The following is a 53,144-nucleotide window of genomic DNA, read 5'->3' as shown; positions in this document are numbered from 1 at the left end:
GCAATGTGTGGAGCTGACCAGTACTAATCGGTCGAGGGCTTATCCAACGTTCTCATCAAGAGAACAACTTCGAGTAGACGCGAAGAGATCGTTTCGGATCCGGTTTTCAAGGTGCAAGCCTTGTTGCGTAGTTAAGTCTCTTAACTACATAGCGAAATATTTGAATCTGAGCGACTTTTGGATTCCCGATCTCGAGGATCTTCCATCCGAGAGCTGGAACCAAGCGGAGCGAAGAGGCAAATATGGAGCACTTATGGTTTGGTGGTGATGGCAGAGGGGTTCCACACGTTCCCATCTCGAACACGACTGTTAAGCCCTCTAACGCCGATGGTACTTGGACCGCAGGGTCCCGGGAGAGTAGGAAGCTGCCAAGCCCATGAAGAAGTCTTCTCTTAACGGAGAAGGCTTTTTTTGTTTGAGGAGAAAGACAGGGATGCACGGGGAGGTCGCTTCGGGAGAAGCCTTGTTGCTTCCCTGGTTTGCCTGGCGGCAAGCTCAAAGTCGCGCCAAGGCTTCTCCCTACGCTCGGCGTGAGTGCCCATCTTTTAGGGATTAAGTTGGAAGTGATGTTTCTTAGTGGTGTTAAGAAATATATATCATATTCGCGGCTCTTTAAGCGTTTTTCTTCACTTCTTTGTTGGAGTTGTCACTTTTCTTTATATTTCTTGTTCTACTTTTGTTCTCTTCTCTGTTCTCTTGTTTGTAGCCGGCAACGCCGCTACCTCTTTCCTGCGGCTGATCTGGAGCCGCATTCGCCTTCTACAGCCTGGGTCTTGAACTCTCTCAAGTGCCTAGAGGCTTGAGAGGCCCTCCACCTACTCCCAGAGCGAGTCTTTTTCGAACCGGAGCGCCTTTGCCCTTTCCCCTCACCTCTAATGTTTTATTCAATGGAAGGGGAAAGTACAACGAAGCGCAGGTCGAAAAAGACTCGCTCCCCTAGCGATAAAATGAATATAACGTTATAATGTTTAAAACATCATCGGCAAAAAGGGGGCGAAAGCGAACCATGAAACGGCGAATGCAAGCTTTGCACGGGTCTCGGGCTGTTTTTCAAGAACGATGGAATTTTGTGAAGTCCAGACTTTTGTTTCGGTATGCGCTGTCCTATATTTTGGCTTTCCTTATTCCTTTAACGGCACTTACCGTATTTGTGTATGATAGCGCTGTCAAGAACCTGCGTTCGGAAATCGAGCAGTCCAAGGTGAATCAATTGAGTCAGGTTAAGCTTACGATCGACGATCGGATGAGTGAGCTGCATGCGCTGGCGAGCCGGATGTCTTACGATGAACATCTCACGCCTTATATGCTGAACAATCCGTTATCCGCGCAGGAAGCGATCCGTACCCTGGCTAATTACAAAGCGAGCAATAGCATCGTCGAAGATCTTCTTTTGTACATGCACGGGGACGAGAAGATCTATTCCTATCGCGGCCTTGCGGACCTCAACGTCGTGTTCAACAGAGAATACCGGTTCGAAAACTGGTCATCCGAACAGGTACGTAACAATCTGAACGAGATCGATCAGCCTTTGGTTCGGGCGGCGGAGATGGTCAATATGTATTCGCGCCAAGAGCCGCTGCTGACCTATATCGTACCGATCAAAACGAACGACCCGTACCCGTACGGAGCCGTCGTTTATTTAATGAAAGAATCCAAATTAACGGGAGTAATGGATTCGATCCTCAATGACGTCAACGGCAGCAACTACATTTTTAACGAAAACGGAGAAGTGCTCACGACCAACAGCCGGGGAGCGGCAATGCCGAACGGGGAATGGAGCACGCTGGCGCAGTTGGAGCCGGGCATTCATAGCATGGAACTAGCCGGAGAAATGCAGTCGGTCGTGTCGGTCAAGTCGGACGAGAATAATTGGACCTACGTCATGACGATGCCGAGCCACCAGTTTTTCGGGCGAGTGGCGCATGTGCAGACGCTGATTATGATCGTGTTCGCTCTTGTGGTGATTACGGGTAGCGCTGCGGCGATGATGCTTGCCAAGAGACAGTATCACCCGGTTAAAGATCTTATGGAATTTGTTGGCATCCAAAGCGGAGCGGCGATGAAAGCCTCCAACGAATGGGATTCGATCCGGCAAACGATACGCGATTACAACGCCAGAATCGATATGCAGCAGCCTTTTGTGCGGAACCAATGTCTATTATTGCTGCTTAAGCACGGCCGTCCGAACGATCGGGAAATGATGAAAACGATCGACGAGATCGGACTGGGATTCTCTAAGGGAAAAAGGATCTATTTAACGGCGATTCTGTCCTGGAGCGATCATTCCGATCACCGATTCGTGCCGGAAGAGGGCTATGATATCACCGAAGCGCTGGGTTGCCTGGAGGTTGAGGAAGCGGGAGCGAGAGTGTTCGGCGTCGAATTTTCCGCGGACGATCAGTTGGCGTTGGTCATCACGTTCGACGAGCAAAAAATAGGAGAGACGCTGCCTGCCCGTATCGAGCGGACGATCGAGGCTGTACGGCTTATCGCTGAAAAAGCATTGCCCTCGTCTCCGCATATCGGGGTCGGTTCGGCTTACGAGGATCTCGATTCGCTGAACCAGTCGTTTGTGGAAGCGGCAGCCGCGTTGGAGTACCGCAAAATGAACGGGCGCGAGCGCGTCACCTATTTCGAACAGTTATCCGATACGGAAAGCACGGAGGAAGGCAGCTTCTGGATCCCGCGCAAAATGATTTTGAAGCTGGATCAGAGTCTGAAGCAAGGCAGCACGCTGGTAGCGGTACGGATTATCTCGGATATTATGGACACGCTGAAAAAAGAACCGTTGTCCGCGCATTTGCTGCGATGTATTTGTTTTGACGTGCTGAACTCCCTGCTGCGTACGGCGTCGGAATTGGGGATGAAAGAAGTGTTCGCGGATATTTCGGTGCTGGCTTCTTTTGAAACGTTGGAAGATCTGGAAAGCCGTCTGGTCTCGCTCGCTTCGGAAATCTGCCAGCAGGTCGAGCGCAGCACGGAAGAAAAGCGGGATACGTTGATCGACGAAATCGTAAAAGACGTGGACGACCGATTCTCCGATTATACGCTGAGCCTGGAACATCTCGCGCTGAAGTATTCGGTGTCCACGTCTTATTTAAGCCGCAGCTTCAAGGAAAAAACGGGATTGAATTTTTCGCAGTACATTTGGCGCCGCCGCGTGGACGAAGTGATCCGGCAGTTGGAGACGACCAGCGCGCCGCTGAAAGAAATCATCGAGCAGGTCGGTTATCTGGACGCGCCCAACTTTATTCGCCGTTTCAAAAAAGAGATGGGCTTCACGCCGGGACAATACCGCAAGCTGAAAGCGTCGAAGCGGGCGTAGCCGTATGCAACCGGATCGGCGCCTGAAAGTTGCGGATCGATCCGTGTGACCCGTATCGGCGTTACGCCTGAACTTTCGCGGAGGCCAGCACATGCTCCACCAGTTCGTCCACCGGCACCGTCGCCAAAGCGATCGCGGTATCCGTCACGCCGTAATAGATATAGAGCAGGTCGTCTTTGATGACGTTGCCGGTCGGGAATACGACGTTGGGGATCTGGTAGCCGAACTTTTCGTAATACGTTTCCGGTTCCATGATCGGCTCCCAGGTGCGGGCCAGCACTTTTTCCGGGTTGTCGAGATCGAGCAGCAGCGCGCCTACGCGGTATACGATGTCTTCGTCGACGCCGTGGTACAGCACCAGCCAGCCTTTGTCCGTGCGTACGGGCGGGGTAGAGCCTCCGATCTTGCGGCCTTCCCAAGCCAGGTTTTCCGCTTTCGCCAGCAGTTTCGGTTCGTCCCAATGGATCAGGTCGTCGGAGTAGGTGATCCACATCGCGGCTTTTTCCGTTCCGTACGCTTCGCCCACATATTCTTCCGGCCGGCGCAGCAATGCGTAACGGCCGTTTATTTTTTCCGGGAACAAAATGTTGTCGCGGTCGTTGATCTCAAGCGGCGTCGTGTCGGCCACGAACTCCCAGTCGATCAGATTGTCGGACTTCACGATGGAGGAACGCGTCAGCCAATGCCCCGGTTCTTCGCCCCAGCCGTCCGGGTAGGTCGGGATCGAGCGTTCCGGCACGCCGGTGTTGGTCGGGTAATAGTTCATCGCGCAAGGACGCAGAGCGTAGTTCATGTAAAAGGTACCGTCGATCTTGACCACGCGAGGGTCCTGCACGCTGCCGTACGGAAAGCCCAGTTCGTCGGGGGTGAGGACAGGTTCGTTTTTGACATGGGTAAAATGAACGCCGTCTTCGCTTTCGAGCAGGCCGAGGAAGTTTTTGCACGGCGTGAGCGATCCGGCGGTACGTTCGATCATGTAGAATTTGCCGTTGTCGACAATGACGGCGGGATTGAACACGGTCGCTTTGCGCCAGTCGTAAAGACCTGGGACGACGATAGGGTTGTCGGGGTGGCGGGTTATTTTCATGGGATGGGTGTGCCTCCTGGGTTAGAGTGTGATGGGGGTGATGTGTTCTTGCGGCGCTGCGGGAGAAATTCGTTTCGGTCGCTTGTTGTAATTGGGAAGCTGGATTGAAATTTAATAAGGAGGCTTCCCAATTACAAAGGCGAGCGCTACGCTCCTACACTGAATTTCTCCCTCCGCTGGGTGCGTCCCATTCAAATGCTTTAGGGAAGTAAGAAATTGTTTCGCTTGTTGGCTTCAACGTGATGACTATAATTTTTTATTCATTGTCCACTAAGTCTTTCTTGTTCGGCTTAGTTTGGGATCAGAAGCAACGGACTGCGATCCTTTGGTCTCCGGCTCTCCGCTTCAAAAAGCGGAAGAGACGGGAGACAGAACGGTCAGGTCAGTCGTCAGGCCTTCGACGGAGTTGGGGCCGGCGGTCAGGCGGAAAACGCCGGGTTCGACGATCCAGGTCAGGGACGGGCCGACGAATTGGAGATGTTCGCGGGCGACGGCGAATGTGACTGTTTGCGTCTCGCCGGGGGCCAGAGAGATTTTACGGAAATCTTTCAGCATCCTTTCCGGGCGGACGACGGATGCGGCAAGGTCGGAGACGTAGAGCTGCACGACTTCGTCGCCGGGACGGTCGCCGGTATTGGTGACTTCGACGGAAAGCATCGTTTGTCCGTCAGGAAGCATCCGGGTATCGTCGAGACGGATATTGTCGTAGCGGAACTCCGTATAACTCAAGCCGAAGCCGAACGGATATTGCGCTTCGAAATCGTCTTCGAGATAGCGTTTGCCTCGGGTTCTGCGTTTGTAGTGATACACCGGAAGCTGGCCGACGTGCTTCGGAATGCCGAGCGTCAGTCTGCCGGAAGGATTCACGTCGCCGAACAGGATGTCCGCGATCGCGTGTCCGCCTTCCTGACCCGGATACCAGGCTTCGAGAATCGCTTGAGCGTTCTCCGCAATCCAAGGTTCGGAGATCGGGCGGCCGTTGATATAGACGACGATCACAGGCTTGCCCAACTTGAAAATTTCTTGCGCCAGTTCAAGCTGCACGCCCGCCAGATTCAGGGTCGAACGGTCGATGCCTTCGCCGCATTCCATATCGTTCCACGAATTTTCGGTGACGACGGAAGCGCCCGTTTGCAAGTCGATCGTGCCTTCGCCGAAGTCGCGGGCGCTGGAACCGCCGAGCACGAGGACGATCGTATCGGCTTGTTCGGCTTGCCGAAGCGCGGCAGGAAAGCCTTCGCGCGATTCTCCGCGAATGCGGCAGCCCGGAGCGTAGAGCACTTGGCTATCCGCGGGATCGCTGCCGGGTTGCTCGCCCAGCGCGGCGCGTACGCCGTCCAATACGGTCGCGATGGCGCCGGCAGGCTGCGGCGACGTGTAATCGCCGAGTTGATTGTACGGCGCGTCCGCGTTGGGACCGATAACGGCGATCTTTTTGGCGGGAGCGGAAGCAAACGCCGAGCGTTCCAGCGGCAGGAGACCGTCTTCGTTTTTCAACAAAACGATGCCTTCGGACGCGACTTTGCGGGCCAGTTGCCGATGATCTTCGCTGCCGATCACTTCGGCCGCGCGTGTCGGATCGACGAACGGACGGTCGAACAATCCCAGATCGAATTTCATTTCCAGCACGCGGCGTACGGCGCGGTTCACGTCCGCTTCGCTCAACAGTCCGCCGTGTACGGCCGAGAGCAGATGCCGATCGAACATCTCGCCGGACATCTCCATATCCACCCCGGCCAATACGGCCTGCGCCGACGAATCCGCGCCGTCCGCCGCCGTGTTTTGCCCGGAAGTGAGCAAGCCGAGCGCGCCGCAGTCGGTAATGACGAAGCCGTCGAAGCCCCATTCGTCGCGTAAAATGTCTTGCAGCAGATAGCGGTTGGTCGTGCACGGAATGCCGTCGATCTCGTTATAGGCGGTCATAACGGAACGTGCTCCGGCGTCCACCGCATGGCGGAACGGCAGCAGGTCGATCTCGTGCAATTCGCGCGGACCCATATGCACCGGAGCGGAGTTGCGTCCGCCTTCCGAGCTGCCGTAAGCGGCAAAATGCTTGAGCGTGGCGAGAATGGCGTCGTCCGCGGACAGATCGCCGCTTCGGCCCTGAAGACCTTGCACCGCCGAACGTCCCAGCACCGAGGTCAGATGCGGGTCTTCCCCGTAACATTCTTCGGTCCGTCCCCAGCGCGGATCGCGCACCACGTCGAGCACGGGCGAATAGGTCGCTGCTCCGCCCTGGCTGCGCGTCTCCAACGCGACGGCATGGCACATCTCTTCGTACAAGTCCGGATTCCACGTGCTGCCGACCGAGATTGGGACAGGGAACACGGTGGCGCCGATCGCCATATGTCCGTGCGAGCATTCTTCGCCGAACAGGATCGGGATGCCGTGACGGCCGTGTTCCAGCGCGTACGCCTGCATCTCGTTGACCAGCTTCGCGCCGTCTTCCGGCGACAATCCCGTTTCCAGCGTGACGCCGGTCCACGGATCGGCGCGCAGCGTGCCGTATAGCGAACCGACGCCGCCTTCGGCAACGCGGCGTTTGAACGATTCCGTCAGTTCGACGGAGCCGTCCTCTTTTCTTGTATAGCAGGTCCAGCCGAAAGGTTGAGCAAGCTGGCCGACTTTTTCCTCCAGCGACATGTCCTTCAGCAGCTTGTCGATGCGTTCTTCGACGACTGCGGAGCGGGACGTTGCTTGTTGCTTCATGTTCGACTCACGCCTTTCCTATCGAAACTTTCCTATCGAAAATAAGCAGGCGGGTCGGCAAGGGAAAAGAAGAAGCTTCGGGTTTCCCGTCGCGTTTTTCTTTTCGCAGTTACCACCCGCCCTATGACATTGTTCCGCCTCAATCAAACCTTAGTATTCGAAAGATTCTTTTATGCTCAATAAACGGACTTTCGCTTAGTTCGCTTTCCAACGGTCGTACGCGGCTTGGTTGATCTCCGCTACGCGCTCTGCACCCATCTTTTTAAGCGTCGCGACATAGTTGTCCCAACCGCTCATCGGCTCGGCGCCGGTGATGAACTTCGCTTCCATCTGCTTGACGTAGGTGCTGAGGTCGGAGTTCAGGCTGTTGATCTCCGATTGTTCTTCCACCGTCAGGAACAAGGCCGGGAACGGAATGCGCGCGCCGTTGTCGAGCAATTTGGTTTGCGTTTCTTCCGCAACCCACAGATCGAAATCGGTGGTCAGGCCTTTGCCGATATCGTCGGTCGTCACGGTCGGAGCCGGGATGCCGTAGTTTGGCGTCAGCGTCGCGCGGAAATCTTCGCGGTCTTGGCCGTCCGGTACCGGGAGGTACTTTTTGGTGCGGTCCGCTTCGTTCTCGTACTCCCACAGCACGCCTTCCGGTCCTTTGTTGAACAGCAGGGAGCCTTCGTACGAATACAGATAGTCGACCCAGCGCAGCGAAGCTTCCGGGTATTTATTCGTTTTCGTGATCGCAAAAGCGCCTGTCGTGATGCCGCGGTTTTTCGCGATTGCCGCTTTGTCGACGTATTCGCTACGTACCGGCAGGAACATCGGATCTTCGGTCGAAGGTTCGCCGCCTTTGGTCATATACGCGTTCCAGTCGGAGAACAAGGCGATCTGGTTGTTTTGGCCTTTGGCTTTCTTTTGCTCGGCCGTTTGGGAGAAGCTTTCTTTATCGAGCAGACCATCGGTCCACAGGCGGTTCATGTATTCCAGGTAATGCTTGAATTCTTCGTCCATCGGCGTGTAATGCACCACATCGTTGTCGTCGACATACGTTTCTTCTTCATACACGCCGAACGCGCCCAGCAGCCATGTCCGGATATCGCGCAGGTTGGCGGCCGGCGTGGTCACGGAAGAAATTCCGATCTCGTCCGCCTGGCCGTTGCCGTTCGGATCTTCTTCTTTGACGCGCTTCAGGTAATCGTACAGCTCCTCGGTCGTTTCCGGCAGCTTATCGACGCCCAATGCTTCGAGGAACTCGCCGTTGTACCACAACGGGTTGCGGTACCAGTGCTGGCTGAACTCGACTACCGGCAGCGAGTAGATATGGCCGTCCGGCGCGGTGATCGATTTGCGTACGTCCGGGTATTCGTCGAGCAGCGCTTTGAAGTTCGGCGCGTACTCGTCGATCATGTCTTCCAGCGGGACCAGCACGCCTTGTTCGCCGTACTTGAGCTGTTCGGAAGCGGTCAGGCCGGCGGCATAGAACACGTCCGGGTAATCTTCGCTGGCGAACACCAGATTTTTTTTCGTTTCAAAACTGTCTTTCGGTGCGTTTTTGTATTCGAACTTGATGTTGGACATTTTCTCCATCTCCTGAAGAACGGCCATGTCCTCCCAGTTCTGAATGCCGACGTCCGGCGCCATCATGGTCAGGGTGATCGGTTGTTCGACAATCGGGAAACCTTCTTTGCTTACCGTGACGCTTTCTGCGTTACCGGCTTCTTCTCCGCCACCGCCGCAGCCTGCCAGCAGCGATGCGCCAAGCCCTCCAACCATCAGCAGCTTCCAGGCTTTGCTTCGAATATTCATGGTAAATCCCCCTCTGTTTAAAGTAAGTACCGTAAGCTTACCCTTTGACCGAACCGATCATCACCCCCTGTACGAAATACCGTTGCAGGAACGGATACACGGCGATGATCGGAAGCGTGGAGACGACGATGACGCCGTATTTGATCAGCGAAGCCGTTTCGGCTTTGGAGTTCATCGCCTGGGCGATTTCTCCGCTGACGCCCGCCCCGTTCATTTCGGCGGACATCTCCTGAAGTACGAGGATTTGGCGCAGCACCATTTGTAGCGGATATTTCGATTCGCTGTTCAGGTAGATCAACGAAGAGAAGTAACTGTTCCAGTGGCCGACGCCGTAAAACAAAGCCATAACCGCGACGATAGGAGCGGACAACGGCAGCACGATTTTCCAAAACAGCTTGATATTCGTGCAACCGTCGATATGCGCGGCTTCCTGAAGTTCTTTCGGGATCGTCGATTGGAAAAAGGTACGCGCCACCACGATGTTCCAGACGGAAGCGGCGACCGGAAGGATCAGCGCGCCCATCGTATCGATCAGACCGAGGTTTTTGACCACCAGATACGTCGGAACGAGGCCGCCGCTGAAAAACATCGTCAGCAGGATAAAGCCCATGAACCAACCTCTGCCGACGAAATCCGAACGGCTGAGCGCATACGCGGCGGGCAGGGTGACGGCCAGATTGAGCAGCGTGCCGACCACCGTGTAGATGATCGTATTCAGATAACCGTTCCAGATTTTCGGATTGTTGAACACCAGCTCGTAACCGGCCCAGGTGATGTCTTTCGGGAACAACCACATTTCTCCCGAGTTGACCGCCTGCGGACTGCTGATCGACGCGCTGAGAATATAAATGAGCGGATACAGCACGATCACCAGGGCAATGCACAGATAAATGTACGTGCCGATCAGGAACATTTTGTCGCCTTTCGATTCTTGCATCGCTTTAACCATGACAACCCCTCCTTACCACAGACTGTTCGAGCTGGTGCGTCTGGCGATCCAGTTGACCGTGACCAGCAAGATAACGTTGATGACCGAGTTGAACAAACCGACCGCGGTCGAGAAACTGTACTGCGCATCGACCAGACCGGCGCGGTAGACGTAGGTGGAGATGACGTCGGAAGCTTCCAGGTTGAGCGAGTTTTGCAGCAGCAGGATTTTTTCGTACCCGACCGTCAAGATATTGCCCATATTCAAAATGAGCATGATCGTGATCGTCGGCAAAATGGTCGGCAGGTTGATATGCAGCACGCGTTTGAACCGGCTCGCGCCGTCGACGATCGCGGCTTCGTGCAGCTGCGGATCGACTCCGGACAGCGCGGCGAGGTAGATGATCGTTCCCCAGCCGGTACTTTGCCACACGCCGGAGAGGACGTACATCGTTTTGAACCAGGCCGGATCGGTCAGGAACTGCGGAGCATTGAAGCCCAGCGCCTCGATCAGCATGACGATCATGCCGTTGCTCGGCGACAGGAACGTGATAATCATGCCCGCCATAACGACGACGGAGATAAAGTGCGGCGCGTACGTGACCGTTTGCACCGTCTTTTTGAACTTGCCGCTTGCGATTTCGTTAAAAGCGAGAGCGAGAATGATCGGAAGCGGGAAGCCGATCGCCAGCTCGTAGAAACTGATGCTGAACGTGTTCCATAGCAGATCCCAGAAATAATAAGAGTTGAAGAAACGTTCGAAGTGATCGAATCCGACCCAGGGACTTCCGGTGACGCCCATGGACGGAACGAAGTTTTTGAAAGCGATCTGGATACCGTACATCGGGAAATAATGAAAGATCAAAAAGTACAGAAGCGCCGGGAGCATAAATAGATACAGTTCCCAGTTCGCTAAAATTTGTGCCCGCTTCGAGCTTTTTTTCAGGAGCGGCAGCTCGGCGGTTGCGGATGACTTGGACGCCTTCATTTCGTTTCCTCCCTTCTATAGGCGTGTGTTTACACGTAAAGCCTTTCTGCCGTCGTGGCGGAGAGCCTCAAGGATAAACACACGCGTTACGCAACGATTTGGCAATCGATAGGAATAAAGCTGACATACGGCAAAAGCCGATTTCATTATTCCGAGATGCGTACGCTTACAATTCGAATCTTAACGAAGCATTCCTGACACCGTAAATATGTCGATTGCGTATTGTCATTCTTGAAAAGCTGACAAATAGCGCAACGGCGGGCTTTACGGGAATAAAAGACAATTCGGATGTCAGCTTTTCTTTTGCCGAAACTATGTTAAATATGTGCTCGAAGCTTAACCGAAAATTCCACATATTGCGCTTGCGTCGAGCCTGTGCCAACATGATTCCGAACCTGAGCAAGGCGAAGGAGGACATTGTCCATGAAGCGAAAAACCGCGCATATCATCTCCCACACCCACTGGGACCGGGAATGGTATCTGCCTTACGAATCGCATCATTTGCGTCTAACGAACTTGATGAACGAACTGATGGATACGCTGGAACAAGACGGGCGTTACCGATATTTCCACCTCGACGGTCAAACGATTATCATCGACGACTATCTGCAAATGTACCCCGACGGGCAAGAACGGTTAGCCAAACTGATCGAACAAGGCAAAATCATTATCGGTCCGTGGTATGTGCTGCAAGACGAATTTTTGACCAGCTCGGAAGCGAACGTGCGCAATCTGCTGATTGGCCACCGGGAAGCGGCGCGCTGGGGACCGGTATCGAAGCTGGGTTATTTCCCGGACTCGTTCGGCAATATGGGGCAGGCGCCGCAGATGCTGAAGCAGGCGGGCATCGAAGCGGCGGTGTTCGGACGCGGCGTCAAGCCGACCGGGTTCGACAACGTGGTCGTGGACGCGCCGGGCGAATACGAATCTCCTTACTCCGAAATGTTTTGGGAATCGCCGGACGGATCGAGCGTGGTTGGCGTCCTGTTCGCGAACTGGTACAGCAACGGCAACGAGATTCCGGTCGATGCGGGCGAAGCGGTCGTATTTTGGGATAAAAAGCTGGCCGATGCGGAAAAGTACGCGTCGACGCCGGAGCTGCTGTACATGAACGGATGCGACCATCAGCCGATACAAAAAGACTTGGGCGACGCGATCGACACGGCGAAGTCGCTGTACCCGGACGTCGATTTCGTGCATACGACCTTCGACGCTTATCTGGAAGCGCTAGGGGAGCATCCGTCGGACGACTGGGTAACGGTGCACGGCGAACTGCGCAGCACGCGGACGGACGGTTGGGGTACGCTGGTCAACACGGCGTCGGCGCGGGTGTATCTGAAGCAGATGAACCAGGCCGGACAGACGCTGCTGGAAAAAGGAGCCGAGCCGTTGGCCGTTATCGCGAGCCTGACGGCAGGGCAAAAGTATCCGCACGAGCCGCTGGCTTACGCGTGGAAAACGCTGATGCAAAACCATCCGCACGACAGCATCTGCGGCTGCGGCGTCGACGAGATCCATCGCGAGATGGTCGGACGCTTCGACAAAAGCCGCCATATGGCGGAAGCGCTGATCGCGGAAAGCCTGCAGGCGATCGGTTCGCGGATCGGTACGGACGATATCGCGGCATGGCCGGAAAACGCGCGTCCGGCGGCTTTTTTCAATACGACGGGTTGGGAACGCAGCGGCGTGGTCACGGTCGACGTGCAGGCGGTGCGGATCAACTTCAAAGAAGGGCCGTCGCCGCAAGGCATCGCGGACAAGCTGGACGCGCTGAAGATCGGACCGGGTCGCGTGGTCGATACGGAAGGCCGCGAGATCCCGGCTTCGATCGAGGATCTGGGCGCGCAGTTCGGCTACGATCTGCCGGACGACGGGTTCCGCGTGCCGTACATGGCGCGCACGTTCCGGTTGACGTTCGAAGCGCGGAACGTTCCGGCGCTGGGGTACAAGCTCTACGCTTGGGTGCCGGAGGAAGCGGGAAGCGGAGCGGATTATGCGGGCGGGGCTGATCGTGACCGCGCGGGAGACGCGGAAGGTGGGGCCGGGCAAGCGAGGGAGGCGCTTCGAGCCGAAGCGGCCGGATTCGCGAACGCGGCGCAGCATCCGACGCACGCTCAAGGCGATCAAAGCGGATCGTCTGCGCATATCGCCGCTGCCGATCGCGAAACGGCCGGAAATTCGGCCGAAATGTTCGGCCAAGCCGAAGAAGTCGTGTCGACGCCGCACGGCATGGAAAATCGTTTTCTCGCCGTCCGCTTCGCGGACGACGGTTCGTACTCTATCGCCGACAAAACGACAGGGCGTATTTTTGAAGGGCTCGGCGTCTATGACGACTGCGGCGATATCGGCAACGAGTACGTGTTCCGCCAGCCGGAAGGCGACGTGCCGTTGACGACGCAAGGATCGACTGCGGCGATCTCGCTGATCGAAGACGAGCCGTACCGGGTGACGTACCGGATCGTGCACGAATGGGAGATTCCGTCTTCGGCCGAAGCATCGTTCGAAGACGAGAAGCGCCGTCTCGTACCGTTCCTCAAACGCCGCTCCGGCCGCTCGGCGGACACCGTGACATTGGAGCTGACGACCCTGGTATCGCTGGAAGGTTCCGGCAAAGGCGTTCAAGTGTCCGTAACGTTGAACAATCAGGCGCGCGATCATCGGCTGCGCGTGCTGCTGCCGACCGGCTTGCGGACGCGGACGGTATTGGCCGATTCGATCTTCGAAGCGGCGGAGCGCGAGATCGTGCCCGCGCCGGAATGGATCAATCCGAGCAACGCCCAGCATCAGCAGGCGTTCGTCAGCCTGTCCGACGGCACGCACGGTCTGACCGTCGCCAACAAAGGCTTGAACGAATACGAAGTGCTGCAAGACGGTTCGGGCACGATCGCCGTCACGCTGCTGCGCAGCGTCTCGGAAATGGGCGATTGGGGCGTGTTCCCGACGCCGGAAGCGCAATGCCTCGGCGAGCATACGCTGGAATACGCGGTGTACCCGCATGCCGGCAACGTGATCGACTCCGGCGCGTTCGCTCAGGCTTACCAATACCAGACGCCGTGGTTCAGCCAGCCGCTCGGCCGGCAATTCGGCCCGCTGCCGGCGGAATATCGCGCTCTGTCATGGAGCGGCGAGAAGCTGGCGCTGTCCGCGTTTAAGCAGTCGGAAGAAAACGGCGACGTGATCGTGCGCTGGTACAATCTGTCCGGTGAAAATGCGCCGCTTGAATTCGAACCGAAGTTCACCGCCGATACGGTATACGGGAGCGATATTTTGGAACGGCGCGGGGAAGTCGTCGGGCAGGGAGCACAATACGCGGCTCAGCTTCCGGTCGGCCCGGCGAAGATCGTCACCTTCGCGCTGGCAGTTCCGCAAGTTTCGAACCGGACTGATTAAAGCGGCGAAGCCGAAAGCCGACACCGTGTCGAGAAAGTCTGACGTGCCCGGAACGAATATTTTTCGGAGCCTTTTCGCTTCACGCGGATGCGTCATTTTCTCGGCAACCCGGCTGCGAAGCCGAGATGTTTTTTCGAGGCTTGCGACATGCAGCAGCAGGTTTCGCGCGAGCGCGATCCGATCTTGTGAGCGATCTTTTTTCCCCGTATCCGAATATCTCTGATTGGCCCAATCATGTTCCAACAGGAGGCGTTACTTATGAACACGACAAAAACTTTGCCTGCGGCGGTCGAGCGTTATCTCGAAGAAACCGACAAACGGCTGGCGCATCATCCCAAGCTGAAGCAGGTGTTCCGCAACTGTTTCCCGAACACGCTGGAAACGACGACCAAGCTGCTCGACGACGGAACGACCTTCGTCTACACCGGCGATATTCCGGCCATGTGGCTGAGAGACTCGGTCGAGCAGGTGCGCCATTATATCCCGCTCGCCAAAGAAGATGCCGATTTGCAGCGCATTATCGAAGGATTGATCGCGCGGCAGCTTTTTTACATCAATATCGATCCGTACACCAACGCGTTCAACGAAACGGCCAACGGGCGGCATTACCGCGATTCCGACGATTGCGAATTAAGCCCGTGGATGTGGGAACGCAAGTATGAGCTGGACTCGCTGTGCTTCCCGGTGCAACTGCTGGCGCAATATTGGCAGGAAACGGGCCGCACCTCCATGTTCGACGACGATTGCTACCGGGCGCTTAGCAGCGTCGTGCGCGTAATCGCCACCGAGCAGCGGCACGACGAGAAATCGCCTTACTTTTTCCGCCGCGACACGAAGCAGGATACCGAGACGCTGTACAACGACGGACGCGGCATGCCGACCAATTACACCGGCATGAGCTGGTCCGGTTTCCGTTCCAGCGACGACGCGTGCGAATTCGGCTACAATATCCCGGCCAACATGTTCGCGGTCGTGATTCTCGGCCATATCGAGCGGATCGCGTCGGACATCTACAAAGACGAGGAACTGGCCGGGCGCGCCGCGAAGCTGATCAAAGAAATCAATTTCGGCATCCAGCGTTACGGCATCGTCGACCATCCGAAGCACGGCAAAATCTACGCGTTCGAAACCGACGGCTACGGCAACTTCTCGCTGATGGACGACGCCGGCACGCCGGGGCTGCTGTCGATCCCGTATATCGGCTACGTCGGCATCGACGATCCGATCTATCAGAACACCCGCCGCTTCGCGCTGAGCTTCGATAACCCGTTCTACTTCGAAGGCAAGCATGCCAAAGGCATCGGCAGCCCGCATACGCCCGGCGGCTACGTCTGGCATATGGCGCTGTCCATGCAGGGACTCACGTCCGAAGACGACCAGGAGATCCAAGACCTGATCGAGACGCTGCTCGCCACCGACGCCGGAACCGGCTACATGCACGAAGGCTTCCACCCCGACGACCCGAGCGATTTTTCCCGCGAATGGTTCGCCTGGTCCAACAGCCTGTTCGCGACCCTGGTCGTGAAAGCGATGGAAAAAGGGTTGGTCTGATCCGATCAAACTAAAAAACCACGACTTCCCGTATCCTCGGGAAGTCGTAGTTTTCTTTTACCGATATATGCGGCCTCATCGACAATCTGCGCACAGAGTAAGTTCTTAATTCGCCGACTCCAATCCAAAAAGCACAAAAGACATAAACGTTCACCGAATACGACAAAAAGACACGTCCCTAACTTTGATCGAGCATCGTTTTTTGAAAAATTCCTAACTCTCTTCGCACAGTAGAGACACCAAGTTCAACTTTTTGCACGATTGCCATTTCTCAAAGCAACTCTTTTCCGTCCAAACTGCAAAATTTAAAATATTCAACCCCAGTCACTGCTCCAAAAGCAAAATAACGCTCTATAATGCTGTATTCCCTGTAATCCCATCAAGCTTACGAGCATTTTAAATCGAAAATCTTGTATAATCTACAACTCTGCTTCTACACTCGCACCCTACATTGCCTAAAAAGCAGCCTACACCTCTCTAATACCCTAACCTTCAAAGCTACATTGACAAAAAAGCAGCCTAGAAGCCCCATAAACAAAAACACATACCGCCTAAGCTTCGCACGTTGCTTTTTCGTCAACGTAGCTCAAAAAACACCCTAATCCCACACTCTACATTGCCTAAAAAGCAACCCCCACACCCACCAAACAGTCTACAGATCCTATGTAAAACTTGCGCGACTCGCACTTGCCAAATCCCAAAACCCAGCCCGCCCTTCTCCGCTCTTCTCCCTTAAACCAACTCCAACAAACTTCTTCTTTTTGCTTTTTTCTTTTGATCTTTTCCTTTACCTACCCCTCCCCGCGCATGGCCCAGCCGCGAGCCGGTTTCGAACCGAAGCGCCTTTGCCCTTGAAAGGACAACGAAGCGCAGGTCGAAACCGGCTCGCGGCGTCTCCCATGCGCTTCACCCTCACACTTCATAATTCACGACATAAGGATGCATCCCCGCCCGATAATACCCTTCGCTGCACTCCGCGGCTTGCCCTTGCTCGTCGTAAGCGAACCGCAGCCTTTTCAGCAAAGGCGTCCCCGAAGGAATGCCGAGCGCATCGGCGATGCCGACATCCGGCGATCCGACCGAAAATTCGTCGCGCATCCGCGCGATCGCGATTCCTTGCTCCTCCAGCCAGCCGTACAGCGATTGGCCTTGCAGACCCGACTCCGCCGGATCTTCCGCGCGGGCGGGCAAATAATGCGTGTAATGGATATACGGCACATCGTCCAGCGTGTATAAACGTTCGATCCGCAAACACGATTCGCCGAACAGCTCCCGCAGCCGTCCTTCCGCTCCGGTACGAATCGTTTCGGCGTGCAGCAGTTGTTTGCCGATCCGATGGCCTTCTTCGACCAGAATCTCCGTGAACCTTTTCCAGGTAGAGAGCTTGGAGGTCGACGTGTTGCGGCTGACCCGGGTGCCTTTGCCGCTGCTCGTTTCCAAATAGCCTTCCTGCACGAGCAGCTTGACCGCGTTGCGAACCGTGATTTTGCTGACCGCGAATTCTTCTTCCAGCTTCGGCTCCGGCGGCAGATACGAGTGAAGCGGATATTGGCCGTGTAAAATGCGATCTTTGAGAATGCCGTGAATTTTGAGGTAAAGCGGTTGTTTGGTGCGGCTTGTCGCCATAAAAGTTCCTACCTTTCTATATCGCCGATCCCTTCCATCATCGCCCGGAAGATTTGCGGCTCCGACGAAAACGGCGTATCGCCCACGATCGTGTGCGCCAGCATGGACGCGGCGGACGCGAACCGAACGGTCTGCTCCGGCGCGAAATCCGATAGGATGCCGTGGAGGATGCCGCTCGCATACGCGTCGCCCGCGCCGATCCGGTCATATACAGGGAACGTCAGCGGATCGGAAAAATAAAAGACGTTTCCGGTATGCAGATAGCCGAGCAGGGAATGCTGACCGCCTTGTTCGATATGGCGATGGGTTCCGGCGATTGTCGCGATATTATACGACTTGGACACGGCCGGAATCAATTCCCGAAGCTGATCCAACCGTTCCGTCGACGAAACCGGCAGGCCGAGAATATGGATCGCGTCGTTTTCGTTCATATATACGATATCGGCCAAATGCAGCATTTTTTCATACCACGGGCGCGCAATCGCATATCCGTCTTCGCCCCATAGCGCAGGACGGTAGTTGCAATCGAAAACGACGGTTTTTCCGGCTGCTTTTACCGATTCCGCGAACGCCAGCGCATTGCGCCGCACCGTATCGTTCATGGCAAGCGAGATCCCGCAAAAATGCACGGCGTCGACCGCGCCCGCGATTCCGGCAAACGGATAGATGCCTTCGGCGGCGGTATTGAAGCTGCTGTGCGGGCGGTTGGAGTACGTGACCCGGCTGGGACGCGCTCCGAACCCCGTTTCGAGAAAATACATGCCCAGATACAAGCCGTCTCTGCGGATATAGTCGGTCGACAGCCCCAGCTTGCGCAGATTGGCTTCCGCCGCGTCGCCGATCGGGTTGTCCGGCAGCGTCGTCACGGGCAGCGCCCTGTGGCCGAACCGCGACAGCGCCGACAACACGTTGACGCCGCTGCCGGAATAGGACACTTGCAGCGTATCCGTTTGCGACAACAGCCGAAGACCGGGAGTCTCCAGCCGCATCATCACTTCGCCGAACGCCGCGATCGTGTTAGGCATAGCGGTCGACCAGCTTTTTCATGACCTCCAGCAGTTCGCTCACGTCGCTCACGATCGTATCGCCGCTGCCCGAATCGATGATCGACGAGTAGACGTGGGGAATGACCTGCGGCACGCCCGCTTCCAACGCGATCTCAAGGATCGGGCCGAAGTTTTCTTTGTCGATGCCGCCTGTCGGTTCGAGCGCGAACTGTTCTTCGCCGCAAGCTTCCGCCACGGCCCGGTACTCGGCTTCGAGCGACAATCCTTTCATCGGGAAATATTTGAGCGCGCTTCCGCCCATATCCCGAACGAGCGCGATCGCGGCTTTGACCGGAACGACCGCGTGATCCGTCGCCGCCGCGCTGAACGGTCCGGTGGACAAGTTCACGTAGCCCGGCTTGCCCGAAGGGGAGACGAGCGCGTTGATCCAGCCCGGCGTTCCCGCCAGGTTTGCCGAAGTCGCGCCGACGGACGGAAATACTTGGTTGATATGGCTGCCGGCATAGTGACGGGCGATCTCGGCCACGACCTGCGCTTGGCGGTTGTCGCCCGCGCCGAGTCCGATCGAGACGGCGTCGTCGATACCGCGGCCGTACTCGCGCATCGCGTCGACCGCTTCGGGTACGGTTTTGTACGCTTTGGACAGTACGCCGACCAGCACATGGCCTTCGGCCGCTTCGAATACGTCTTTGGCGTTTTGCACGCTGCCCGCCAACACGTTGAGCGCCGCGCGGCCGTTGTACAAGCGTTTGATAATCGGAGCTTCGGTTGCCTGGATTTGAGTCGTCATCGGTTTAATTTCCTCCTTTTAAAAGCAAAAGTTCGCGCAGTCTGCGTTCGATCACCTGCATATCGTCGCCCAGCAGCGGTCTCGGGTCGATATCGAAGTAGCCTTGCCTTGCCCCGTAGTCACGGGTATACACGGCGATCTCGCCGTTTTGCAGCCCGTCGACCGCCTGCACCGCGTCGATTCCGGCGAGCGACGGGTCGATCTTGATCCGGGCCCGGTAAATGGCGCGTCCCGCTTCGTCCTGCACGATGCTCACCGTCACGCCTTCCAGATCGCCGAGCGGCAGCAGGACGTTCAACGCTTCGCGTTCCTGCGCGCTGGTGTCTTTTTTATCCAGATACTCGTCTAACGCTTGCAGCAAGCCGAATGTTGTTTCTTTGCCGACCTTCATGCTGCGTCCGATGCCGTGCAGTTGGACTTTGACCTGCTCGACGTAGTCGCGTTTGCCTGCCACGATGCCGGAAGTCGGGCCTTCGATCGCTTTGGAGCCGCTGAAAATGACCAGGTCGCAGCACGACGCGTACTTTTGCAAATCTTCTTCGGCCGCCGCGTCGATGATGAGGGGCAGGCCGAGCTTTTGCGCCAACGCCCACGTTTCTTCGATCGAAGCCATGTTTTTTTGCACGGCGTGATGGGATTTGACGTATAAAAGGGCGGCTGTGCGCTCGGTGACGGTGTCTTCGATCTGGCGCACGGTGCCTTCGTTGGCATAACCGGCTTCGACGACGCGGCCGCCGCCCAGGAAGACCATCGTTTCGACGGGAGCGCCGTATTGAACGTTATGTCCTTTGAGCATCACGATCTCGTTTTTGGCGATCGGCGATTGGTGCAGGCGCAGACTGCGGCCGCGATCGCCTTGCGTGACGATGCCCGCGACGGACAAAGCGATGCCGCTGGATGCCGAGTTCACGACCAGCGCCGCTTCGAACCCCAGTTGATTCGCGATCCGATCGCCTGCTTTGTTGACCAGATCGGCGATCTCCACGTAACTTTGACCGCCGATGCGCATCGCGTCCATGACGGTATCGCTCGGCGCGGATACGCCGAGAATGCTCATTCTTCCGCTGGCGTTGATAACGCGTTTAAGACCGTATTCGGCATGCAAGGTACTCGCCATTGATAACCACTCCTTCAGCTTGGATACTTTGTGCGGACGTGCGGGTGACGCCTTCGGAATCGGTGAGGACGGACGGAACATTTTTAATAGAAAAAAGGGTCAGGTTGGCGGGATCGCCGACTTGTATCCGACCGAGTTCGGGACGGTTGAGCCAGGCGGCGGGACGGGAGGTAACGGCTTCGATGACCTCTGTCAGCGTATAGCCGAGGGTCAGAAACTTGGTCAGCACATTCGCCATCCCGTACACAGGCCCGTTCAAGCGGTTGCCGCGATAAATATCGGTGCTGATCGTATCGAACGATATGCCGGCGCCGCGCGCTTGTTCGGCCGTTCGGAACGAAAAGCTGGCGGTGCCGTGGCCGACGTCGAGCTTCACGCCGCGCCGGATCGCGTCCGTGAGCACGGGCAGGGGAGTTCCGGCGTCGTCGAACAGGTTGTTGGCTTTGCCGTTGAGATAATGCGTGACGATATCGCCGCTTCGCAGCAAAGGAATCACGTCTTCGATCGCGGGCGGGGCGGAACCGATATGCGTCATGATCGGCAGTCCGGTTTCCTCGCTCAAGCCTACGGCCAGCCGCAAAGGCTCCGTGCCGTTGCCGCGTACGACGCTGCTGCTGATTCTCGCTTTTAACCCCACGATAAAATCGGGATGTTCGCGGACGGCTTGAAGCAGCGCTTCCTTATGTATCCATTCCAACTGCGACAGTTCGTCGGTTCGCTGAAGGCCGATCCGCGATACGTTCAGGAAAGCGAATAATCGGGTCCGGCTGTTCGCGCGGCTTGCGGCCAATTCGCCGATCCGGTCGGCGCCGCAGCTCCCCGCGTCGACGATCGTCGTGCAGCCGCAATCCACGCCGATCGCGTCGACGGAATCGCCGTACGGTTCGAACTCGGGAAAAGCATGCACGTGCATATCGATCCAGCCGCCGGATACGTATTGCCCTTCGCAATCGAGGATTTCGCCTCCGCTTGCCGTGCCGGGTTCGTGCAGTCCGTCGATCCGGCCGTCCCGAATTTTCAAATCCGCGATTCGCTCGTCCGGCAACCGAACATGCCGCAGCACAAAATCTTGCTTCATGGCGCACCTGCTTTCTGGTAGGAGTCTCCATTTCAAGATAACACCGCTTTTTCGAAAAAACAATATAACGTTATAATGTTTAGAAGTATGGGATGTAAAAAAAGAAAGCCAAATGCAAAAAGAACGCCGAATATGAGAAGAATGCGGAATATGAAAAGAATGCGGAATACGAAAAGCCCGGATTGGCACACGCGCCGACCGGAATTTTGAGAATAAGTGCGTATATCCATTTATTTTCTTCGTATTCTGTGATTTGGAGGGATTAGATGCAGATATACACTTAATTCCTCGTCCTTGTGCGATTTTACGCATTTTTTCTTCGAATAAATGTATATTTGTACCTATTTGAAAATTCCGAAGCAGATCGAACGAAATAAGTGTACTTGAGCATTTATTTCGACCCTTTGAGCCAAACATAAAGCCGATCCGAAAGCGGAATCCAAAAGAAAAACGCTTCAATGCCTTTTCGAAGCGCTGAAGAAAACGTTTCAAAAAACGTCGAATTGTCCATGCTGGGCGGACACCGTTCCCGCTCTTCCAAGAGGCTGGAAATCGCGGAAGAACGCCCGTTTTTTCACCTTGACAGCCCATACCCCCTTTGCTAAGATTGCAATAATATATTTTCAGAAAAGCCCTTTCAGCTTTCCATATAAGGAAAAAACGGCGGTAAGGACAAGAGAAAAAAGGAGGCAAAATCGGGTGTGGAATAGCAAGTTTGACAAAGAAGGTCTGACGTTCGACGACGTGTTGCTGGTTCCAAGAAAGTCGGAAGTTCTGCCAAAGGAAGTCAGTGTGTCCACGAAATTGAGCGAAAAGGTACAGTTGAACATTCCGTTGATCAGCGCAGGCATGGACACGGTAACCGAAGCGGTTTTGGCGATCGCGATCGCGCGCGAAGGCGGCATCGGCATCATTCATAAAAATATGCCGGTCGAGAAGCAAGCGGACGAAGTCAACCGCGTAAAACGTTCCGAAAACGGCGTTATTACCAATCCGTTCTTCCTGAGTCCGGACCATCTCGTCTCCGATGCAGAGGCCCTTATGGGCAAGTATCGGATATCTGGCGTTCCGATCGTCGACGAAAACGAGAAGCTGGTCGGCATCCTGACCAACCGCGACCTGCGTTTCGTTCACGATTACAGCATCGCGATCAAGGAAGTCATGACGCAGGAGAACCTCGTAACGGCTCCTGTCGGCACGACGCTGCGCGAAGCGGAAGGCCTCCTGCAACAGCACAAGATCGAAAAGCTGCCGTTGGTGGACGAGAACAACGTGCTCAAAGGTCTGATTACCATTAAAGACATCGAAAAAGCGATCCAGTTCCCGAACGCTGCGAAAGATTCGCAAGGACGCCTGCTCGTCGGCGCGGCTGTCGGCGTATCGAACGATGCGATCGAGCGTATCGATGCTCTGGTAGAAGCCGGCGTTGACGTTATCGTAGTCGACTCGGCACACGGACACCATATCAACATTATCGACGCGGTTCGCAATATCCGTGCCCGTTACCCGGAACTGACCATCATCGCGGGCAACGTGGCAACCGGTGAAGCGACTCGCGAACTGATCGAAGCGGGTGCTTCGGTCGTTAAAGTCGGCATCGGCCCAGGCTCCATCTGTACCACCCGCGTCATCGCCGGTATCGGCGTGCCGCAAATCACGGCGATCTACGACTGCGCAACGGTCGCTCGCGAATACGGCATTCCGATCATTGCCGACGGCGGCATCAAATATTCCGGCGAAATCACCAAAGCCATCGCAGCCGGCGCACACGCCGTTATGCTGGGCAGCATGTTTGCCGGAACCGAAGAAAGCCCGGGCGAATCGGAGATCTACCAAGGCCGCCGTTTCAAAGTCTATCGCGGCATGGGTTCCATCGCAGCCATGAAGCAAGGCAGTAAAGACCGTTACTTCCAGGACGATGACAAAAAGCTGGTACCGGAAGGCATCGAAGGCCGCGTCGCTTACAAAGGCGCTTTGTCCGACACCATCAACCAACTCGTCGGCGGGCTCCGCTCCGGCATGGGCTACTGCGGCGCAAGCAACCTCGACGTGCTGCGTAACGATACCCAATTCGTCCGTATCACCGGCGCAGGCTTACGCGAAAGCCACCCTCACGACGTCCAAATTACCAAAGAAGCACCGAACTATTCGGTGTAATCCAATCTTTTCATTGTTGCCTATGCAATTCGAACGCGGCGCGCGGAAACCCTCCGCTCCCCGCGTTTTTTAGTTCTTGAATCTTGTTAGTTCTTGAACTTTGAACGAGATGAATGCAGCTCAACGGCCCGGCCAAACAGCCGGGCCGCCCTTTTATAAAAAAATTCCCGAGCGGCGAGCCTAGGCGGAGGGACAGTTTCAGTGTAGGAACGAAGTGTTCGCCTTTGAACTTGGGAAGCTTCCTTTATAAAATCCAATCCAGCTTCCCAAGTTCAACACGCGACCGAAACGAAACTGTCCCGCAGCCGCCTCACTCGCAACGAATAGGCCCTCAAGCCGCCGCACAGGAAGACACGCCACCTAACGCTGTGGTAGACTAATAGCGTATGCCAAGAAACTCAGCACGAGGGGAGTACTTATCCATTGAAACGCATGACCTCTACTTATAAAAGCAAAGTCGAAAAGAACCGGTTTGCTCAACCGAAATTCCTGAAAAGAAGCGCCGCTTCCGTTCTGCTTATCCATATGCTCTGCCTGTCCGTCGTTCCGGCTAACTTGGCCAGCGCGGCAGCAGACACAACGACTCAATCGCAAACGACAACGACCGAAACCAAAGACGCCGCTACTCCGGCAACTACCGCTCAAAAAGCGATTCCGACTGTCGAAAGCCTCAATCTCGCCGTCAAGTCGGCGGTACTGCTTGAGCCAACCACAGGCGAAGTCATTTTGTCGCTGGATGCCGAGACGGCATTGCCTCCGGCGAGCATGACCAAAATGATGACCGAATACATCGTGGCCGAGCAAGTTAAACAAGGCAAGCTGGGCTGGGACGATGTCGTCACGACCAGCGCGAACGCGGCTGCCCAAGTCGGCTCGCGCGTATTCCTGGCTCAAGGCGACCAACATACGGTGAAAGACCTGTACATCGCGATGGCGATCGGTTCCGCTAACGACGCGACGGTCGCTTTGGCCGAGACTGTCGCGCCAACCGAGATAGAATTCGTCAAGCTGATGAACAGCGAAGCCAAGCGTATGGGCATGACTACGGCTCATTTCGCCAACTCGACAGGTCTGGATATTGCCGATATGCCGGAAGGCACACGTCCGTCCGATGGCAAAGAAACCGTGATGTCCGCGATGGACGCAGCGATTCTGGCGAAATACATCGTGACCGACCATCCGGATTTCAACGAGTTCACGACGATCCAATCCTATCAGTTCCGTCCGGGGGATAGCGGCAGAATCGACAATCTGGACTGGATGCTCGAAGCCAACGCAACGGTTCCGAACTTCAAAGCTTACGCCTACGAAGGTCTGGACGGTCTGAAAACGGGTCACACCGCAGCCGCGGGCAACAACTTCACGGGTACGGCTATTCGTGACGGCATGCGTCTGATCAGCGTAGTCATGGGCACGGACGTCAACAACCAGGGTTCGCGCTTCGTCGAGACACGCAAAGTGTTGGACTACGGCTTCAACAACTTCGAGATCAAAGAAATGGTCGCGGCAGGCAAAGCGATCGAAGGCGAAGAGCCTGTCGCGGTAGCCAAAGGCAAAGAAGAGTCGGTAGCCTACGAGACGGCGGGAGCGATCAGCTTCGTCGTGCCTAAAGGCGCGGATGCCAGCGGTCTGAAAATGCAGAGCAGCCTGGAATCCGGACTTGAAGCCCCGATTGCCAAAGGCGACAAAGTCGGCACGGCAACCTATACGTATCAGGCGGAAGGCATGGCGGAGGCGCAGACCAAAACCGTCGATCTCGTGGCTTCGGCAGACGTGGAAAAAGCAGGTTGGTTCAAACAATTGATGCGCGCGATCGGCGGATTCTTCTCCGACCTGTTCGAAGGCATCAAAAACCTGTTCTAAGTTACGGCAAATCCATTGTAAAGATATACTCGCTTCTATAGAATCAGGCCTTAAGAAGTTCCGAAAATTCGGAGCACACAGGGGGCTATGACCATGGAAGCAGGAACATCGCGTGTTAAAAGAGGCATGGCGGAAATGCAAAAAGGCGGCGTCATCATGGACGTCATGAACGCTGAACAGGCCAAAATCGCCGAAGCGGCGGGCGCGACGGCCGTGATGGCGCTTGAGCGCGTTCCGTCCGATATTCGGGCAGCAGGCGGCGTGGCTCGCATGGCCGATCCGACGATCGTGGAAGAGGTCATGAAAGTCGTTTCGATCCCGGTCATGGCCAAAGCGCGGATCGGACATTACGTCGAAGCCAAAGTGCTGGAATCGCTGGGCGTGGACTATATCGACGAGAGCGAAGTGCTGACGCCGGCCGACGAAGTGTACCATATCGACAAGCACGAATTCACGATTCCTTTTGTCTGCGGAGCCAAAGATCTCGGAGAAGCGCTGCGCCGGATCGGCGAAGGAGCTTCGATGCTGCGGACCAAAGGCGAGCCGGGAACCGGAAATATCGTCGAAGCCGTGCGTCATATGCGTCTGATTAACGGACAAATCCGCAAAGTGCGCAATCTGTCGAAAGACGAACTGTACGCCGAAGCGAAAAACCTGGGCGTGTCTTACGAAATTTTGCTGGGTATTCACGAGACGGGCAAGCTGCCGGTCGTTAACTTCGCGGCAGGCGGCGTGGCGACTCCGGCGGACGCGGCCTTGATGATGCACCTTGGCGCGGACGGCGTGTTCGTCGGTTCGGGCATTTTCAAATCGGATAATCCGGAAAAATTCGCGCGTGCAATCGTGGAAGCGACGACGCATTATGACGACTACCGCCTGATCGCCGAAGTTTCGAAAGAGCTGGGCGCGCCGATGAAAGGTATCGATATCAAGCAGCTCGCTCCGGCGGAACGTATGCAGGATCGCGGTTGGTAAACCGAATATGACCACTCAAACCCTCAAAATCGGCGTCCTGGCTCTTCAGGGCGCCGTTTCGGAACATATCCGCAGTCTGGAGCAGGCAGGTGCGCAAGCCGTGGCCGTGAAAAAAACGGAGCAGCTCGACGAGCTGGACGGCTTGGTCATTCCCGGCGGCGAAAGCACGACAATCGGTAAGCTGATGCGAAAATACGGCTTTATCGAACGCATCCGGCAGTTTTCGGAAGCGGGCAAGCCGATCTTCGGCACATGTGCCGGACTGATCGTGCTCGCCAGGCGGATCGAAGGACAGGATGAGCCGCATCTGGGCCTAATGGATATGACGGTGGCTCGCAACGCTTTCGGACGCCAACGGGAAAGCTTCGAAATCGACCTGCCGATTACGGGAATACAGCAGTCGGTTCGAGCCGTTTTTATTCGTGCGCCATTAATTCGCGAAATCGGTGCAGACGTCGAAGTGCTGGCGGTTTATAATGGAGAAATGGTAACGGCGCGGGAAGGGCATCTTCTCGTGTCGTCATTTCATCCGGAATTGACCGACGACTACCGGCTGCACGAATATTTTACGCATATGGTACGTCAGTCCAAGACCGGAGAATCGAAAGGATGAAGCTCCCGTGCTGGATGTGAAAATACTTAGAAACGACTACGATCGGGTCAAGCAGGCGCTCGCGAACCGCGGCAAATCCGAAGATCTGATCGCTAATTTCCCGAGCCTCGACGGCGCGCGCCGCGAGAAGCTTCAGGAAGTCGAAATTCTCAAAAACCGTCGGAACACCGTGTCCGGCGAAGTCGCAAAGTTGAAAAAGAACCGCGAGAACGCGGACGATCTGATCGCCGAAATGCGCCAGGTATCCGACCGCATCAAGGAATTGGACGAAGAAGTACGCGGTTTGGAAACGGAAATCGACGCAGTTACGATGGCGATTCCGAATATTCCGAACGAGGCGGTGCCGGTCGGCGCTTCGGAAGACGATAACGTGGAAATTCGCCGTGTCGGCGAGCCGCGACAGTTCGATTTTACGCCGAAAGCCCACTGGGAAACGGCGCAAAACCTCGGCATTCTCGATTTTGAAGCGGCGGCCAAAGTTACAGGCTCGCGTTTTACCTTCTATAAAGGACTCGGAGCCCGTCTGGAACGCGCTTTGATCAACTTTATGATGGACTTGCACAGCGAAGAGCACGGTTACGAGGAAATGCTGCCTCCGTATATCGTCAATCAGGACAGCCTGTACGGAACGGGTCAACTGCCGAAGTTCGAAGAAGACCTGTTCAAGCTGAAGGATACGGAGTATTATCTGATCCCGACCGCCGAGGTCCCGGTGACGAACTATCACCGCGACGAGATTCTCGAAGCGGACGTTTTGCCGAAAAAATACATCGCGTACAGCGCTTGTTTCCGTTCCGAAGCGGGTTCGGCGGGACGCGACACGCGCGGCCTGATCCGTCAGCACCAGTTCAACAAAGTCGAAATGATCAAGATCGTGCATCCGGACCATTCCTACGACGAGTTGGAGCAAATGACGGCGAACGCGGAGCGCGTGCTGGAACTGCTTGGTCTGCCTTACCGCGTGATCGTGCTGTGCACGGCCGATATGGGCTTTACCGCGGCGAAAACGTACGATCTCGAAGTCTGGTTGCCGGAAAGCGGCATGTACCGCGAAATCTCGTCGTGCTCCAACGTCGAAGACTTCCAGGCGCGCCGCGCAGGCATCCGTTTCCGCCGCGAGACGAAAGGCAAACCGGAATTCGTGCACACGCTGAACGGCTCAGGTCTGGCTGTAGGCCGTACCGTAGCCGCGATTCTGGAAAACTACCAACAGGAAGACGGTAGTGTTATCATCCCTGAAGTGCTCCAGCCGTATATGCGTGGCGTGAAAGTGATCGCTCCACAAGCGTAATCATCGTACTGACGATATAGAAGGAAAAAGATAAAGTCCGTTCTTGACACCTTAACGTGAAAAGAACGGACTGCTATCTTGCATGGAGCTGAATAATGAAGTAGAATAATACATGTTGCACTTTTGAGATGTATTTTACCTCTGGAGAGGTACCGAAGCGGTCATAACGGGGCGGTCTTGAAAACCGTTAGGGGGCAACTCCACATGGGTTCGAATCCCATCCTCTCCGCCAGCTTAATAAATGACAACCGTCTTTTCCTTTTATACAGGGAAGGCGGTTTTTTGTTTATGCAAAATGAATATATGATTATACAATTTGCTCAAGAGTATGGCATAATTAGAATATACGTTAATGTATGCAGTCGTATACTGCGCAGCTCATCAGCAAAGGAGAGGACCCTATAGCAAGAACCATATTATCCGGAAGGAACGTGAATAATGACTGAATCCGTAGTCCCGTCTCCTACCCGTAAGCCGTCTACACCGAAAGCGCACGGGAAGAAGACGATTAGGCAAATTATTATACGAACAATCTTTATCATCCTCGGCGCGATCCTTGTTGCCGTGGCGCTGGAATTGTTCCTTGTCCCCAATAACATCACCGATGGCGGCATCACCGGCATTTCGGTTATGGCTTCCTATATTACCGGTTGGAAACTCGGTATTTTCCTGTTTGTTCTCAACCTCCCTTTCCTGATTATCGGCTACAAACAAATCGGCAAGACCTTTGCGTTATCTACACTTCTTGGTATCACGGTCCTCTCGATCGGAACCGTGTTACTCCATCCGGTTCAAGCTTTTGTCACGGATACATTGCTCGCTTTCGTATTCGGCGGTATTTTTCTCGGTGTCGGCACGGGTATCGTCATTCGCAACGGCGGTTCGCTTGATGGCACAGAGATTATCGCGATTTTGGTTTCCCGTAAGACACCTTTCTCGGTTGGCGAGATCGTCATGTTCGTCAATCTGTTCATTTTGTCCGGAGCCGGGTTCGTGTTTGGTTGGGACCGCGCTTTGTTCTCGATCCTTGCGTATTACATTGCTTATAAGATGATCGACGTCACCATCGAAGGCATGAACGAATCCAAATCGGTCTGGATCATCAGCGATCAGATCGACGATATCGGCAATGCCATTCTGGACCGTCTCGGACGCGGCGTGACTTATCTGGCGGGAGAAGGCGGTTTTACCGGAGATCCCAAGAAAGTGATCTTTTGCGTCATTACGCGTCTTGAGGAAGCGAAGCTCAAAGAAATCGTGAATCAATTCGACGATAACGCTTTTCTGGCAATCGGCAATATTCACGACGTCAAAGGCGGCCGCTTCAAGAAAAAAGATATTCACTGATTGATAACGGAATAACAGATAATTCATACAGGACCTGGGAATCGTTATAGTTCTCGGGTCCTGTGCTTTTTATGAGCCGGAGTGTCCAATTTTGGAATTTTGAAACTTTTCGAAAAACGTTCACGTATACTTAGGCATGTCCGCACCGTTCGGCGGACTACCGGACGGAGTTTCACAGATTGGTTGAATGGTTAAGTGGGTATTAGGAATTTTTAAAAAAATTATACAGACACGAATAGGGGAGAACAAAAACATGAACAAAAAATTATTCGGAAGCTTTGGTGCTTTGGTGATGACAGGCGCACTCGTCTTATCTGGTTGTGGAAACAATGCGGCAAACCCGGCGGCAAAAGTCGAAGATTCTCCAAAAGCTTTACTGAAGCAATCGGTTGTAAGCGCAACGGCTGCGACTTCTTACCAGATGGACAGCAACTTCACAATTAACGAGCTGACGGTTACCGTTCCTCCGACGAGCATGGATTCGACAAGCGTAAATCAAGTGGTCAGCATGCTGAAAGGTGCGGAATTCAATGTGAAGACCGTTTATCAGGGCGACCCGATGCAAACGGAAATGAATCTCGAAGTGAAGCTCAAAGGCGATATGGAAATGACCATTAAACTTCCGATCGTCATGACCAAAGAAAAAATGTACATCAAAGTACCGAACATTGCACTTCTGCCGCTTCCTGAAAACATTGTAGGTAAATTCATCGAATTCGACCTGCAAGAGCTTGCGGCGCAACAAGGTACAGAATTCAACGAAGCGATGCTTGATCCTAAAAACTCGCAAAAACTCAGTGCAGACCTGAGCGCGGCTGTACTGGATAGCTTCGACGAAGGCACATACTTCAAAAAGGTAGCAGTAGGCGACGCCGGTCTTCCTGAAGGCGTAACCGCCGAAGACGTGGTACGTTTCGAAGTTACGAACGACAATGTAAAAGACGCGATCACGACACTGGTTAACGTAGCGTTGCCTAAAGTGATCGAAACGCTGGATACGCCGGAATACCGTGAAATGCTTGGCCTGACCGAGCAGGATCTGCAAGACGCGAAAACGGAACTGAGCACGAAAGACAACGAAGAAATGAACAAAGATCTGGATGAATTGAAAAACTACCTGACCGTGAACACGTTCCAATTGGATACGGCTCTGAACAAAGATCAATTCCCGGTTCACCAAAAAATGGTGGTAGACGTGAACTTCCAAGATCCGGAATCCGAAACATCGGGTAAAGTATCTCTGACAGGTTCGTCGACGTACAGCAAAGTCAACGAAGCGCAAACGTTTGAAGTCGGTATCCCAACCGATACGATTACGCTCGACGAGCTGGAGAACATGAACTACTAATCGGCATATTTGGAAAAAGCAAAAAGGCGACCTCGTTGAGGGCCGCCTTTTTTGTTGCGTGAAGATCGAATTCTAGCATATGTTAGCTTGCAAATCTTTTACCGATCAGCAGGGTCATGTTCTCCGGGATCGGAGTCTTTGCGGTATACAGGTCGGGACGCTTCGTTTTCTGCCACGGCTTGCTGTGATCGTCGAAGCGCTTTGCGTTCCTTTATGCGTACGCGCAATCCACGGAAAAAATCGGACAGCAGCTCGGCACATTCGTTTTGCAGCACGCCTTCGATTAATTCTGTGCGATGGTTAAACCGAGGCTCTTGCAGCAAGTTCATCAGCGTCCCTGCACAACCGGCTTTAGGATCGGGAGTCCCGTAAACGACCAGCGGTACCCGACCTTGCACGATAGCTCCCGCACACATTGGACAAGGCTCAAGGGTGACATATAACGTACAGTCGAGCAGCCGCCAAGCACCGATTCGTTCGCTAGCTTCCCGAATCGCTATCATTTCGGCGTGGGCCGTTGCATCGTGTGTGGTTTCGCGTAAGTTATAACCCCGGCCTACTACTTCACCATGACGGACGATTATAGCACCGATAGGAACCTCTCCGAGAGCTTCGGCCTTGCGTGCTTCTTCTATAGCTAACCGCATCCAATATTCATGGCTTTTTTCCGTATCAAAGAATTCCAAACGGTAAAGCTCCTTTCGTTCGCTAAAGAGGATATCCATCGAACAAACATTCGGGTTGTTAACATGGTGTGTACAAAATTGTGGATAAGTAGCGAGTAGTCCACAGTGTTATGCACATATTCTACATGACAATTGTGGATTTGTGAATTGCCTGTGGATAAATAAAGTCCCCATTCCGGAGGAAAGGGGACAGTCTTTTGAGCGTGAGCAGCGTGCGTGAGATCTCGATCTTTTCCGCTTATGGAGAAGTCGCGTTGGTCGTGCTGATCGTGTTCGTCGAATCCTGGTAGTTCCGGATGATCGAAACTTCTACCCGACGGTTTTGAGCACGTCCCGAAGCTGTTGCGTTCGAAGCGATAGGTTGATACTCGCCTGCCGCAATAGCGGTGAAACGGCGCGGGTCCAGGTTTTTGTTTTGCAGCAAAACTTGAAGGAAGTTATTCGCCCGACCGGAACTGAGGTCCCAGTTGGATTTGAAATTGTTATTGAAGATCGGAACATTGTCGGTATGACCGATAACCTGAATATTGTAGCCCGGGAAGTTCTTCAGGATATTCGCGATCGACGCACCCAGCGTCCGGGATGACGGCTTAACGGTTGCTTCGCCGGAAGCAAAAAGCGCTTTGTCGCTGATCGTGATTTGGAGCTGGGACTGATTCAGATTCGTTTCCAGTTGATTGCTCAGTCCGTTCTTCTCGATGTAACTATCCAATTGCTTTTTCAGCTTGGTCAGATCTTCTTGTTCTTTCTTTTTCAACTTGGCCAACGTTTCGTTAGCCGTATCTTTCTTGGTGTCCTTAGCTTCCGCTGCCATTTGTTCGACGGATTTTTCCGCATCGGACTTTGATCCATCTTGAGTATTGCTTTCGTCGGTTGTGGACGTATGCTCCATGATGCCTTTTCCGCCGTTAAAAACAGAATCGAAAGCCTCGGCCATCGCCTCAAACTTGCTGACGTTGGCCGAGCTCATGGCATACAATACGATAAATAGAGCAAGCAAAAGGGTCATCAAGTCGGAATAGGGGAGCAACCAGCTCTCGTCGGCATGTTCTTCGTGGTGTTCCGGTCTAGCCTTCTTGGCCACTCGAACCGCCTCCCTTTTCTTCTAGCTTCTTGCGTTCTGCAGGAGTCAGGAATACGGCCAGCTTTTGGTTGATCGCAATAGTCGATACGCCCGATTGGATCGAGAGCAGACCTTCCACCATCATCATACGCACTTCAACTTCTTTTTTCGAGACGCGTTTAAGCTTATTGGAGATCGGGTGAGCCAGCACGTAACCGACAAAGATGCCGAGCAGTGTAGCGATAAAGGCAGCCGCGATAGCGTGCGCCAGTTTATTCATGTCTTCAAGCTCGCCGAGTGCGGCAATCAGGCCGACTACGGCGCCCAGTACGCCGAGCGTCGGCGCGTACATGCCTGCCTGGGAGAAGATCTGCGCTCCGACCCGGTGGCGTTCTTCCATGGCATGTATATCTTCCATTAATACATCGCTGACGAATTCTTGGTCGTTGCCGTCGATAATCATCCGCATGCCGTTACGCAGGAAGTCATCGTCGATTTCGTCGACTTTCGATTCCAGTGCAAGCAGGCCTTCGCGACGAGTGATCGATGCCCATTCCATGAACATCCCTACCAGCTCAGCCTTGTCGATCGTTTTAGGCTTGAACAAGAAGATCTTGACGAGCTTCGGGAAGTTCTTCAAGTCACTCATCGGAAATCCGACGAAGACTGTGGAGACCGTACCGCCAATAATGATAAGGTAGGCTGCTGGTACTGCCAGAGCGGTTAGCGGTGCTCCTTTTAAAATCATGCCGACAAAGATGGAGACTAGAGCTAGGACCAGACCGATAAGAGACGATAATTCCATGTAAGCACCTCATCCATGAGAATATAAAACTTGCATAAGCACAGTCGGCCATCCCTGGCCTGTGCGAACTACAGAAGACGAGTCTTCTTTTCCAGCTACTACGTGCAACCTTTCCCAAGCGATGACTTGTGCATATCTGGATACAGTTTGTTCCCGATCCGAGTAAACGAACAGGAGCACAAGCACGCAAATCGACAAAATGAGTGTTTGCTGGCCTTTTTCTTTTAAAAAACACCCTACAACTCCTATGTTTTTTATCGACAGGGGGAGCTTTTTTTTTAAGAGACAAATTGCGCTATAATGAAAATAAGACAGTAGGTTTAAAATAATGGACAAAAAAGGAGCAGCGCAAATGGGAGTCAAGCATGGTAGGGATTACGGGGAGATTTTGCAGGATTTAACGAAAGCGGTCTCATTGATTCCGGACAGTTATCTGTTTTTCGAAATGGATTCGGAGGACTGGGAGCGTTTGGGTCCCGAAGACCGTTTGGAAGTGCATGAAGCTTTGGCCGAGGATTTGTTTTATGCGCTGGGCACACAGCCGTCTATTGATGTCGGCAGTGCAGTTGTGATTCATGATAGCGTACTGCATCGAATCAATGTCCTGATCGGAGATAAACAAATGACCTTCGTGGCGCTAGTCTAAGGAAGGCATTTGATAGACCATGCAGTAGAAGGGCTTCATTCCTTCCGGTGTCATTCGTTCATACAGGTCTGTGATCGTGAAGCCGGCTTTGCGATAAGCTTTGATTGCGCGCTGGTTCCAGGTCAACACTTCCAGGTCAATCTCTTGGCCGGGAATCCGCCGCAATGCTTCTTCCGCCACCGCTTGGACAAAAGACGTACCTAGCCCTTGCCCGCACAGATCGGGGCGCATGCCGATGCCGAGCCGGGTGGTGCCGCCGAGCGGGAAAAGTTGAGCGAATCCATGCAGCAGATTGTCGCGATAGATCGTCACATATTGTTGTTCGCGCAGCTCGGGATCGCCGAATTCGATTCCGAGCTTTTTCATTTCGTCCCAAGGCATCCAGCCATACACATCGTACGGTGCTTCATAGTGCCAGCCAGAGACGAGTTCGGCTTCTTCCTCTGTCATCGTCCGTACCTCGAATGAATCAGCCTGCATCGTCGTTTCGACTCCTTTTCAAATAAATCCACTAAAATGGAAAAAGCGCGTTTGACCGATTTCTGAGCGGGTAATCAATAATAAGTTGAAAAATTTCAGGGCCGCTTGAAACCTTTTCATGCGCTTGACCGTTTAAAGTATACAAAGGACATGAAAAAACCGCATCAAGATGAAGGGTCATCCGAATGCGGCTCTATAAAAACAGTTTACGATTAGGCATAAGTTAGAAAGAAAAAGATTAGCTTCCTGCAAGCTCGTTATACGAGTAAGTGCTCATTACGCGAGCTGCGCCCACATAACGATCCGCATAATAACTTGAGCTCAGGTTGTCGTAACGAACTCCGTTCGAAGACGACGAATGAGCGAATTTGCCGTTGCCGACATAGATGCCGACGTGCGAAATTCCTCTTCCGTTCGTGTTAAAGAAGACCAGATCCCCTGCGCGCAGATCGCCTTTGTCGACTTTGTTTCCGGCTCCGTATTGAGCGGAAGATTGACGCGGCAGGTCGATTCCAAGCTTGTCGAACACATAGCTTGTAAAGCCCGAGCAATCAAATCCGTTAAGCGTAGTTCCCGCAGTGCGGTATGGTGTTCCAAGTGCAGAGTCGATTACGTTGTCCAATTTGGAGTCTGCATGAGCGTTTCCTGTAGTCACCACGCTGAACGCGATGGCGAGACCCATTACTGCGGCTGTCAGCTTCTTCTTCAAAGACATTGTACCCCTTCCATTTTGCCTGCGAGGTTAGCTTAAGGATTCGGTTGAGAAGGTCCCCCTATGACTCCTTCGTTGCGAAGTCAATTCACCCATAACTGGTTCCCCCGCTTCCCGGTGCCGGAATTCGGCTTAGATCTTGGTTTGCACCGAAAAGCTTCGTTTGTCGTGTCGTCGTTGTATGTGTTGTGTCCTGCATTTATGGCTTTAATCAAAGTTTACAAAGTTGTTACTACTCACAAGTCACATTGTAGCAAAGGACTTAGCCCTTGGCAAACTTTTATTTAACGCTTTCTTGATGCGTGTTTAACACGGACCTTCCACCAAGACTATCAAAACCGCGCCGTTACAAGGTTTTATAGAAGTTAAAAAACATGACGTTCACATAAATTTACGAATATATTCTTATGGACCAAGCAAGTGAGCAGGCGAATTTCGACAAGATAACCGGATAAACTCCAGGTTTTTTGTTTTGCTTTCGTCTTTTTATCGGATAGAATAGAGAATGATGAAGAGTTTACTGAAAAAAGGTTAACTTTTTGCAAGAACTTGGATTGCATTTATTGGCCGAAAGGGGCGTAAATTCCCGTTATGGAAGAAAAGCAGACAGGTAAAAAGCAGCTCGGTCTGAACATTATCAGCAGCAGCCAAAAGAGCAGTAAACACAAAGGTTTCGGTACCGGAGCCATCAATCTCAATAACGTATCTCCGATCATTATAGATGAGGGCGAGGCCCGAATCGACGTTGGAGCCATGCATGCCAAAAGCAAGGTAGAGCGCGGCATCCGCTTTACGGCCGAACGTCAGGACGCGGAAGGCGGACGCCTGGTGTGGCTGGTCTGGGTTGCGGTAGACAAGACGGAAGAAGGCGGAAGCTACGCGGGAGCGACGGCTTGCGAGATGTGGATCAACAGCGAGACCAAGCGAGGCTTCAAAATTCTGGCTGACCATGTGAATAAGCTGGATTATGCGATTAAGCGTAAAATCATCCTGAACGAAATGGATGCGGAAGCGAAAGCGGCGCTGAAAACGTTGCTGACGACGCACAATGCGGAATGGTGGGAGCGTTCGCCCGAGGAATTGAAGAACGAACTCGGCGGTTAACCATTCAATCATTTAAAAATAGGCTCGTACTATGAACGCTTAAAAGGTTAGGCTCGATGCGGTCAAAGTACGAAAACAGAAAAAGCGCTGTTTCCCTGATCGGAAACCGGCGCTTTTTTCTGTTTGTTCGGCTATGCCGTTCTTCATTCATCGGTGGAAAGGCTTTGGCGGATTTGCTTTGTCGTTAATCGAGACATACGAATGATCCTTGAGGAAAAAACGCCACGGCTTGGCCGCGTATTCTTCTGCATAGTCGATATTGATCCGTGGCCCGCAGACGATATCCAGCCCGGCGACATCGTCGCCTGCCTCCAGATACAGCGATGATGTCGGTACGGTCAGGCGGCAGCCGTTAAACGACTTGTCGATATCGAGCGCCCGGCACAGTTTACCCGGCCCGCCCGACAGATCTGCCGGCTTTTTCGATTTGATGGACCGAAGCAACCGCATCCGGCGCTCGTCTTCTTCGGTCAAAGGCTCGACGGCACGGATCAGCACCGCTTGCGGATCGTCCGGTACGCCTGTCACGACGTTTAGGCAATGATACATGCCGTAGATGAGGTAGACGTAGGCGGTGCCTCCTGCGCCGAACATGATCTCCGTACGATTGGTGCGTCGGCCTCCGTAGGCGTGGCTGCCTTTATCTTCAATCCCGCCATAGCTCTCCGTTTCGATGATCCGGCTGCGGATTTCGCCGATCTCCGTGCGACGTACCAACGTTTGGCCCAGTAATCGCGGAGAAGCCTCAAGCGCTTTGGAAGCAAACAGAGAAGGCGGAAGCGGCTGAAAACCGGAGTGCGGGGCGAGTGATTGCGGTGACTGGGAATCTGATTCGCTCGACATCATAAAACCTCCCGTTCCATACACGATTTCTTTCTATGCTATCATACCCGCTTCGAGCAATCTTGCCGCAGACCGCACCCACCGTTCGTTTGCGCACGATTTCCCTGAAAATATCGGCTTGCGCGGTGGACTACTTCTTAATACTCTATAGGTCGCAAACCCGGAATATGCTATAGTATTATAGAAGAAATCTTCATCAAGAGGGATTGGAGCGGAAGCGCTATGCAAGGCATGAGCCGCGTCCTGATTACGATCAACAGTCGACAGGACGGAGAGAAGGTTGAGCAGAAGCTCGCCGGACAGGTTTTTCAGAAAAACAAGTCGCTATATATCCGTTACGAAGAACCCGGAGCAAGTGGTGGGGAAAGCGTACGCACACTGCTCAAGGTCACGCAAGACGAATTGAAAGTTACCCGCCACGGCGAGGTGGAATCGGAGCAGTCCTTCCGCAAAGGGGACAGTCTGCCCGGTTTTTACCGTTCGCCTTACACGCGTTTCGACATGGTTACCCATACCCGGGAGCTGAGCGTGCGCATGCAGGGCTCCACGGGAGAAATTCACTGGGAATACGAGTTGGAAGTCCAAGACGTCCTCTCGGGCCATTTTGCCGTTAGCTTAACCATACAGGAGGAAGTCAACTCACATGACGATTAACCCGCTTGAACAGCTAGAGAACACTGTAAAAACGGCTGTCGCCCAGGCGATCGCCAAAGCCGGCCTCGTAGCCGAAACCGATATTCCGGAGATTGGGCTGGAAGTGCCGAAGGACAAAACGCACGGCGACCTGTCCACCAATGCAGCCATGCAGCTTACACGCCTTGCGAAGAAGAACCCACGCATGATCGCGGAAGCTATCCTTGAAAATCTGGATCGTGAAGCAGCTGGCATCGTGCAGGCCGAAATCGCAGGACCCGGCTTTATCAACTTCACGTTGAATAAAAGCTATCTGTATCCGGTCGTAGGCACGGTTCACGCGCAAGGCGCGAACTACGGACGTATCGAAGACGGAAAAGGCAAACGCGTGCAGATGGAATTCGTCAGCGCCAACCCGACCGGAAGCTTGCACCTGGGCCATGCCCGCGGAGCGGCTGTCGGCGATGCGCTGTGCAATCTGCTGGATTTCGCCGGTTACGAAGTCACGCGCGAATACTACATCAACGATGCCGGTAACCAGGTGACCAATCTGTGCCTGTCGCTCGAAGCGCGCTATAAGCAGGAGTTGGGACAGGAAGCCGAGATGCCGGAAGACGGTTACTTCGGCGAAGATATCAAAGGCTTTGCCAAAGAACTGGTCGAGCGTGAAGGCGAGCGCCTGCTGTCTCTGAGCCAAGGCGAGCTGATGGAATATCTGCGTACGTACGGACTTGAAAAAGAAATGCAGAAAATCCGCCGCGACCTGGACCGTTTCCGCGTGCATTTCGACGTTTTCTTCAGCGAAACATCGCTTTACGAAAACGGACAGGTGCTGGATGCGCTCGACGAGCTGCGCAGCCGCGACGAAGTGTACGAGCTGGACGGTGCGACCTGGCTCCGAACAACCAAATACGGCGACGACAAAGACCGCGTATTGATCAAAAACGACGGTACGTATACGTATCTGACTCCGGACATTGCCTACCACCGCGATAAATACGCACGCGGTTTCGACAAAGTGATGAACATTTGGGGCGCGGATCACCACGGTTACATTCCGCGGATGAAAGCCGCTATGCAAGGTCTGGGTAACGACCCGGAGAAACTGATCGTGTTGATCGCGCAGATGGTGAGTCTGTTCCAGGGCGGCGAGAAGGTCAAAATGTCCAAGCGTACCGGCAAAGCCGTTACGATGGAAGACCTGATGGATGAAGTGGGCGTCGATCCGATGCGCTACTTCTTCACGATGCGCAGCATGGATTCGCATCTGGATTTCGATATGGACCTTGCCGTTTCGACGTCGAACGAGAACCCGGCGTTCTACGTGCAATACGCGCATGCGCGCATTTGCAGCATTTTCCGCCAGGCCGACGAGCAAAACGTAACCGTTCTGCCACTCGACCAAGTCGATTTGAGCAAGCTGACGGCTAACCATGAATACGATTTGCTTCGTAAACTGGGCGAGCTTCCGGAAGAAATCCGGATCGCCGCAGAAGGCTATGCCCCGCACCGTCTGACCCGTTATGTGTACGAAGTGTCGGCGATGCTGCACAGCTACTACAAAGCGGAACGTTTTATCACGGAAGATGCCGCAGTGACTCAAGCCCGTCTTGCTTTGCTTGGCGCGGTTCGTACCGTCATCGCCAACGTTCTTCGCCTGATCGGCGTTTCCGCGCCGGAGCGCATGTAAGATCGAAGGTTTTTGGGGCGGTTAGCTGCATCAAAGTGTTCGAAAAATTCGAATTATGCCGTAAAATCGTTTCCGCTTCTTGCATTTTGCGCGCGGATGCGTTTTACTTAGGTTGACTTTTTCTGTATGACCGAATTGCAATACGTTTTGAGAGGACGTGTCCAATTGACACCTGCACCGATTGAACTATCACTTGATGATGAAAAAATCCGCGAAATGCCTATGGTCGATCTGGCTTTCATGATTTTGAAAAAAGCCAACGAGCCTTACTACTACCCGGACCTGATGAAAGAAGTGGGTCGCCAACGCGGGATGACCAACGAAGAAGCCGAAAACATGATTGCCCAGCTCTATACGGAAATCAACATTGACGGCCGTTTCGCTTGCGTAGGTACAAACCTGTGGGGCTTGAAACGCTGGTATCCTCTGGAGAAATCCGAAGATCCTGTTGTTAGCTCCAAGCGTCCGCGCATCATTAACGACGAAGACGACGACGATGATCTGGACGAAGACACTTCCTTCAACTCCGAACCGGATAACGAAGCAGACGACGATCTGTTCGACGGCGACGAAGATGAAGACGATTCGGATGAAGATGTCATCGTAGACGATGAGATCGAAGACGAGGAAGAAGAGATCGAAGGCGAAGAGATGGACGATGAAGATCTCGACGAAGAAGAAGAGGAAGAAGAGTATGACGGCGAGGAAGAAAACGAGCGCTAAGCCGTTTATTTGACCTCTCCGATTCTCTTTTGTCCATGCGGGAAAACAAGCTGAAAATGCCTGCTTTCCCTGCTTGACAGCCCCCGAGCCAGAAGGTAAACTATTGCTTGGGCTTTTGATTTAAGTACGGATTTATATGGGAAAGACGATAAAAAGTGCCCCGTGGACACGGGTGTCACTTTTTTTGTTTTTTATAGGGGTATTTCCATATGTAATGCCATCCCGATCGGTAAAAATGAGCGCCGGAACGTTTAAAGATTCAACCATAATCATCGTACAGGGGGTTTTTTACAGTGACTAAGTATATCTTCGTAACGGGCGGTGTTGTGTCATCGCTCGGCAAAGGCATCACGGCTGCATCACTCGGCAGACTTTTGAAAAATAGAGGCCTGAAAGTGACGATCCAGAAGTTCGATCCTTACATCAACGTGGACCCAGGGACGATGAGCCCGTATCAACACGGTGAAGTATTCGTAACGGACGACGGTGCGGAAACGGACCTTGACCTTGGACACTACGAGCGCTTCATCGACATCAACCTGTCGAAGAACAGCAACGTAACTACAGGCAAAGTCTACTCGTCGGTTATCAGCAAAGAGCGCCGCGGTGAATACCTGGGCGGAACGGTACAGGTTATTCCGCATATCACGAATGAGATCAAGGAACGCATTATGCGTGCTGGACGCGAGTCCGGTTCCGATGTTGTCATCACCGAAATCGGTGGTACGGTAGGCGACATCGAGAGCTTGCCATTCCTGGAATCGATCCGTCAGCTTCGCAGCGACGTAGGCCGCGATAACGTGATGTACATTCACGTTACGCTGATTCCTTACATCAAGGCTGCTGGTGAAATCAAAACAAAACCAACCCAACACAGCGTAAAAGAACTGCGCAGTATCGGAATTCAGCCAAACGTGATCGTTTGCCGGACCGAGCATGAACTGTCCGAAGATACAAAAGCGAAGATCGGATTGTTCTGCGATCTGGACAAAGACGCTGTCGTAGAATGCCGCGATGCGTCGACCTTGTACGAAGTGCCGCTGAATCTGCGCGCTGAAGGTCTGGACGAGATCGTTGTGAAGCATCTGAAGCTGGATACGCCGCAACCGGATATGACCGAGTGGGAAGCACTGGTTGAACGTATTGGCAAGTTGGAGAAAACTGTGGAAATCGCGATCGTCGGTAAATACGTCGCGCTGCACGACGCTTATTTGAGCGTGGTTGAATCGCTGTCGCACGCTGGCTTCGATGCCAACGCAGACGTGAAAATCCGTTGGGTGGACGCAGAAGAAATCACGGATGAGAACGTTGAAGACATGCTCGGCGGACTCGGCGGTATCCTCGTGCCGGGCGGCTTCGGCGATCGCGGGATCGAAGGCAAAATTACGGCAATCCGTTATGCGCGCGAAAACAATGTACCTTTCTTCGGCATTTGCCTCGGGATGCAAGTATCCGTTATCGAATATGCACGCGCGCTGGCTAACATGGAAGGTGCAAACAGCTCGGAGATCGATCCGACTACAACATTCCCTGTAATCGACCTTCTGCCTGAACAAAAAGATATCGAAGATCTGGGCGGCACCATGCGTCTGGGCTTGTACCCTTGCAAACTCGTTGAAGGTTCGCTGGCTATGGAATGCTACAACGACGAGCTGGTTTACGAAAGACACCGTCACCGGTACGAGTTCAACAACGCTTACCGTGAGCAAATCGAAGCAGCGGGCCTCGTGATCTCCGGCACTTCGCCGGACGGACGCCTGGTTGAAATCGTTGAACTGCCGAACCATCCTTGGTTCCTGGCCGTACAATTCCACCCGGAATTCACGTCGAGACCGAACCGTCCGCAACCGCTGTTCCGCGAATTCGTCAAAGCGGCGATTACGTACAACATTGATTAACACACCTGTATATTCAAGAAAGGCTTGGCATCTGCCGGGTCTTTCTTTTTTCGTTATTTGCGTCTTGTTCGTCCCATATTGGGAAATATTCGGTCTTCCTGCTGGAATTAGCAGGAAACCGCCATTAAAAGTCGAATTAAGTCTTTGAGGTCCAAAAACGACAGTGAGCGTCAGCTGCTGCGCACATAAAGAACGCTTGAAGCCCGAACATCGGGTCTATCGCAGAAAGAAACCGGGGGAGGATTAGCCAAGATGAGTGAACATAAAATTTTAATCGTCGACGACCAAAACGGAATCCGCATGCTGCTAACCGAAGTGTTCGGGAGCGAAGGCTACAAAACCTATCAAGCCGCCAACGGCAAAGAAGCGCTGGCCCTGCTCCAAACCGATCGCCCAGACCTGGTTCTGCTGGACATGAAAATCCCCGGCATGGACGGTCTTGAGATTCTCCGCCATATCAAGGCCCAAGACCCCGATATCAAAGTCATCATGATGACCGCTTACGGCGAACTCGACATGATCAAGGAAGCCAAAGACCAGGGCGCCCTGATGCACTTCACCAAGCCTTTCGACATCGACGAGATGCGCCTGGCTGTGGGCCGCTATTTGCGCGGCGAGTGAGGTGGGAAAGTTACTTTGGCGGGGGGAAGCCAGAAGGCTCCGAGAGAAATTCGTTCAATTCGCTGTCTCACTTGGAAAAGTCGATTGAAGTTTTGAGTTGAAGTTTTCCAAGTTCAAAGGCGTCTTTCACTGAATTTCTCTCTCCGCCTTCTGGCTTCCAGCCACGTTGGACTTTCGCGACACTCTAAGAACGCCAATTTCGGCGTTCTTTTTATTATTATCTACACATAACCTTGTGCTTTAGCGAAGCACCAAGCGGAGGGTGAAATTCAGTTCAATACGCCTTTGAGCCCGGAAAGATTCCTTATTCAAATCCAATCTACTTTCCGGGCGAGACAGCGTCTTGAACTGAATTTCATCCGCAGCGCCCCCGCTTCGCTAAAGCACTCTCTCCGACACTTAAAATACTTTTAACTTTATAACCTGCCTGTTTAGTATTTCAACCGAGAGTGTTATAATGAGCAAGTATGGATGTCGGCACTAGAAAGAAATCCAACATTTAATTTAGGAGGAACCATCATGCCATTAGTTTCGATGAAAGACATGTTGAACAAAGCTCTCGAGGAAAAATACGCGGTAGGTCAGTTCAACATTAACAACCTGGAATGGACACAAGCCATCCTGGGCGCAGCCGAAGAAGAAAAATCTCCGGTAATCCTCGGTGTATCCGAAGGCGCGGCTCGTCACATGGGCGGTTTCAATACAGTCGTGAAAATGGTTGAAGGCCTGCTGATCGACATGAACATCACTGTTCCTGTTGCGATCCACCTTGACCACGGTTCGAGCTTCGAAAAGTGTAAAGCGGCTCTCGACGCTGGTTTCACTTCCGTTATGATCGACGGTTCGCACCACCCGATCGACGAGAACATCGAAATGACGAAACAAGTCGTTGAGTACGCACATGCCAAAGGCGCTTCGGTAGAAGCAGAAGTTGGCACGGTTGGCGGACAAGAAGACGACGTAATCGGCGGCATCCAGTATGCGGACCTGAACGAATGCGTACGCATCGTGAAGGAAACAGGCATCGACACACTGGCTCCGGCACTGGGTTCCGTACACGGTCCTTACCACGGCGAACCAAACCTGGGCTTCAAAGAGATGGAAGAAATCCGCGACGCGGTTAACCTTCCACTGGTTCTGCACGGCGGAACAGGTATCCCGACTCACGATATTCAAAAATCGATCTCCCTGGGTACGTCGAAAATCAACGTAAACACGGAAAACCAAATCGCATTCGCTAAAGTCGTTCGCGAAGTTCTGGCTGCGAAGCCTGAAGCTTACGACCCACGTACATTCATCGTACCTGGCCGCGATGCAATCAAAGCTACCGTTATCGGCAAAATCAAAGAATTCGGTTCCAGCAACAAAGCCTAAGCTTTCGCTTAGAACGATACCACGCACTTTTTGCGCGTAATGTCGATTTTTATTGCAAAATCCGAAGCACTCATTCATTATGGAAAGGTCACCGTTTCAAGCGGTGTCTTTCCATTTTGTTTTAAATTCCGCGTCATCACAATTTTCAGTCTTCTTCGAATGGCTGCACATCAAGTAGGGGGACCTTTGAACTTATGGAGAAATTAATGATCACCGGCGGTCGTCCGCTCCAAGGAACGGTTACGATTAGCGGTGCGAAAAACAGTGCGATTGCGCTTATTCCAGCAGCGCTGCTTGCAGATTCCGAAGTGATATTGGACAATCTCCCGCTACTCAGCGACGTAGCGGTGTATGCTGAGATCCTTGAAGGACTCGGCGCACGCGTATCCTGGGAAGGCAGCCAGATGAGAATCGATCCATCGAAAGTCAAATCGATTCCGATGCCTAACGGACCTGTTAAAAAATTGCGGGCTTCCTACTATATGATGGGTGCTCTGCTTGGCAAGTTTGGCGAAGCGCTGATCGGGCTTCCCGGCGGCTGTAACTTTGAACCTCGTCCGATCGATCAGCATATCAAAGGCTTCGAGGCGCTCGGCGCGACTGCGGTTAACGAACATGGCGCGATCCACCTGCACTCCGAAGGACTTCGCGGCACAAAAATTTATCTGGACGTCGCAAGCGTAGGCGCGACGATCAATATTATGCTGGCGGCTGCCAAAGCCAAAGGCTCAACAATTATCGAAAACGCGGCGAAAGAGCCTGAAATCATAGACGTAGCGACTTTGCTTAACTCCATGGGAGCCAGCATCAAAGGCGCCGGCACGGAAACAATCCGTATCGAAGGCGTTCAGGAACTGCATGGCTGCCGACATTCGATTATTCCCGACCGTATTCAGGCCGGCACTTATATGATTGCCGCCGCTGCAACGCGAGGCAATGTCTTGATTGATAGCGTGATTCCGAAGCATCTGGAGGCACTCACGGCCAAGCTGCAAGAAATGGGCGTTACGGTTGAAGAAATGGACGAAAGCATCCGTATTATCGGGGGTCCGGATTATCAGCATGTTGATGTCAAAGCTTTGGTTTACCCGGGTTTCCCGACCGATCTTCAGTCTCCGATGACCAGCTTGCTGACGCAAGCAAACGGCGCAAGCGTGCTTAGCGACTTTGTGTACAGCAATCGTTTTAAGCATGTGCCCGAATTGGTTCGTATGGGCGCAAAAATTCGTGTCGAAGGCCGCTCCGCGGTTATTGAAGGCGGAAAATTGAACGCGGCCAAAGTTCAAGCTGCCGATTTGCGCGCCGGAGCCGCTCTTGTCATTGCCGGATTAACGGTTGAAAATGGCGTGACCGAGATTGAAGGCGTCGAGTATATCGATCGGGGTTACGACAACCTGGTGACTAACCTTCGTAGTCTGGGAGCCGACGTTTGGCGCCAGACAACCTGATATTTGATACAGGCGCGGCCAAACGGCCGCGTCCGTACCTTTTTCAGACGTTTTCGAATCAACTTTTTCTGAATTGGGTAATGCTTATCGTAAATGGACGTCTAATCTCCGTTTCCCTCATTTCCAGACACCTTACTCCTATTCGTTCGGAATCAGTCCGAACCCAAATTCGATTAACAATGTTGATCCAAGCGATTCGCGCAACTCACCAACCAGCCCAAAAGAATGTATTTTTCCAGACGAAAGTAACGAGAGAGTGTATTTCTTCGTTCAAATATAGATTGCTTATTTGACTAATGAATTTTCATGTTCATTTCAGGATGAGACTTCCTTTGTACATTGACTTTTGATCATTCGGCTTCCGGCTAGAACTCTTCAGAGAGTGGCGCGGAGCTTTCCAATATAAAATTGAATAGGTGGTTATCTTACATGGATTTGCAACTTTCCGATTTGGAAGTTATGAAACTGACCGATCTCTACAAACTGGCCAAGCAGCATCAGATTACGTACTACAGCCAGATGAAGAAAAAAGAATTGGTTTTCGCTATTTTACGTGCGCAAGCCGAAAAAAGCGGTTTGATGTTTATGCAGGGCGTGCTGGAAGTGCTGCCCGAAGGATACGGATTCTTACGTCCGATCAATTACCTGCCAAGTACCGAGGATATTTATATTTCGGCTTCGCAGATTCGTAAATTCGATCTTCGCAGCGGCGATCTCGTGTCCGGAAAATGCCGCGCGCCAAAAGAAAACGAGCGTTATTTCGGACTGCTTCAAGTCAATGCCGTCAATGGACTCGATCCGGCTACGGCTGCGGAACGTCTGCATTTTCCTGCGCTTACGGCATTGTATCCAGAGAAAAAGCTGCCACTCGAAACGACGCAAAATCGCTTGTCCGCCCGAATCGTTGATCTGATCGCTCCTGTAGGTCTCGGCCAGCGCGGCTTGATCGTGGCACCGCCGAAAGCGGGTAAAACGCAGCTGCTCAAAGAAATCGCCAACAGCATTTCCGACAACAATCCGGATATCGAGTTGTTTGTCTTATTGATCGACGAACGCCCGGAAGAAGTAACCGATATGCAGCGCTCCGTCAAAGGCGAAGTTGTGGCTTCGACTTTCGACGAACTGCCGGAGAATCATATCAAAGTAGCCGAACTGGTGCTGGAACGTGCGCTGCGTATGGTTGAGCATAAAAAGGACGTTGTTATTTTGCTCGATAGTATTACGCGGCTTGCTCGTGCCTATAACCTGGTTATTCCGCCATCCGGCCGTACGCTTAGCGGAGGTATTGACCCAGCTGCTTTCCATCGTCCAAAACGATTCTTCGGTGCCGCGCGCAACGTTGAAGAAGGCGGCAGCTTGACTATTCTGGCTACGGCTCTGATTGACACGGGGTCTAGAATGGACGATATTATCTATGAAGAATTTAAAGGAACTGGCAATATGGAACTGCATTTGGATCGGAAATTGGCGGAGCGTCGGATTTTCCCGGCTATCGATATTCGTCGTTCCGGCACGCGTCGCGAGGAAATGCTGCTGTCCAAAGAAGAACTGGATGCCGTTTGGCATGTCCGTAAAAATATGAACGACTCGTTCGACTTTATCGAAGGTTTCCTTAAAAAGATGAAAAATGCCAAAACCAATGCAGAATTTATCGCGGCGTTGGATGCAACCGAAGAAAAAGGGAGTACCAAGCCGTCTTCCGCATCTTCATCGAAAAGTAACGGAAATTCGTCTTCCGGCGTGACAAGACGCCCGGCGCGGACCGCTTCCGCTCCTGTAACCACCAAATAAATATCTTGGCCGGGCTACGTTTGCACTGCATCGAAGCACAAATTTTAGTCGCAAAAAAGACAGGATAAGTCTGCGAATGAAATAGTTAACGCGTCAAAGAATCAAGCGCAAGCCCGCTAAAAGGAGACCTCACCCATGCATTTGGTTTATGCCGATGAGAACGGCAACGTATACGATCACCCCGAGCTGCTGTCGCTGGCACGCAGCGCCGATATGATTATGGAAATTATGGACGATGAACTGATTCCGCTTCCCGAAGGCGCCACTTTGGTGAGCCTGCCGAGCACCAAGCCGGTTGCTCTTGACCCCGATACCGGTGAGATGGTTGCGCTGGACGGCATGCAAGCCGTCGGAGCTTTGCTTCCTCAGGGCTTTACGCGTCTGGCGCTGCCAGGCTATGTGAAGACGGATAAAGATTATAAATTGCCGTTGTTCGGCTACTCCGCCGTCGTCTGGAAAGACGGAGGCTTCCATGTAACGGCTGAACAATGCGACGATCCGGAGAAATGGAACCCGGACAACTGCGACAAAAAAGAACTGAATAAAAAAGTCCACGACTTCGTGGAAAAATACCCGGAAAACCGTCTGTACGAGCATTTGTCGAACTGCGCGCTCGGCTACGAATGCCTGACGTCTTCGAACACGTTCCTCGGACGTTGGGAAGGCGGAGTTCCGGTATCGTATTCCTGCAACGCAGGTTGTTTCGGTTGCATTTCCGAACAGCCGGACGACAGCGGCTTTGTCGCGCCTCAGACCCGCATGAATTTCCGTCCGCGCACGGATGAAATCGTGCAGATCATGATGGAGCATCTGACGACTCCGGAATCGATCATCAGCTTCGGTCAAGGTTGCGAAGGTGAACCTTCTACCCAAGCCAAGATTATTATTGAAGCGATGCGCGAAGTTCGTTCGCGCACCGATATGGGCTATATCAATATCAATACGAATGCCGGCTTGACTGACCATATCCGCGGCATTGTCGACGCGGGTCTTGATTTGATGCGCGTCAGCACGATCAGCGCGCTCGACGATCATTACAACGCGTACTACAAACCGCGTGCCTACAATCTCAAAAACGTCGAGAAGTCGATGATCTATGCCGCGCAGCAAGGCGTCTATACGTCGATCAACTATCTGATTTTCCCTGGCGTCACCGATCGCGAGGAAGAGATCGAAGCCATGATCGAATTCGCGCGCCGCACGGATCTCAAGCTGATCCAGATGCGCAACCTGAATATCGACCCGGAAAGCTATATGGAGCTGATTCCTCCTGCCCGCAGCGAGCTGCTCGGCATGAAACAAATGCTGGAGATTTTCCGCGAAGAACTGCCGAACGTCGTGATCGGTTCGTACACGCACGTGCCTCCGGTGAGCCAGCGTCGGGTTAAACGTCCGGTCGGTGGGCTCGCTTGATTCTACCCGGTCGCTCCGCTCGTTTTGCTTCACAGCCTTGAGACAGATTCGTCTCAAGGTCGGGTGAAGCAAAGCCGAAGTCGCTCCCGTGCAGAATCAAGCTCGCTGGTAGGTTGCCGAATCGAATCCTATTCGAGAACTTTTACATGAAGCTGCGCATTCAAAGCAAGACGAAGAAGCCGGGCGGTTATCTCCCGCCCGGCTTCTTCGTCCACGTTTCCGCCCCCTCAATAAAAAGAGGGGGGGCGGAAACAGCGGCGCGGGTCCGGTTTCGAATCGAAGCGACTTTTGGATTTCCCTTAACCCGGAGACGAATGGATCTCCAGGCCGGAAACCAAGGGAAGCGCCGATCGAAACCGGACCCGCGCCGCGGCCGGCAGCAACCATGCCGGACTGTTTGCGTTTTCTCTTTTTATCCCGTATAATATGGAATGCCGTGCTAGATGGGGAGGTAGCGGTGCCCTGTAACTCGCAATCCGCTATAGCGAGGTTGAATTCCTACTCGAGGTCTTGCCCTGTAAGGTTTGGTCTTTACACATAATGTTGACGGTTGGGTCCTCCGCAATGAGCACCTGTGAACCTGGTCAGGTCCGGAAGGAAGCAGCCATAAGCAGACCCGCTTTTGTGCCGGAGGGTGGCCTAGCCCGAGTTGTTGTGTAGAGGTGCCGCTTGGATGGCATCGTATCGAAGGTAGGTGCACGGTTTAACTTTTTAATATTCATACGACCGACATCTTTGCCGCAGGCAGAGGTGTTTTTCTTTTTTTATCCGGAGAAAAGGTCTGAGCGTCGTTTTTATCGGGCCGGAAATATAGTATAATTAAGGGAAGACGATAGTCCAAAAAAGAAGGAGCCGCTAATGGAACATATTGCGCTTTACCGGGCTTGGCGGCCTCAGTCCTTCGGGGACATGGTGGGGCAACAGCATATTATCCGAACGTTGCAGAATGCCATCCGTGAACAACGGGTATCCCATGCCTACTTGTTCAGCGGACCGCGGGGGACGGGCAAGACGAGTGCCGCGAAGATTTTGGCCAAAGCCGTTAACTGTGAAAAAGGACCCGCTCCGGAACCGTGCAACGAATGCGAGACGTGCAAACGAATCGCGGCCGGCGCTGTGATGGACGTGCTTGAGATCGATGCCGCCTCCAACCGGGGCGTGGAAGAGATTCGGGACCTGCGCGACAAGATCAAATATGCTCCGACCGAAGTTCGGCGTAAAGTTTATATTATCGACGAAGTTCATATGCTTACGACGGAGGCTTTCAACGCTCTGCTGAAGACGCTGGAAGAACCTCCCGAGCATGCGATGTTTATTTTGGCCACGACGGAACCGCATAAGCTGCCCGCGACGATTATCTCGCGTTGTCAGCGTTTTGACTTCCGGCGTGTGTCGCTTGAAGAGCAAACGGCTCGTTTGAGCGAAATTTGCCGCGAAGAACAGATTGAAGCCGAAGAAAGCGCGTTGCAGTACATTGCGCGGCTGTCCGATGGCGGGATGCGGGATGCGCTCAGCGTGCTTGATCAGATCTCCGCATTCACGGAAGGCAAAGTCACGTACGAGCAAGTACTAGGTATGACCGGCGGGATTGCGTCCGAGCAATTTTCCGCGCTGGCCGACTTCCTTTCTGCGAAAGACGCGGGAGGCGTGCTGCAAACGGTCGAGAGCTGGATGCAGGAAGGCAAAAGCGCGGACAAGTGCATGGAGAATATTCTTTTTTACTTCCGCGACCTGCTGATGATCAAAATGGTGCCGAACGCGGAGCATATGACCGAGCGCGTACTCGATGCTGTGTCGTTTCATGCGGTTGCGGAACGCTTTTCCAAAGAGCAGTTGTTCCGCGTCATCGATACGTTGAGCCGGTACCAGAATGAAATGAAGTACGCGGCCAACCCGCAAATGTTGTTCGAGGTAGCGCTACTGAACCTGGTGAGTCTGGGTGATCGTGCCGAAGCTCCGGTACAGGACGGCGTTGTCGCGAGCTCGTCTCCCGCAGATTCTCAGGCGGTGAAGCGTCTCGAAAGCCGAATTGCCGATCTGGAGAAAAAACTGGAGCAGGCGATGCGTAACGGAGTAGCGGCTTCCGGCGGAGGAGAATCGGGCGGCAGTCGTCCGGCTACTCGCCAGAGCGCGCCACGTGTCTCCCGCATGGCCAAGCTGCCGCCTCATATGGACCAATATTTGGCGCGCAAAGACGACGACTCGTTCAAAGATATTCGCGGCAAATGGAACCAAGTGTTGCAGCGGGTAAAAGAAGAGAAGGTCACCGTACATGCTTGGTTCACCAACGGCGAGCCGGTGTCCGCGTTGGATGACTCCATATTGGTTGCCTTCAAAAACGACATCCACCGCGAAACGATCGAAAAACAAGCGAATCGCCAAGTCGTCGAGCACGTATTGTCCGAATTCCTGGGCGGTCAATGGCAACTGCTTACGATCATGCAAAAGGATTGGATCGAATCGACCGAGTCCGCGGCTTCTCCGAAGTCGGAAGTATTGGAGCTCGAACACGAAGGGGAAGGCGACAGCAAAGAGCCCTGGGTAGATGAAGCATTGAATCTGTTCGGAGAAAACCTGGTTGTCATTAAAGAATAAATTTTACCCGGCACGCCGCATGCGACATTTGCGGAGAAGTCGAGGATCACTTTCAAAGGAGAGATTACGATGAATAACAACATGAACCAAATGATGAAGCAAGTGAAGAAGATGCAGGAGCAAATGATGAAAGCCCAAGAAGAACTTGGGACGAAAAAAGTCGAAGGTACTTCCGGTGGTGGCGTTGTGAACGTAGAAGTTAACGGTCATAAAAAAGTCATCGCGATCAACATCAAGCCTGAAGCCGTAGATCCGGATGACGTTGAAATGCTGCAAGACCTGATTCTGACAGCCGTTAACGACGCGTTGACCAAAGCCGAAGAACTGGCAAACCAAGATATGGGCAAATTCACGAACGGCATGAAGATCCCAGGTCTGTTCTAAACTATTTGTAAAAGGGAAGTGTGGCCTTGTATTATCCGGAGCCGATTGCCAAGTTAATAGAAGCATTCTCCAGACTGCCCGGAATCGGGCCGAAGACGGCTGCGAGGCTGGCCTTTCATGTATTAAATATGAAGGAAGACGACGTGATCGACTTTGCCAAAGCATTGGTCAGCGTCAAACGCAATCTGCATTACTGTTCCGTATGCGGCAATATTACCGATACCGATCCCTGTAAGATCTGTCAGGACAAGACTCGCGATGCCTCTGTCATCTGTGTCGTTCAGGACCCGAAAGATCTGGTCGCTATGGAGCGGACCAAAGAGTTTGACGGGTATTATCATGTGCTGCACGGCGCGATCTCTCCTATGGAAGGAATCGGTCCCGATGATATCCGTTTGAAAGAGCTGCTTAACCGGCTCAGTGACGAACGGGTACAGGAACTGATTCTGGCAACCAACCCGAATATCGAGGGCGAGGCGACAGCGATGTACATTTCGCGTCTTGTTCGTCCGTTTGAGATCAAGGTGACAAGAATTGCGCACGGTCTTCCCGTAGGCGGCGATCTGGAATACGCGGATGAAGTAACGTTGTCCAAAGCATTGGAAGGACGTCGAGAACTTTAATAAAGTCGTTCCATAATAAAATGTAGGAAAAGCACTTGCGAGCAGTAATGCTGCAAGTGCTTTTTTGTGTGGATTTTGCTGAATATAGCTGACAGAAGAGCGCTTTCAATGTATAATCCATGTATTGTAGCTATGAGTAAAGCGTGTTTTTACGGCAAAATGCATAAATATCAGATTGTTTGTAAAGAAAGTGTTGACTCGCTAAGTGGTCGCATGCTACATTAATAAACGGCTCTTCCAAAAGAAGACCTCGCAACTTCAACCAGTAACAACGGCGCTGAAAAAGAAATTAAAAAAGTGCTTGACGAACTGCTTGGAACTGTGATAGGATATAAAAGTCGCCGCTGAGACAAACGGCGCCGAACGAAAGAAACAAATCAACACAGTTTGCTCCTTGAAAACTGAACAGTAAGTGAGTCGCGATGATGAAGATCATCGTGAGAATAAAGGTTCTTGAGTAATCAAGAATCGCCACGTTTTAAACGAGCACATGGTGCTTTCTTTTAAACGGTGACTTCGGTCGCCACCTTAATGGAGAGTTTGATCCTGGCTCAGGACGAACGCTGGCGGCATGCCTAATACATGCAAGTCGAGCGGAGTGTGTTTGAAAGCTTGCTTTCAAA

The 53,144-nt window shown here is 53.2% G+C and carries 39 protein-coding genes, 1 tRNA gene, 2 rRNA genes, 1 other RNA gene, 1 pseudogene and 1 riboswitch; of the genes and pseudogenes, 28 read left to right on the top strand and 16 right to left on the bottom strand.

The window, feature by feature from the left end; genetic code table 11:
- Positions 1–257 precede the first annotated feature (257 nt).
- A 5S ribosomal RNA gene (gene rrf, locus WKI47_RS25720) occupies positions 258–374 on the top strand.
- Between the two features lie 695 nt (positions 375–1,069).
- Positions 1,070–3,325 (top strand): helix-turn-helix domain-containing protein, encoded by a 2,256-nt coding sequence (locus WKI47_RS25715; RefSeq protein ID WP_340230065.1) that lies wholly within the window; start codon positions 1,070–1,072, stop codon positions 3,323–3,325.
- A gap of 61 nt (positions 3,326–3,386) precedes the next feature.
- Here WKI47_RS25715 and WKI47_RS25710 read toward each other — a convergent pair whose 3' ends face one another.
- The 5 genes from WKI47_RS25710 to WKI47_RS25690 form a co-directional block, all read right to left on the bottom strand.
- On the bottom strand, positions 3,387–4,412 hold the full coding sequence (locus tag WKI47_RS25710; RefSeq protein ID WP_340230064.1) for a glycosidase: 1,026 nt from the start codon (positions 4,410–4,412) through the stop codon (positions 3,387–3,389).
- Between the two features lie 345 nt (positions 4,413–4,757).
- Positions 4,758–7,121 (bottom strand): glycoside hydrolase family 3 N-terminal domain-containing protein, encoded by a 2,364-nt coding sequence (locus tag WKI47_RS25705; RefSeq protein ID WP_340230063.1) that lies wholly within the window; start codon positions 7,119–7,121, stop codon positions 4,758–4,760.
- A 195-nt stretch (positions 7,122–7,316) separates the two neighbouring features.
- Positions 7,317–8,921 (bottom strand): extracellular solute-binding protein, encoded by a 1,605-nt coding sequence (locus WKI47_RS25700; RefSeq protein WP_340230062.1) that lies wholly within the window; start codon positions 8,919–8,921, stop codon positions 7,317–7,319.
- Between the two features lie 37 nt (positions 8,922–8,958).
- The gene (locus WKI47_RS25695) at positions 8,959–9,870 is read right to left on the bottom strand and encodes a carbohydrate ABC transporter permease (protein ID WP_340230061.1); all 912 of its coding nucleotides are present in this window, start codon (positions 9,868–9,870) and stop codon (positions 8,959–8,961) included.
- Between the two features lie 12 nt (positions 9,871–9,882).
- A complete protein-coding gene (locus tag WKI47_RS25690; protein WP_425355514.1) occupies positions 9,883–10,737 on the bottom strand; it encodes an ABC transporter permease in 855 nt (284 codons plus the stop codon).
- Positions 10,738–11,259: 522 nt separating this feature from the next.
- Here WKI47_RS25690 and WKI47_RS25685 point away from each other — a divergent pair.
- Both WKI47_RS25685 and WKI47_RS25680 read left to right on the top strand, forming a co-directional pair.
- Positions 11,260–14,226 (top strand): alpha-mannosidase, encoded by a 2,967-nt coding sequence (locus tag WKI47_RS25685; RefSeq protein ID WP_340230059.1) that lies wholly within the window; start codon positions 11,260–11,262, stop codon positions 14,224–14,226.
- 258 nt (positions 14,227–14,484) lie between these two features.
- Positions 14,485–15,777, top strand: a complete 1,293-nt coding sequence (locus tag WKI47_RS25680) for a glycoside hydrolase family 125 protein (RefSeq protein ID WP_340230058.1) — start codon at positions 14,485–14,487, stop codon at positions 15,775–15,777.
- A gap of 912 nt (positions 15,778–16,689) precedes the next feature.
- Here WKI47_RS25680 and WKI47_RS25675 read toward each other — a convergent pair.
- Genes WKI47_RS25675 through WKI47_RS25655 form a run of 5 tightly spaced genes read right to left on the bottom strand, consistent with a single transcriptional unit; the run spans position 16,690 to position 21,395 of the window.
- Positions 16,690–17,403, bottom strand: coding sequence for a GntR family transcriptional regulator (locus WKI47_RS25675; RefSeq protein ID WP_340230057.1), 714 nt, complete (start codon positions 17,401–17,403; stop codon positions 16,690–16,692).
- Between the two features lie 8 nt (positions 17,404–17,411).
- Positions 17,412–18,428 (bottom strand): sugar kinase, encoded by a 1,017-nt coding sequence (locus tag WKI47_RS25670; RefSeq protein WP_340230056.1) that lies wholly within the window; start codon positions 18,426–18,428, stop codon positions 17,412–17,414.
- Positions 18,421–19,200 (bottom strand): 2-dehydro-3-deoxy-phosphogluconate aldolase, encoded by a 780-nt coding sequence (dagF, locus tag WKI47_RS25665; protein ID WP_340230055.1) that lies wholly within the window; start codon positions 19,198–19,200, stop codon positions 18,421–18,423. Before dagF ends, WKI47_RS25670 begins: the two co-directional genes overlap by 8 nt.
- A 4-nt stretch (positions 19,201–19,204) precedes the next feature.
- Positions 19,205–20,317: a DgaE family pyridoxal phosphate-dependent ammonia lyase gene (locus WKI47_RS25660; protein ID WP_340230054.1), complete on the bottom strand. Its 1,113-nt coding sequence runs from the start codon at positions 20,315–20,317 to the stop codon at positions 19,205–19,207.
- Positions 20,283–21,395, bottom strand: a complete 1,113-nt coding sequence (locus WKI47_RS25655; protein ID WP_340230053.1) for an amidohydrolase/deacetylase family metallohydrolase — start codon at positions 21,393–21,395, stop codon at positions 20,283–20,285. Before WKI47_RS25655 ends, WKI47_RS25660 begins: the two co-directional genes overlap by 35 nt.
- A 699-nt stretch (positions 21,396–22,094) precedes the next feature.
- Between WKI47_RS25655 and guaB the strand changes: the two genes are divergently transcribed.
- From guaB to WKI47_RS25615, 8 genes are all read left to right on the top strand, one after another.
- Positions 22,095–23,552: an IMP dehydrogenase gene (gene guaB / locus WKI47_RS25650; protein ID WP_340230052.1), complete on the top strand. Its 1,458-nt coding sequence runs from the start codon at positions 22,095–22,097 to the stop codon at positions 23,550–23,552.
- Between the two features lie 432 nt (positions 23,553–23,984).
- A complete protein-coding gene (locus WKI47_RS25645; RefSeq protein ID WP_340230068.1) occupies positions 23,985–25,415 on the top strand; it encodes a D-alanyl-D-alanine carboxypeptidase family protein in 1,431 nt (476 codons plus the stop codon).
- A 93-nt stretch (positions 25,416–25,508) separates the two neighbouring features.
- On the top strand, positions 25,509–26,390 hold the full coding sequence (gene pdxS, locus WKI47_RS25640) for a pyridoxal 5'-phosphate synthase lyase subunit PdxS (protein ID WP_340230051.1): 882 nt from the start codon (positions 25,509–25,511) through the stop codon (positions 26,388–26,390).
- Between the two features lie 7 nt (positions 26,391–26,397).
- Positions 26,398–27,003, top strand: a complete 606-nt coding sequence (gene pdxT, locus WKI47_RS25635; protein WP_340230050.1) for a pyridoxal 5'-phosphate synthase glutaminase subunit PdxT — start codon at positions 26,398–26,400, stop codon at positions 27,001–27,003.
- 7 nt (positions 27,004–27,010) lie between these two features.
- Positions 27,011–28,294, top strand: coding sequence for a serine--tRNA ligase (gene serS, locus WKI47_RS25630; protein WP_340230049.1), 1,284 nt, complete (start codon positions 27,011–27,013; stop codon positions 28,292–28,294).
- Between the two features lie 143 nt (positions 28,295–28,437).
- Positions 28,438–28,526 (top strand) — tRNA-Ser (locus WKI47_RS25625).
- A 206-nt stretch (positions 28,527–28,732) separates the two neighbouring features.
- Positions 28,733–29,641, top strand: a complete 909-nt coding sequence (locus tag WKI47_RS25620) for a YitT family protein (protein ID WP_340230048.1) — start codon at positions 28,733–28,735, stop codon at positions 29,639–29,641.
- Between the two features lie 253 nt (positions 29,642–29,894).
- Positions 29,895–30,989: a hypothetical protein gene (locus WKI47_RS25615; RefSeq protein WP_340230047.1), complete on the top strand. Its 1,095-nt coding sequence runs from the start codon at positions 29,895–29,897 to the stop codon at positions 30,987–30,989.
- A 191-nt stretch (positions 30,990–31,180) separates the two neighbouring features.
- Here WKI47_RS25615 and tadA read toward each other — a convergent pair.
- The 3 genes and pseudogenes from tadA to motA all read right to left on the bottom strand — a co-directional run.
- Positions 31,181–31,714, bottom strand: a pseudogene (gene tadA, locus WKI47_RS25610) (tRNA adenosine(34) deaminase TadA); the annotation flags it as partial.
- A 199-nt stretch (positions 31,715–31,913) separates the two neighbouring features.
- Complete coding sequence (locus WKI47_RS25605) at positions 31,914–32,759, bottom strand: flagellar motor protein MotB (RefSeq protein WP_340230046.1); 846 nt, start codon at positions 32,757–32,759, stop codon at positions 31,914–31,916.
- Positions 32,743–33,543, bottom strand: a complete 801-nt coding sequence (gene motA / locus WKI47_RS25600) for a flagellar motor stator protein MotA (RefSeq protein WP_340230045.1) — start codon at positions 33,541–33,543, stop codon at positions 32,743–32,745. Before motA ends, WKI47_RS25605 begins: the two co-directional genes overlap by 17 nt.
- A gap of 352 nt (positions 33,544–33,895) precedes the next feature.
- Here motA and WKI47_RS25595 point away from each other — a divergent pair, with 352 nt between their 5' ends.
- Complete coding sequence (locus WKI47_RS25595) at positions 33,896–34,189, top strand: hypothetical protein (RefSeq protein WP_340230044.1); 294 nt, start codon at positions 33,896–33,898, stop codon at positions 34,187–34,189.
- Here the strand turns inward: WKI47_RS25595 and WKI47_RS25590 are convergent.
- Together WKI47_RS25590 and WKI47_RS25585 are read right to left on the bottom strand one after the other, a co-directional pair.
- Positions 34,181–34,669: a GNAT family N-acetyltransferase gene (locus WKI47_RS25590; RefSeq protein WP_425355513.1), complete on the bottom strand. Its 489-nt coding sequence runs from the start codon at positions 34,667–34,669 to the stop codon at positions 34,181–34,183. The genes WKI47_RS25595 and WKI47_RS25590 overlap by 9 nt on opposite strands.
- 238 nt (positions 34,670–34,907) lie before the next feature.
- Positions 34,908–35,378 (bottom strand): C40 family peptidase, encoded by a 471-nt coding sequence (locus WKI47_RS25585; protein WP_340230066.1) that lies wholly within the window; start codon positions 35,376–35,378, stop codon positions 34,908–34,910.
- Between the two features lie 7 nt (positions 35,379–35,385).
- Positions 35,386–35,524: riboswitch (cyclic di-AMP (ydaO/yuaA leader) on the bottom strand.
- A gap of 448 nt (positions 35,525–35,972) precedes the next feature.
- Between WKI47_RS25585 and WKI47_RS25580 the strand changes: the two genes are divergently transcribed.
- On the top strand, positions 35,973–36,485 hold the full coding sequence (locus WKI47_RS25580; protein WP_340230043.1) for a YwhD family protein: 513 nt from the start codon (positions 35,973–35,975) through the stop codon (positions 36,483–36,485).
- 147 nt (positions 36,486–36,632) lie between these two features.
- Here the strand turns inward: WKI47_RS25580 and WKI47_RS25575 are convergent, their stop codons facing one another.
- Positions 36,633–37,328 (bottom strand): DNA-3-methyladenine glycosylase, encoded by a 696-nt coding sequence (locus tag WKI47_RS25575; RefSeq protein ID WP_340230042.1) that lies wholly within the window; start codon positions 37,326–37,328, stop codon positions 36,633–36,635.
- 222 nt (positions 37,329–37,550) lie between these two features.
- On the opposite strand from WKI47_RS25575, the gene WKI47_RS25570 reads away from it, so the two are divergent.
- The 14 genes from WKI47_RS25570 to WKI47_RS25505 form a co-directional block, all read left to right on the top strand.
- Positions 37,551–37,982: a DUF1934 domain-containing protein gene (locus WKI47_RS25570; protein ID WP_340230041.1), complete on the top strand. Its 432-nt coding sequence runs from the start codon at positions 37,551–37,553 to the stop codon at positions 37,980–37,982.
- Entirely contained in the window at positions 37,972–39,651 is a 1,680-nt protein-coding gene (gene argS, locus WKI47_RS25565) for an arginine--tRNA ligase (protein ID WP_340230040.1), read from the top strand. The genes WKI47_RS25570 and argS overlap by 11 nt, the downstream gene beginning before the upstream one ends.
- 126 nt (positions 39,652–39,777) lie before the next feature.
- Positions 39,778–40,374: a DNA-directed RNA polymerase subunit delta gene (rpoE, locus tag WKI47_RS25560; RefSeq protein WP_340230039.1), complete on the top strand. Its 597-nt coding sequence runs from the start codon at positions 39,778–39,780 to the stop codon at positions 40,372–40,374.
- 293 nt (positions 40,375–40,667) lie between these two features.
- Positions 40,668–42,272 (top strand): CTP synthase, encoded by a 1,605-nt coding sequence (locus tag WKI47_RS25555; protein WP_340230038.1) that lies wholly within the window; start codon positions 40,668–40,670, stop codon positions 42,270–42,272.
- Positions 42,273–42,524: 252 nt separating this feature from the next.
- A complete protein-coding gene (locus tag WKI47_RS25550) occupies positions 42,525–42,893 on the top strand; it encodes a response regulator (protein ID WP_037285886.1) in 369 nt (122 codons plus the stop codon).
- 519 nt (positions 42,894–43,412) lie between these two features.
- Entirely contained in the window at positions 43,413–44,267 is an 855-nt protein-coding gene (gene fba / locus WKI47_RS25545) for a class II fructose-1,6-bisphosphate aldolase (protein ID WP_340230037.1), read from the top strand.
- A 194-nt stretch (positions 44,268–44,461) separates the two neighbouring features.
- Complete coding sequence (locus WKI47_RS25540) at positions 44,462–45,715, top strand: UDP-N-acetylglucosamine 1-carboxyvinyltransferase (protein WP_037285881.1); 1,254 nt, start codon at positions 44,462–44,464, stop codon at positions 45,713–45,715.
- 429 nt (positions 45,716–46,144) lie between these two features.
- Entirely contained in the window at positions 46,145–47,506 is a 1,362-nt protein-coding gene (gene rho / locus WKI47_RS25535; protein WP_340230036.1) for a transcription termination factor Rho, read from the top strand.
- A gap of 135 nt (positions 47,507–47,641) precedes the next feature.
- Positions 47,642–48,919, top strand: a complete 1,278-nt coding sequence (locus tag WKI47_RS25530; RefSeq protein ID WP_340230035.1) for a radical SAM protein — start codon at positions 47,642–47,644, stop codon at positions 48,917–48,919.
- A 434-nt stretch (positions 48,920–49,353) separates the two neighbouring features.
- Positions 49,354–49,621, top strand: an RNA gene (gene ffs, locus WKI47_RS25525) — signal recognition particle sRNA large type.
- 156 nt (positions 49,622–49,777) lie between these two features.
- On the top strand, positions 49,778–51,514 hold the full coding sequence (gene dnaX / locus WKI47_RS25520) for a DNA polymerase III subunit gamma/tau (RefSeq protein ID WP_340230034.1): 1,737 nt from the start codon (positions 49,778–49,780) through the stop codon (positions 51,512–51,514).
- 69 nt (positions 51,515–51,583) lie between these two features.
- Positions 51,584–51,898: a YbaB/EbfC family nucleoid-associated protein gene (locus WKI47_RS25515; RefSeq protein ID WP_340230033.1), complete on the top strand. Its 315-nt coding sequence runs from the start codon at positions 51,584–51,586 to the stop codon at positions 51,896–51,898.
- Positions 51,899–51,924: 26 nt separating this feature from the next.
- Positions 51,925–52,521: a recombination mediator RecR gene (gene recR, locus WKI47_RS25510; protein WP_340230032.1), complete on the top strand. Its 597-nt coding sequence runs from the start codon at positions 51,925–51,927 to the stop codon at positions 52,519–52,521.
- Positions 52,522–53,049: 528 nt separating this feature from the next.
- Positions 53,050–53,144, top strand: a 16S ribosomal RNA gene (locus WKI47_RS25505); the annotation flags it as partial.

The sequence above is a fragment of the Saccharibacillus sacchari genome (assembly GCF_037722395.1).
GTDB classification, from domain to species: domain Bacteria; phylum Bacillota; class Bacilli; order Paenibacillales; family Paenibacillaceae; genus Saccharibacillus; species Saccharibacillus sacchari_A.
The sequence above is the reverse complement of the archived record's forward strand: the minus strand, read 5'-3'. Positions and strand labels throughout refer to the sequence as shown.

What these genes read in the sequence shown, in the direction of transcription:
- WKI47_RS25710 (WP_340230064.1), bottom strand. Translation starts at nt 4,412, where the DNA reads ATGAAAATAACCCGCCACCCCGACAACCCTATCGTCGTCCCAGGTCTT.
- WKI47_RS25705 (WP_340230063.1), bottom strand. Translation starts at nt 7,121, where the DNA reads ATGAAGCAACAAGCAACGTCCCGCTCCGCAGTCGTCGAAGAACGCATC.
- WKI47_RS25700 (WP_340230062.1), bottom strand. Translation starts at nt 8,921, where the DNA reads ATGAATATTCGAAGCAAAGCCTGGAAGCTGCTGATGGTTGGAGGGCTT.
- WKI47_RS25695 (WP_340230061.1), bottom strand. Translation starts at nt 9,870, where the DNA reads ATGGTTAAAGCGATGCAAGAATCGAAAGGCGACAAAATGTTCCTGATC.
- WKI47_RS25690 (WP_425355514.1), bottom strand. Translation starts at nt 10,737, where the DNA reads ATGCTCCCGGCGCTTCTGTACTTTTTGATCTTTCATTATTTCCCGATG.
- WKI47_RS25685 (WP_340230059.1), top strand. Translation starts at nt 11,260, where the DNA reads ATGAAGCGAAAAACCGCGCATATCATCTCCCACACCCACTGGGACCGG.
- WKI47_RS25680 (WP_340230058.1), top strand. Translation starts at nt 14,485, where the DNA reads ATGAACACGACAAAAACTTTGCCTGCGGCGGTCGAGCGTTATCTCGAA.
- WKI47_RS25675 (WP_340230057.1), bottom strand. Translation starts at nt 17,403, where the DNA reads ATGGCGACAAGCCGCACCAAACAACCGCTTTACCTCAAAATTCACGGC.
- WKI47_RS25670 (WP_340230056.1), bottom strand. Translation starts at nt 18,428, where the DNA reads ATGCCTAACACGATCGCGGCGTTCGGCGAAGTGATGATGCGGCTGGAG.
- dagF (WP_340230055.1), bottom strand. Translation starts at nt 19,200, where the DNA reads ATGACGACTCAAATCCAGGCAACCGAAGCTCCGATTATCAAACGCTTG.
- WKI47_RS25660 (WP_340230054.1), bottom strand. Translation starts at nt 20,317, where the DNA reads ATGGCGAGTACCTTGCATGCCGAATACGGTCTTAAACGCGTTATCAAC.
- WKI47_RS25655 (WP_340230053.1), bottom strand. Translation starts at nt 21,395, where the DNA reads ATGAAGCAAGATTTTGTGCTGCGGCATGTTCGGTTGCCGGACGAGCGA.
- WKI47_RS25645 (WP_340230068.1), top strand. Translation starts at nt 23,985, where the DNA reads ATGACCTCTACTTATAAAAGCAAAGTCGAAAAGAACCGGTTTGCTCAA.
- pdxS (WP_340230051.1), top strand. Translation starts at nt 25,509, where the DNA reads ATGGAAGCAGGAACATCGCGTGTTAAAAGAGGCATGGCGGAAATGCAA.
- pdxT (WP_340230050.1), top strand. Translation starts at nt 26,398, where the DNA reads ATGACCACTCAAACCCTCAAAATCGGCGTCCTGGCTCTTCAGGGCGCC.
- WKI47_RS25620 (WP_340230048.1), top strand. Translation starts at nt 28,733, where the DNA reads ATGACTGAATCCGTAGTCCCGTCTCCTACCCGTAAGCCGTCTACACCG.
- WKI47_RS25615 (WP_340230047.1), top strand. Translation starts at nt 29,895, where the DNA reads ATGAACAAAAAATTATTCGGAAGCTTTGGTGCTTTGGTGATGACAGGC.
- motA (WP_340230045.1), bottom strand. Translation starts at nt 33,543, where the DNA reads ATGGAATTATCGTCTCTTATCGGTCTGGTCCTAGCTCTAGTCTCCATC.
- WKI47_RS25595 (WP_340230044.1), top strand. Translation starts at nt 33,896, where the DNA reads ATGGGAGTCAAGCATGGTAGGGATTACGGGGAGATTTTGCAGGATTTA.
- WKI47_RS25590 (WP_425355513.1), bottom strand. Translation starts at nt 34,669, where the DNA reads ATGCAGGCTGATTCATTCGAGGTACGGACGATGACAGAGGAAGAAGCC.
- WKI47_RS25580 (WP_340230043.1), top strand. Translation starts at nt 35,973, where the DNA reads ATGGAAGAAAAGCAGACAGGTAAAAAGCAGCTCGGTCTGAACATTATC.
- WKI47_RS25575 (WP_340230042.1), bottom strand. Translation starts at nt 37,328, where the DNA reads ATGTCGAGCGAATCAGATTCCCAGTCACCGCAATCACTCGCCCCGCAC.
- WKI47_RS25570 (WP_340230041.1), top strand. Translation starts at nt 37,551, where the DNA reads ATGCAAGGCATGAGCCGCGTCCTGATTACGATCAACAGTCGACAGGAC.
- argS (WP_340230040.1), top strand. Translation starts at nt 37,972, where the DNA reads ATGACGATTAACCCGCTTGAACAGCTAGAGAACACTGTAAAAACGGCT.
- rpoE (WP_340230039.1), top strand. Translation starts at nt 39,778, where the DNA reads ATGACCGAATTGCAATACGTTTTGAGAGGACGTGTCCAATTGACACCT.
- WKI47_RS25550 (WP_037285886.1), top strand. Translation starts at nt 42,525, where the DNA reads ATGAGTGAACATAAAATTTTAATCGTCGACGACCAAAACGGAATCCGC.
- fba (WP_340230037.1), top strand. Translation starts at nt 43,413, where the DNA reads ATGCCATTAGTTTCGATGAAAGACATGTTGAACAAAGCTCTCGAGGAA.
- WKI47_RS25540 (WP_037285881.1), top strand. Translation starts at nt 44,462, where the DNA reads ATGGAGAAATTAATGATCACCGGCGGTCGTCCGCTCCAAGGAACGGTT.
- rho (WP_340230036.1), top strand. Translation starts at nt 46,145, where the DNA reads ATGGATTTGCAACTTTCCGATTTGGAAGTTATGAAACTGACCGATCTC.
- WKI47_RS25530 (WP_340230035.1), top strand. Translation starts at nt 47,642, where the DNA reads ATGCATTTGGTTTATGCCGATGAGAACGGCAACGTATACGATCACCCC.
- dnaX (WP_340230034.1), top strand. Translation starts at nt 49,778, where the DNA reads ATGGAACATATTGCGCTTTACCGGGCTTGGCGGCCTCAGTCCTTCGGG.
- WKI47_RS25515 (WP_340230033.1), top strand. Translation starts at nt 51,584, where the DNA reads ATGAATAACAACATGAACCAAATGATGAAGCAAGTGAAGAAGATGCAG.